General features: G+C 37.0%; 33 protein-coding genes (2 of these 33 running past the window's edge). 25 read left to right on the top strand and 8 right to left on the bottom strand.

What is annotated here, in order from left to right; all coding sequences use genetic code 11:
* The 4 genes from secA to J2W48_RS13090 form a co-directional block, all read right to left on the bottom strand.
* Positions 1–2,978, bottom strand: the 5' portion of a protein-coding gene (secA, locus tag J2W48_RS13105) for a preprotein translocase subunit SecA (protein ID WP_310282044.1). 364 nt of this gene lie to the left of the window's left edge; 2,978 of the gene's 3,342 nt are visible here — the first part of the coding sequence; its start codon is at positions 2,976–2,978; the stop codon falls past the left edge of the window.
* Between the two features lie 87 nt (positions 2,979–3,065).
* Positions 3,066–3,287: a DUF2795 domain-containing protein gene (locus J2W48_RS13100; protein ID WP_007138072.1), complete on the bottom strand. Its 222-nt coding sequence runs from the start codon at positions 3,285–3,287 to the stop codon at positions 3,066–3,068.
* 217 nt (positions 3,288–3,504) lie between these two features.
* Positions 3,505–4,074 carry a cob(I)yrinic acid a,c-diamide adenosyltransferase gene (locus tag J2W48_RS13095; protein ID WP_310282041.1) on the bottom strand — a complete coding sequence of 190 codons (570 nt, stop codon included), beginning with the start codon at positions 4,072–4,074 and terminating at the stop codon, positions 3,505–3,507.
* Between the two features lie 76 nt (positions 4,075–4,150).
* Complete coding sequence (locus J2W48_RS13090) at positions 4,151–4,837, bottom strand: ABC transporter ATP-binding protein (protein ID WP_310282039.1); 687 nt, start codon at positions 4,835–4,837, stop codon at positions 4,151–4,153.
* Between the two features lie 309 nt (positions 4,838–5,146).
* Here J2W48_RS13090 and J2W48_RS13085 point away from each other — a divergent pair, with 309 nt between their 5' ends.
* A complete protein-coding gene (locus tag J2W48_RS13085) occupies positions 5,147–5,803 on the top strand; it encodes a hypothetical protein (RefSeq protein ID WP_310282037.1) in 657 nt (218 codons plus the stop codon).
* Positions 5,804–5,866: 63 nt separating this feature from the next.
* Here J2W48_RS13085 and J2W48_RS13080 read toward each other — a convergent pair whose 3' ends face one another.
* The 4 genes from J2W48_RS13080 to J2W48_RS13065 form a co-directional block, all read right to left on the bottom strand.
* A complete protein-coding gene (locus tag J2W48_RS13080) occupies positions 5,867–6,658 on the bottom strand; it encodes an O-methyltransferase (protein ID WP_310282035.1) in 792 nt (263 codons plus the stop codon).
* A gap of 105 nt (positions 6,659–6,763) precedes the next feature.
* Positions 6,764–7,231 (bottom strand): FKBP-type peptidyl-prolyl cis-trans isomerase, encoded by a 468-nt coding sequence (locus J2W48_RS13075; RefSeq protein WP_310282034.1) that lies wholly within the window; start codon positions 7,229–7,231, stop codon positions 6,764–6,766.
* A gap of 32 nt (positions 7,232–7,263) precedes the next feature.
* Positions 7,264–7,653 (bottom strand): four helix bundle protein, encoded by a 390-nt coding sequence (locus tag J2W48_RS13070; RefSeq protein ID WP_409025179.1) that lies wholly within the window; start codon positions 7,651–7,653, stop codon positions 7,264–7,266.
* A 132-nt stretch (positions 7,654–7,785) separates the two neighbouring features.
* Positions 7,786–9,648: an ABC-F family ATP-binding cassette domain-containing protein gene (locus J2W48_RS13065; RefSeq protein WP_310282033.1), complete on the bottom strand. Its 1,863-nt coding sequence runs from the start codon at positions 9,646–9,648 to the stop codon at positions 7,786–7,788.
* Between the two features lie 1,740 nt (positions 9,649–11,388).
* On the opposite strand from J2W48_RS13065, the gene J2W48_RS13060 reads away from it, so the two are divergent.
* The 24 genes from J2W48_RS13060 to J2W48_RS12945 all read left to right on the top strand — a co-directional run.
* On the top strand, positions 11,389–15,408 hold the full coding sequence (locus tag J2W48_RS13060) for a hybrid sensor histidine kinase/response regulator (protein WP_310282031.1): 4,020 nt from the start codon (positions 11,389–11,391) through the stop codon (positions 15,406–15,408).
* Positions 15,409–15,803: 395 nt separating this feature from the next.
* The gene (locus J2W48_RS13055; RefSeq protein ID WP_310282029.1) at positions 15,804–17,168 is read left to right on the top strand and encodes a glycoside hydrolase family 43 protein; all 1,365 of its coding nucleotides are present in this window, start codon (positions 15,804–15,806) and stop codon (positions 17,166–17,168) included.
* Between the two features lie 145 nt (positions 17,169–17,313).
* Entirely contained in the window at positions 17,314–19,011 is a 1,698-nt protein-coding gene (locus J2W48_RS13050) for a glycoside hydrolase family 43 protein (RefSeq protein ID WP_310282027.1), read from the top strand.
* Between the two features lie 127 nt (positions 19,012–19,138).
* Complete coding sequence (locus J2W48_RS13045; RefSeq protein WP_310282025.1) at positions 19,139–20,515, top strand: glycoside hydrolase family 43 protein; 1,377 nt, start codon at positions 19,139–19,141, stop codon at positions 20,513–20,515.
* Positions 20,516–21,534: 1,019 nt separating this feature from the next.
* The gene (locus J2W48_RS13040) at positions 21,535–24,723 is read left to right on the top strand and encodes a SusC/RagA family TonB-linked outer membrane protein (protein ID WP_310282023.1); all 3,189 of its coding nucleotides are present in this window, start codon (positions 21,535–21,537) and stop codon (positions 24,721–24,723) included.
* 22 nt (positions 24,724–24,745) lie between these two features.
* Positions 24,746–26,323, top strand: a complete 1,578-nt coding sequence (locus J2W48_RS13035; RefSeq protein ID WP_310282021.1) for a RagB/SusD family nutrient uptake outer membrane protein — start codon at positions 24,746–24,748, stop codon at positions 26,321–26,323.
* A gap of 19 nt (positions 26,324–26,342) precedes the next feature.
* On the top strand, positions 26,343–27,857 hold the full coding sequence (locus J2W48_RS13030; protein WP_310282019.1) for a glycan-binding surface protein: 1,515 nt from the start codon (positions 26,343–26,345) through the stop codon (positions 27,855–27,857).
* A gap of 87 nt (positions 27,858–27,944) precedes the next feature.
* A complete protein-coding gene (locus J2W48_RS13025; protein WP_310282017.1) occupies positions 27,945–29,414 on the top strand; it encodes a cellulase family glycosylhydrolase in 1,470 nt (489 codons plus the stop codon).
* Positions 29,415–29,695: 281 nt separating this feature from the next.
* On the top strand, positions 29,696–31,162 hold the full coding sequence (locus J2W48_RS13020; RefSeq protein ID WP_310282016.1) for a cellulase family glycosylhydrolase: 1,467 nt from the start codon (positions 29,696–29,698) through the stop codon (positions 31,160–31,162).
* Between the two features lie 152 nt (positions 31,163–31,314).
* Positions 31,315–32,847, top strand: coding sequence for a glycoside hydrolase family 43 protein (locus J2W48_RS13015; protein WP_310282014.1), 1,533 nt, complete (start codon positions 31,315–31,317; stop codon positions 32,845–32,847).
* Between the two features lie 314 nt (positions 32,848–33,161).
* The gene (locus J2W48_RS13010; RefSeq protein WP_310282013.1) at positions 33,162–34,685 is read left to right on the top strand and encodes a glycoside hydrolase family 43 protein; all 1,524 of its coding nucleotides are present in this window, start codon (positions 33,162–33,164) and stop codon (positions 34,683–34,685) included.
* A gap of 231 nt (positions 34,686–34,916) precedes the next feature.
* A complete protein-coding gene (locus J2W48_RS13005) occupies positions 34,917–36,935 on the top strand; it encodes an NPCBM/NEW2 domain-containing protein (protein WP_310282011.1) in 2,019 nt (672 codons plus the stop codon).
* A 110-nt stretch (positions 36,936–37,045) separates the two neighbouring features.
* Positions 37,046–38,512: a cellulase family glycosylhydrolase gene (locus J2W48_RS13000; protein ID WP_310282009.1), complete on the top strand. Its 1,467-nt coding sequence runs from the start codon at positions 37,046–37,048 to the stop codon at positions 38,510–38,512.
* 807 nt (positions 38,513–39,319) lie between these two features.
* Positions 39,320–42,193 carry an RICIN domain-containing protein gene (locus J2W48_RS12995; RefSeq protein WP_310282008.1) on the top strand — a complete coding sequence of 958 codons (2,874 nt, stop codon included), beginning with the start codon at positions 39,320–39,322 and terminating at the stop codon, positions 42,191–42,193.
* Between the two features lie 140 nt (positions 42,194–42,333).
* Complete coding sequence (locus tag J2W48_RS12990; RefSeq protein ID WP_310282005.1) at positions 42,334–42,879, top strand: hypothetical protein; 546 nt, start codon at positions 42,334–42,336, stop codon at positions 42,877–42,879.
* A 214-nt stretch (positions 42,880–43,093) separates the two neighbouring features.
* Positions 43,094–45,526 carry a T9SS type A sorting domain-containing protein gene (locus J2W48_RS12985; RefSeq protein ID WP_310282003.1) on the top strand — a complete coding sequence of 811 codons (2,433 nt, stop codon included), beginning with the start codon at positions 43,094–43,096 and terminating at the stop codon, positions 45,524–45,526.
* Positions 45,527–45,747: 221 nt separating this feature from the next.
* Entirely contained in the window at positions 45,748–47,382 is a 1,635-nt protein-coding gene (locus tag J2W48_RS12980; protein WP_310282001.1) for an alpha-L-fucosidase, read from the top strand.
* Between the two features lie 188 nt (positions 47,383–47,570).
* The gene (locus tag J2W48_RS12975) at positions 47,571–48,410 is read left to right on the top strand and encodes a T9SS type A sorting domain-containing protein (RefSeq protein ID WP_310281999.1); all 840 of its coding nucleotides are present in this window, start codon (positions 47,571–47,573) and stop codon (positions 48,408–48,410) included.
* Positions 48,411–48,906: 496 nt separating this feature from the next.
* Entirely contained in the window at positions 48,907–49,269 is a 363-nt protein-coding gene (locus tag J2W48_RS12970) for an L-rhamnose mutarotase (RefSeq protein WP_310281997.1), read from the top strand.
* 161 nt (positions 49,270–49,430) lie between these two features.
* Positions 49,431–51,887: a carbohydrate-binding protein gene (locus J2W48_RS12965; protein WP_310281996.1), complete on the top strand. Its 2,457-nt coding sequence runs from the start codon at positions 49,431–49,433 to the stop codon at positions 51,885–51,887.
* A gap of 7 nt (positions 51,888–51,894) precedes the next feature.
* On the top strand, positions 51,895–53,802 hold the full coding sequence (locus J2W48_RS12960) for a T9SS type A sorting domain-containing protein (protein WP_310281994.1): 1,908 nt from the start codon (positions 51,895–51,897) through the stop codon (positions 53,800–53,802).
* Positions 53,803–53,961: 159 nt separating this feature from the next.
* A complete protein-coding gene (locus J2W48_RS12955; protein ID WP_310281992.1) occupies positions 53,962–56,391 on the top strand; it encodes an alpha-L-arabinofuranosidase C-terminal domain-containing protein in 2,430 nt (809 codons plus the stop codon).
* A gap of 135 nt (positions 56,392–56,526) precedes the next feature.
* Positions 56,527–57,384 (top strand): sialate O-acetylesterase, encoded by an 858-nt coding sequence (locus tag J2W48_RS12950; RefSeq protein WP_310281990.1) that lies wholly within the window; start codon positions 56,527–56,529, stop codon positions 57,382–57,384.
* Positions 57,385–57,494: 110 nt separating this feature from the next.
* Positions 57,495–57,671: the start of an NPCBM/NEW2 domain-containing protein gene (locus J2W48_RS12945; protein WP_310281988.1), read on the top strand. 1,605 nt of this gene lie beyond the right edge of the window; the window shows 177 of its 1,782 coding nt (coding positions 1–177); the start codon lies at positions 57,495–57,497; the stop codon falls past the right edge of the window.

The raw sequence follows: 57,671 nt of genomic DNA, 5'->3' as shown, positions 1-57,671 counted from the left end.
TTGTAGATAAGCAACGGGTCTTTTTGTTCATGGACAGCTAATTGCACTGATTGTTTCAGTTCGTCCATTTTACGTAAGTGTTTTTTCCATGCTTCATCAACAATCGATAAAGTGATGTTTTTTTCAAAATCAGCAATTAATTGCGATCCTTGACTATCGTAAGCTTTTTTCAAATCAGTAACGACATTCAAAGTTTTGATTCCATCTGTAAACGGAACTACAATACGCTCAAAATGATTATTTGGCTCTTCATAAACTCCTTTAATGATTGGGAAAGCTTCTCTGGCGCTACGTTCAGTTTTCTCCGTGTAGAAAGCTAAAGATTCTTTGTAAATTTTTCCAGTAATTTCGATATCAGTTAATTTTACAAATTCTGCTTCAGAAATTGGAGAAGTGATAGAGAAATAACGGATCAAATCAAATTCGAAATTTTTGTAGTCATTTATTGGCTTTGTCTGACTTACGATTAATTCGCAGGTATCATAAAGCATATTCGCAATATCCAGTTTCAAACGCTCACCAAATAAGGCATGACGACGACGTTTGTACACTACTTCACGTTGTGAGTTCATTACGTCATCATATTCTAATAAACGTTTACGAACACCAAAGTTATTTTCTTCTACTTTTTTCTGGGCACGCTCGATAGATTTGGTCATCATAGAATGCTGAATTACTTCGCCTTCCTGAAGTCCCATTCTGTCCATTACTTTAGCGACTCTTTCAGAACCGAATAAACGCATTAGGTTATCTTCAAGGGAAACATAAAACTGAGAACTTCCCGGATCTCCCTGACGTCCTGCACGACCACGTAATTGTCTGTCTACACGACGGGAATCATGACGCTCTGTACCCACGATTGCTAAACCTCCGGCAGCTTTTACTTCTGGAGATAATTTAATATCGGTACCACGTCCGGCCATGTTGGTTGCAATAGTTACAACTCCGGCTTTACCTGCTTCCTCAACAATTTGTGCCTCTTGTTTGTGCATTTTAGCATTCAAAACGTTATGTGTAACGCCTCTCATTTTTAACATTCGGCTTAATAATTCTGAAATCTCAACAGAAGTTGTTCCAATCAATACCGGTCTTCCTGCATTTGATAATTGCGTTACATCTTCAATTACTGCATTGAATTTCTCACGTGTAGTTTTGTAGATATAATCTTCTTTGTCTTGTCTTGACATTGGTCGGTTCGTTGGAATTTCAACAACATCTAATTTGTAGATCTGCCATAACTCTCCGGCTTCAGTAACAGCTGTTCCTGTCATACCACCCAATTTGCTGTACATTCTAAAGTAATTCTGTAATGTAACAGTTGCAAAAGTTTGTGTAGCAGCTTCGATTTTTACGTTTTCTTTAGCTTCGATCGCCTGGTGTAAACCGTCAGAATAACGACGGCCATCCATGATACGACCGGTTTGCTCATCAACAATCATAATTTTGTTGTCCATGATTACGTATTCTACATCTTTTTCAAAAAGAGCATACGCTTTTAAAAGTTGTGTAAGGGTGTGAATACGTTCGCTTTTTACTCCGAAATCCTGGAATAATCTTTCTCTTGCTTCCGCTTCTGCGTCTTTATCCAGTTTTTGTTTTTCAATAGCTGCAATTTCAGTTCCAATATCCGGAAGAACAAAAAAGTCAGCATCCGTATCTCCTGAAAGGTATTGAATGCCATTATCAGTCAATTCAACCTGATTGTTTTTTTCTTCAATTACAAAATACAGAGCTTCATCCACTTTATGCATTTCGCGATTGTTATCCTGCATATATTGATTTTCGGTTTTTTGAAGCAATTGTTTGATTCCTTCTTCACTCAAAAATTTAATTAATGCTTTATTTTTAGGTAAACTTCTGTAAGCTCTTAATAATAAGAAACCGCCTTCTTTAGTTTTTCCTTCTTTGATTAATTTTTTGGCTTCTGCTAAGAAACCATTTGCTAACTGACGTTGTTGCGCTACTAAGTTTTCGATTTTTGGTTTCAGTTCATTAAATTCATGACGATCTCCCTGAGGAACCGGTCCTGAAATAATAAGTGGTGTTCTGGCATCATCAATTAATACAGAATCGACCTCATCGACAATGGCATAGTTGTGTTTTCTCTGCACTAAATCACTTGGCGAATGTGCCATATTATCTCTTAAATAGTCAAAACCAAATTCGTTGTTGGTTCCGTAAGTGATATCAGCATCATAAGCTTTTTTTCTTTGTTCAGTACTTGGCTGGTGATTATCGATACAATCAACAGATAAGCCGTGGAATTCAAATAAAGGTGCTTTCCATGTACTGTCACGTTTTGCCAAATAATCATTCACGGTAACTAAATGTACACCGTTTCCAGTTAAAGCATTTAAGTAGAGAGGGAGTGTAGCAACTAATGTTTTTCCTTCACCTGTTTGCATTTCGGCAACTTTACCTTCATGCAAAACCATTCCGCCAATTAACTGAACATCGTAATGAATCATGTCCCAGGTGATTTCTTTACCGGCAGCATTCCATTTATTAGCCCAGACTGCTTTATCACCTTCTATAGTAATATAGGATTTTGCAGCTGAAAATTCACGGTCTTTTGCAGTTGCTGTAACTTCAATAAAAGAATTGTCTTTAAAACGACGAGCCGTTTCCTTAACAACAGAAAAAGCTTCCGGAAGAATTTCCAATAACGTTTTTTCTGAAATTTCATAAGCCTCTTTTTCAAGAGCATCAATGGCATCATAAAGATCTTCTCTTTTGTCGATGTCTTCAATGTTTTCCACTTCCGCTTTAAGCGAAGCAATTTTAGCATCTTTATCAGCTCTGGCTTCTTTTATTTTTTCTTTAAAATATACGGTCCTGGCTCTTAATTCGTCGTGCGACAAATCTATTAAGCTGGTTTCGTATGTTTTAATTTTGTTTAAATAAGGTTGTAAAGCTTTAACATCTTTCTGTGATTTGTCACCTACAAAGACTTTAATAATACTGTTTATGAAACTCATGATTTATTGTATTTCTATTATATGTAAATGTGTATTTGAACCAAAAAAAAAGCCTCTGTGATGAGACTTTTTCCTTTGGTTTATTTTTTAATATTCATCCTCATTCCAAAGATAATCTTCGTCTGTTGGATAATCAGGCCAAATTTCTTCCATTGATTCATATATCTCGCCTTCGTCTTCAATCGACTGTAGGTTTTCTACTACTTCCAAGGGAGCTCCTGCTCTAATGGCGTAGTCAATAAGTTCGTCTTTGTTAGCAGGCCACGGGGCATCACTTAAATAGGATGCTAATTCTAATGTCCAATACATCTTTTGTCGATTTAGTTTGTGCAAAAATAAATTTTTTACTGAAAAAGACAAGTAAATTTTGATTTATTTTAAGAAAATTTAAGAACGTCTTTGTTAGTATTCAGTTTTTAGTGCCAGTTTTCAGTCCGGAAACTGAAATTTGTGACTAATTACTTCTTCTTATAGTATTCAGTTTTCGGTGCCAGTTTGCAGTCTGAAAACTGAAAATTGCGACTGATTACTTCCTCGGAATCCATTTCACTTCATCCGCTTTTAAGTCAGAAGACAACTTCCGTGCCAAGACAAAAAGGTAGTCAGAAAGTCGGTTTAAGTACTGAATTGCGATTTCAGGAACATGTTCATTATGGCTTAAATGAACTGCCAATCGCTCTGCACGGCGGCAAATACAGCGGGCTATATGACAATGTGACACAGTTGGATGACCTCCAGGCAAAACAAAATGAGTCATTTGAGGAAGGTTTTCTTCCATTTTATCAATTTCGTTTTCCAACAATTCGATATCAGTATTAATTATCCCCAGATTTTTTAGCCGAAGCTCTCCGTTTTTTAAAACTTCTTTTTCTGCCGGAGTTGCCAAAATGGCACCAACAGTAAATAATCGATCCTGAATTTCGATTAAAATAGTTTTATAATGTGAATCAATTTCCTGATCGCGAATTAAACCGATATATGAGTTTAATTCATCAACGGTTCCGTAACTGTCAATGCGGATATGATCTTTAGGAACTCTTGTGCCGCCAAAAAGAGCAGTGGTTCCTTTGTCTCCTGTTTTGGTATATATTTTCATTTTTTTTAGGTGCTAGTTGCTGAGACGCTAAGGGACTAAAGTTTTCTTTCCTTCGATTAACGATTAACCAAATTAATTATTTAGTCGTGTCGCTTTCAATCAATCCATCACGTAAACGAATAACACGATGGGCATAAGCGGCAATATCTTCTTCGTGTGTTACTAAAATTACCGTATTACCTTGTTCGTGAATATCCCCAAAAAGCTTCATGATTTCTACAGATGTTTTACTGTCTAGGTTCCCGGTTGGTTCATCGGCTAAAATAATAGAAGGCTTGTTGACCAGAGCACGGGCGATAGCAACACGCTGACGTTGTCCTCCCGAAAGCTGATTGGGTTGGTGATCCATTCTGTCAGCAAGATTTACCTGTTTTAGAACTTCTGTTGCACGTGCTACACGTTCTGATTTAGAATGTCCGGCGTATATCATTGGTAATGCTACATTGTCTAGGGCAGTAGTTCTTGGCAGAAGATTAAAAGTCTGAAATACAAAACCAATTTCTTTATTTCTGATTCCGGCCAGTTCATCATCTTTCATTTGGCTGACATCTTTGCCGTTTAAAACATAATGTCCTGAGGTTGGTGTATCCAGACAACCTAATAAATTCATTAAAGTTGATTTTCCGGATCCTGAGGGGCCCATTAAAGCGACGTATTCTCCTTTGTTGATTTCTAAGTCGATTCCTTTTAATACATAAACAATTTCGTTGCCCAGTATAAAATCTCTTTTAATGTTGGTTATCTTAATTAATGGATTTGCCATTCGTTTTACAATTTTGGATTTAAAAGTACAAAACACTTTTCAATAATTTAATAAGTAGCGCTTAATAGATTTTTGTTACATAATTAAAGCAGTCAGAAGTATAGAAAATGAAGATAAAGCCATTTTCTTAAAATTATATTTATTTTGAATAAAAAGTTGTTATATTATTTTTATTTATTATTACATAATTATCATATTTTTTAGATTTTATTAAATTATATTTAATTTAAATATTAAAATTTAGATAAATATTTATAATTAGTCAAATATTTAACTATATTTGTACTCTAACTTTAAATAATCAAAATTATGAAGAACATACAAATTTTCTCAGGTATTGTATTAATTGCACTAGGTTTTACATCATGTAAAGATGAAAAACAAGAACAGGCTCAAAAAACAATTGACTCTTATGTGGCGTATGTGGATTCAGTAAAAAATGTTAAGGCGGATGATTTAAAAGCTGATTGGAAAGATGTTGAGGCTGAATATAACAGAAGAGTTGAAAATGCTGAACTTGCACTTGCAGATCTTAAAGATAATACTGCAGAGACAGAAAAGATCAATACAAGTAAAATAAAATACGAAGAGTTCAAAAATGAAATGACTGCCGTTTTTGCCCCTGAAGCCAGTTCGAAACAACAATTGCGTAATGCTTTATTTGGTGAAGGAAAAATTGGCGAGGATATGAGTTTTAACTGGGTAAATGCCAATAATATCCATAGTGTTTATCAGCAATTTGTACATACTGTAGAGAATAATAAGGACAGCTATTCCCGTGAAGACTGGGATGAAATCAAATTGATGTATGAAGCTCTTGATAGCCGCAAGAATACGGTTGAAAAAGAAGGACTTTCAGCAGCGGACAATAGAAAAATTGCAGGTTTAAAAGTGAAATTTGGTCCAATGTATACTCTTAACAGAATGGGAGCCAAATCAGATGAAGCTGCTGCAGCTAAAAAATAAAAAATAGGTTAGTTAGGTTTAATTAGTTTTTTTAAATGACAATCAGAAATGGTTGTCATTTTTTTATGCCCGAATTATAAAATGTTCTTTTTCCTGTTCGCGCCTAAAGAAAACAAATCCCCATTGAAAAGTATCAATGGTAACGGTGACTTTTGGATGATTTTGAATAATTCCCCAGGCTTCTTCCATTTCTAAAGACCAATGAATATCATCAAAAATCCAAACGGAATCATTGGTAATTGTTGGTAATAAAAGTTCAAAATAGGTTAAAGTTGCTTTTTTGGAATGATTGCCGTCGAAATATATTAAGTTGAAGTTTTTAGTCTCAGTTTTCAGTCTCAGTCTGATATCCTGAAAATATTTTTCAAATTCTGTTACAATTGAATTTACATTATTAAAATTGAATTTTTGCAATTGTAATTGGCATTGATTCCCGGTTTCCGGGCAGCCTTCTAATGTAATTACTTTTGCTTTTGGGTTTCCTAACGCCAGGGCAGAAGTGGCTAATCCTAATGAAGTACCAATTTCTAATATAGTTTCCGGCTGAAAATAATGGGTTACGCGAAACAATAATTCAGCCCTTTTTGGTGAAATTCCGGCCGTTTTTGCAATTTTGGAAATCTGTCTTTTATTAGATTTAAAAACTTTGGAACCTGCACCAAAATCGGTTACTTCAATAAAATTTTTATTCTCTAAAAGCGATTCTCTATATTTTTTTAGAATAGAATATTCAGATTTATACTTTTTATCATAAAAACATTTTGTAAGCAAATTAAAAACAAACGGCGAATGTACTGCATGTTCATTTTTGGAATACCATATGAATTTTAAGTATGATTTTATTTGATGTTTCATGTTACATTTCACAAAAGATTCACAAAATAAAAACACAAAGATTCGCAAAGAAATCAAGCGTTTAATGCAACTGGGTAATTTCTTTGTGAATCTCTGTGTAAGGTATTAATTAACAGAAATTAATTTCACATCAAAAATAAGGACCGAACCTCCGGGAATTCCTCTGTAATCATAAGATCCATACCCTAAATGAGAAGGGATCAAAAGTATTCCGCTGCCTCCGGTTTTAAAATAGGGTATACCTTCTGTCCAGCCTTTTATAACCTGATTTAAACCAAAAGAGATTCCCTCGGCTTTGCTTTGGTCAAAGATATTTCCATTAGTGTAATATCCTTTATAGACAACAGTTACATTAGAGGTTGCTGTTGGTTGTGTTCCTTCACCAGGTTCGTTAATTACATAATATAAGCCGGAATCGGTTCTTTGTGCTGTTAAATTATTTTCAGCTATGTAATCTGTGATTTCTTTTTCATTTTCAGCAGTATAGTCTTTTGCTATTTGTGGTTCTGCCTTGTCCGGGTTGCAGGAAATAAGGAGTGTTAAGGCGATTAGAGTACAGAAAATGTGTTTCATGGGAATAAATTTGAGGAATAAAAATAATAAAATTAGTTTTCAGTCGCAGTTTCAGTTTTCAGTTTTTTGGGTACAATATTGCAACCAAATTTGTTTGGGTTATTTATCATGTAGTTTATTAATTTTCCAATTTCAATGTTTTTTGAATTGAGTATATCAAACGTATCTTTTTTTATATAATTACATTGTAATGAAAATTCAAGCCATACGTTAGTTTCTGAATTTTCGGCATCACTATTGGTTAATTTACTAATAAAATGATTTACGTATCTTCTCTTTCGATATGATTCAGCAATATTTGCAGCAACACTTCTGGAAGAACGTCTTATTTGATCAGTTAATGAGTATTTCTCTTCTTTCGGAAATGATTTCGAAATCTCAAATATTTCCATGGCAAGTTCAAATGATTTTTTGTAAGCCAATATTCTTTAAAATCCATTGTTTAATTTTTTACAAGGATATTAAAAAAAAAGTAAGAAAAATAATATTTTTTTATTAAAATGATATTTCACAATCAAACTGAAAACTGAAACTGAGACTGAAAACTTAAATAATTACCCTTCTATTTTAGCCGAAAGCTCAAACCAGCGTTCTTCTTTCTGGTCTATTTTATTAATGATGTTTTGTAATTCGTTTGCTTTTTTCTCGATATCGGCATCAGCTACTTTTCCATCAGAGAATAATTGTTCTATTTTTGTTTTATCAATTTCCAGATCTTTGATTTCTCTTTCCAGTTTTTGATATTCTTTCTGTTCGTTGAAAGTTAGGTTACCAGTTGGATTATTTTGTTTCCAGTCTTTCTTTTCGGCTTTGTTTTCTTCTTTTTGGGCAACATCAGCGCTGTCTTCATACGCTCTGAAATCGGAATAGTTTCCGGGGAAGTTTTCTATTTCACCATTTCCTCTAAAAATGAATAAATGATCCACAATTTTATCCATAAAATAACGGTCGTGCGAAACTACAAGCAAACAACCGGGGTAATCTAAAAGAAAACTCTCCAAAACATTCAGTGTTACAATATCTAAATCGTTTGTTGGCTCATCGAGAATTAAAAAGTTAGGATTCTGAATTAAAACGGTACATAAATACAGGCGTTTTAATTCGCCACCGCTTAATTTTTCTACGAAATCATATTGTTTTTTGGCATCAAAAAGAAAACGTTCCAATAATTGCGAAGCCGAAATCATTCTGCCTTTTGCCAACGGAATAAATTCGCCATATTCTTTAATAATATCAATGACACGCTGATTTGGTTTCGGATTGATTCCTGATTGCGTGTAATAGCCAACTTTGATAGTTTCTCCTTTTACAACACGTCCGCTGTCTAACGGAAGTGTTCCGGTAAGAAGATTCAAAAAAGTAGACTTTCCGGTACCATTTTTACCAATAATTCCGATGCGTTCACCACGTTGAAAATCGAAACTAAAGTTGTCCAGAATAACATGATCCTTGAATTTCTTAGAAATTTTGTGAAGCTCGATAATTTTGCTTCCCATACGTTCCATATTAATTTCAAGTTCGACTTTATTTTCCTGACGACGGCTTTGTGCTTTTTCCTTAATTACATAAAAATCATCCTGACGCGATTTTGATTTTGTTGTTCTTGCTTTTGGCTGACGGCGCATCCATTCTAATTCTTTTACGAACAGGTTTTTTGCTTTGTCAACGCTAGCATTTTCAGAGGTAATTCTTTCCTCTTTCTTTTCTAAATAATACGAGTAATTTCCTTTATATTGGTATAATTTTCCGTTGTCTAGTTCGATAATTTCGTTACATACACGCTCTAAAAAGAAACGGTCGTGTGTAACCATAAACAACGTAATATTTTCTTTTGCAAAATAACTTTCAAGCCACTCGATCATCTCTAAATCCAAGTGATTCGTAGGCTCATCCAAAATCAATAAATCAGGACGATTGATCAGGATAATCGCCAATGAAAGACGTTTCTTCTGTCCACCTGAAAGATTTTTTACTTTAAGTTTAAAATCTTCCAGTTTTAATTTGAATAAAATCTGTTTGTATTGTGTTTCAAAATCCCAGGCATTATGCTGATCCATTCCGTCAAAAGCTTTTTGGTAAGCTTCTTCGTCATCCGGATTTTCAAGTGCTTTTTCGTATTTTTCAATAACTTTTAAAGTCTCATTATCAGAAGCAAAAATACTTTCCTCGATAGTCAGTTCCTCCTGCAAATTGTTGCTTTGTGAAAGAAAAGCCATTTTAATCCCTTTTCTTAAAACAACCTGTCCCGTATCTGGCTCGTCTAAACCATTAATAATACTCATAATAGTTGTTTTTCCCGAACCATTTTTGGCAATAAAAGCAATTTTTTGATCTTTATTGATTCCGAAAGAGATGTTGTTAAAAAGTGTTTTTTCACCAAACGACTTCGATATATTTTCTACTGACAAATAGTTCATAGTATGTTATAATGCTTAAAAAATAAAGCTTTTTGTATATTAATAAAAAGGTATCTAATCAGGTCTCTAAATTTTAAGTTGGAGTCAAAAGCAGATGGGTGTAAAGATAGCTTTTTGGTACAAACAAAAAAACAGTATTATATACTTGAATATAGCAATCAAATTTTTAATTGATTTAATAATCTAATTGTTTAAATATTCAGTTGAAATAGAGTTAGAATTTGATTAACTCTAAGTATTTTTTTGAGTACCTATGTAATGGACAATTACGGTTCGTGGCCACCATCACCCGAAAAAAAAAACAGCTTCCAAAGTTTATTTGATTTTTGATTTTTTTTATGGGCCATATTTTCGGTCTTTAGTCAACTAAAAAAACTACATAAATAAGAGCTACCGTCTGGACACAAATGTTATAATTCAATTTGAACACGAATTTCACGAATTTGCACAAATCTTAATGGGGTAACCTACGTTTGTGAAATTAATTTCACAAACGAATTAGTGGCAATTTGTGTAATTCGTGTTGTTTTTTATACTTGTGTCCAGACGGTAGATAATAAGAGCCTGTTTAAATTTTGTTTAATTACTTTTCACGGATTATTTTCCGCTATATTTCGTTGAATTTACTCAAAAATAAGTCTATTATTCTTTTAAAATTTGCCTCATCTATCGAAAAATAATCTCATGAAAATCTAAATATTTAAATTTTAAACAGGCTCTAAATACAAGTGATTTAGTTGACAGAACTATTTAAATATGATAATTGCAACAAATGAGACAGCTTTCTGATACAAAAGAATACCATGTCATGACAAAGTTTTCATGAGGTTTGCAGAGTTCAATTTTTTTATTGCATGACAAGCTAAATTAGGAAGGATGTTTTTGAATATTTGACTTAACTTAATTTGTTGAAAAAGCATTAAATTATCATTTTAATAGAAGTTTTATTTGGATTAATAAGTTCTTCACTGTAAGGATTTTGAAATAGAAACATCTACTTCTTTGCTTTGAAATTAATGTAAAAAGGAGCTGAAATTGAGCTCGCTCCAATTTACATTGAGCATGACAATTTTTAAATTGAATGGTTAAATTTTAAGTTAGTTTAAACCAGGGAGTTTTATAGTCTCCCTGGTTTTTTAATGTTATTTTTGGGTTTTGACAGATAATAGTTTGATTAGGAACACAATAATTGGAAAACCAACAAAACGCAATTTGAAATTGAAGAGGGCATATTGAAATACAAGCAGGAAGTAAAAAATAACAATTGGTTCAAATGGGAGTTACAGCAAAGATTTTGACATTAATGTAAAGGATGTTTTTTTATTAAATCTCGTTAAATAATACAGTATATCCAAATTATAACATAAATCCGCTTCCTGCTGATATAACTGGCATGAAGAGTACAGCTCCCGAAATTGCGGCAATAATGGGTTTGGGCTGGAATATTGAGAACGCTTTAGAAGCTACCGGAGGAGAAAGTGCATGGGGGAGCCCAAAAATCACATAGGCGGTGTCATAGATAGAAGTAATAATAAAGTGCTTGATCAGCGTACAATTGACGCCATTACTGCGGGAGCAAATATTAGGAATTAAAAAAGGGTCTGAAGTACCATTGGGCGTAATGGCAGGACAGACAGATCAAAAACATTTGTTATATTTGAATGTTAGTGGTGAACCCAAAGTGATATAAATGAAAGGGTATTTGCCAGGCTACTCTAATTCTCTATTGCCTATTTTAGTATGATAAAAATAAGACAAATCTGCATTCACATACTCATAATATTTTGGATTGTTTCTTTCCAAAATATTATAGGTCAGTCGTCCTATGTTTTTCATCATTTAGAAACTAATGAAGGTCTTTCAAATAATAATGTAAAAACTATTCTGAGAGATAGTTACGGATTTCTTTGGATAGGTACAGAGTCTGGACTAAACAGATACGACGGATATGGATTTAAGGTTTATAAAATGCATTCCGGTGTATCTAATGCTCTGTCTTCAAATAATATAGTTGAATTGCAGGAGGATGGTCTGGGTAATATCTGGATAGACTTAGGATACTCTTACATGGTATATAAAAGAGATAAAGATTCCTTTTCAGACCCAAAACTGTTGTTGCTCAATCTGGGAATAGAGCCGGATTTTAACGCTAAAATTTTTATCGATAAAAATCGTAATCTCTGGGTACTAAACAAAAACAAGGTATATTTTTACAATATTAAGAAAAAAAAGACTTCTGTATTCCAATTAAAGATTCCTTTAAAAGAGGAGATTTCTATTGCTGATAATGGTGAATTTCTGTACGCAATTCAATATAATTCAGGTGTTTTCTGGAAACTGAATAAAAAATCCGGGGTTTTAACCTTTATTGAGATACCTGATGTTATAAAACAGAATGCTATTAATGCCACTAATATAATTTATATTGACAGCAATAATGGACTGTGGATTTGCTCGGATAAAAGTGAACAGGTTTTTTACAAAAAGAATTCAATTGAAGAGTGGAAAAGACTAGAATTGCCTTCAAAATTAAAAACTGAAGCCAATCATATAACAAGTATTATCGAAAATCAGCCGGGACAAATCTGGATAGGAACAGACCACAAAGGATTGTTTATCTACGACAAAGGAAAAGATTTGTTTAAAAATGTAGCATCTGATCCATGGGTGGAGACAGGCCCATCATCGAATAGTGTGAAGTGTCTGTACAAAGACAACAATGAGACTGTCTGGATTGGATACAATAAAAAAGGACTTTCATTTTATCATGAAAGTTTCCGGAATTTTATCAATTTCCGACATCCTGAATGTTCCGATATCATGTCTATAATGGAAGACCATCATGGAAATATTTGGTTGGGAACAGATGGAAACGGACTATATATAAAAGAAAAGAATTCAGAGATCATCAGGAAACTCCCAGTACCAGACATCGCGGTAATATCTATACTGGAAGACAGGAAAAATCGTATTTGGATCGGGACCTATCAAAAAGGACTTTTTTGTTATGAAAATGGCAAAATGACCCAGTATACAACAAAGAACAGTAAACTGACCAGTAATAGTATTTGGAATTTAAAAGAAGACAGGTATGGAAATCTATGGATAGGATCATTAGGTGGAAAAATTCAGGTATTACCATCAGATTCGGATAATTTTAATGCTGTGATTACCCCATTTGATGATATTGTTTATGCGTTGGATATGTCTTATGATGGCGGTGATAAAATGTATGTTGGTACTGTATTTGGCCTTTTGGTAATTGATATTACGAATTATAAAAAGACTTTATATTTTGGCAATAAGAAAGGAAATCAAACTTTTCCCCAACCTCTGATTTCAAATGTCTATAAAGATAAACGTGGCATTGTATGGTTAGGTGGTAATGAAGGACTGATCATCTGGAATCAAAAAAAAGACACTATTTATTATTTTAATAAAGAAAATGGATTATGTGATAATTCAATTAAAGGTATAACAGAAGATAATCTCAATAATATATGGGTAACAACAAGTAATGGACTTTCAATACTTACTGTTAGGCCGGAATCAAACGGAGGATTTACTTTTTCAAGTAAAAATTACTCAGTCAAAGATGGCCTTATGAATGATTATTTTAATGATCGTGCTGTTTGCAAACTACAAAATAGTGATATTCTGCTTGGTAATGTAGAAGGATATACTATTTTGAATCCGAATAAAATGTCTGAAAAAGACCAATCTACACCTAAAGTTATATTTACTGAATTGACAGTGGGGAATAATACTATTCAGGTAGACTCCTATTATGATGGGCGCAAGTTTCTCGATCACCCAATGCAATTAACCTCAGAGTTAAATTTCAGGCATGATGATAAACTTATTTCCTTACAGTTTACGACAGGAGATTTATTGAATGCTGATAAAGTAAAATATATTTATCAAATTGAAGGCTTTGATACAGAATGGGCACTTACTCAAAAAAATAAAATAGTAATATCTTCACTTCCAACAGGTAATTACAGACTTTTAATAAAAGCACGTAATGCTGATGGTGTTTGGAACAATGTCCCTACAGAATTATTTATAAATGTAATGCCTCCTTTCTATTTTTCAATCTGGGCTTTTATCATATATGCCATTTTAATTATTAGTGCGCTGACATTTTTTGTTCGCAGAACAAAAGAAAAACATGTTATAAAACTGGAACAGCAGCGTTTGCAAATGGATCACGAGAAGGAAATACATATCAATGAGATAAAGTTAAGGTTTTTTACCAATATCAGCCATGATTTGCGTACACCACTTACGCTTATTATTACCCCTTTACAGATTTTATTGAAAGATGCAGCTAACGAAAACATGAGAAAAAAGTTGAGTGTTATGTATAAAAATGCACAACAGCTAATGGCATTAATAAACTCATTGCTTGATTTTCATAAACTGGATGTTGGTGTAGAAAGGCTGAATTTAAAATCCGGTGATTTTGTTCCTTTTATTAATGAAATTTATGCTTCATTTTGTGTTTATGCAGAAGAACGTAATATTAATTTATTGTTGTTCACAGATATAGAAAGTTTGACAATGTCATTTGATCGGGATAAAATCCAAAAAATACTTACAAACATACTTTCAAATGCATTCAAGTATACTTTAGATGGCGGTACTATCCGTATCCATATAAAACATGCAAATGATACTGTTTCTGTAAGCGTTTCTGACACAGGATCAGGTATTAGCAATAAAGAAAAAGAACATATTTTTGAACGGTTTTATCAGGCTCAGCAAGAAAAGGAAAAAACCGGAGCAGGTATAGGATTACATATTGTACATGAATATGTCAATCTTCACGGAGGAACAATAGATGTTACAGATAATGTACCGCATGGTAGTATTTTTACCTTTCAGATTCCAATCAAAATGGCTGATTTAGGTGTAGTAGTAGAAGAATATGCAACAGAAAATCTTTCAGGCGAATTTGCTATTGAGGAAGAGGAAGTAACAGATATCATTACAAATAAAAAAATATTATTATTTGTAGATGACAACAATGATTTTTGTGAATTTATTAAAGATAATCTTGAGGATGAATATTATGTAATAACTGCCAATAATGGAGAACAGGCCCTGCAATTGCTGCATAAGTTTAATGTAACCATTATTGTAAGTGATGTAATGATGCCTGTTATGAACGGAATAGAACTTTGCAGACAAATAAAAACTAATATTTATTGGTCTCATATTCCGGTTATCCTATTGACGGCACGTACTGCTGAAGAACATGTAATGGAAGGTTTGGAACTTGGTGCAGATGATTATATTACTAAACCTTTTAATTTTATTTTGCTAAAACTACGCATTCAAAAATTTGTAGAATGGACCGAGAAAAGTCATGTCGCATTTAGCCAAAAATTAGAGGTGTCCCCTGCAGAAATCACCATTACCACTTTGGATGAAGTCCTGATCGCGAAAGCTATTAAAATTGTAGAAGAAAATATGAGTGATATTGAGTTTTCTGTTGAAGCCCTTAGCATAGCTTTAGGTTTAAGTCGCGGCCATTTATACAAAAAGTTAGTTGCTATTACTGGTAAAGGCCCTATAGAATTTATTCGAACAATACGATTGAAACGCGGACGCCAGCTTCTTGAAAAAAGCCAAATGCAAATTGCCGAAATAGCATATGAAGTAGGGTTTAATTCCCCAAAAAGATTTGCCAGGCACTTTAAAGAAGAATTTGGTTCCTTACCTTCTGAATATCTGCGCACATATAAAAAACAATAATATCTTGTTGAGATTATTTAATACCTAAATCCTAAAATTTGATGAGGATTAAATAAACAATTACAAGACAATTTTAGAGAGTAGTAAGCTTAGGTTTGCTACTTTTTTTTTGATACTACTTATATTTTTAATCTGATCAATGAATACTACTTTCAAGTCTTTGGCATAATCCCGTAGATTCCAGACTGATGCATAAATGTATTCGATATTATAGATTTTTCATTTAATACAATTGGTACACTCTTTCGATACAAAAGGAAACGTTGTATGGTATTGTTTTCTTGTTATTTTGTTTATTAAAGAAGTAAAAAAGACAAATTAATAAAATTGAATTTGAATGAGATATAATTAATCACAGTATTACCTATTAACTATACAAACCAAAAAAAAATATAATGAAAAACCAAGCCAAAATTTTATTTGCACTACTATGTTGTATGTCAGCAATTAAAACAACTGCGCAGAACCCTATTATACAAACTTTGTATACTGCTGATCCGGCTCCAATCGTATTTGGAGATACCCTTTTCCTGTATGTTGGTCACGATGAAGACAATGCTCCGGAAAGAAATTATTTGATGCGTGACTACCGCCTTTTTACCACTACTGACATGGTCAATTGGACTGATCATGGAGCTCCTTTAAAAATAGGTCAGATTTCCTGGTCCACTAACGATGCCAGCGCAGCACAACTTATTGAAAGAAATGGAAAATACTATTGGTATTTTTCTACTGGTGATAAAAATGATCGAGGTGTTTCAGTCGGTGTAGCAGTCTCAGACTCTCCTTATGGTCCTTTTAAAGACGCTATAGGCAAGGCGCTTATAACGAATAGCATGACTACATACGCTCCGCATTTTTGGGATAATCTTGATCCAAGTGTTTTTATCGACGATGATGGACAGGCCTATCTTTTCTGGGGAAATGCAGCTTGTTATTGGGTAAAATTAAATAAAGACATGATTTCCATTGATGGAGAAATTCATGCTTTAGATATTAAGGATAAAACAGCTTTTGCAGGAACATATACGGAGGCTCCATGGGTATACAAGAGAAATAAGAAATATTATCTCGCTTATGCTGCGGAATTTCCGGAAAACATTGGTTATTCCACTTCCAAAAAAATTACAGGACCCTGGAAACAGCAGGGGACACTAATGCCTACACAAAAAGGCAGTAATACCAATCACGCAGGCATTATTGATTACAAGAAAAAATCTTATTTCTTCTATCATAATGATGCATTGCCAGGTGGCCATAGTTACGACAGATCGGTTGCAGTGGAAGAGTTCAGTTACAATGCTAATGGCACAATTCCAAAATTGAATATGACTGATGCCGGCATTGTCAAAGGAGTGGGGACTTTAAATCCATACAAAAGAACAGAAGCTGAAACTATTGCTTTTTCAAAAGGCGTTAAAGCTATAGAAAATAAAGAGAAAGGCGTAATCATCACATCCATTCATAATGGTGATTATATAAAAGTACGTGATGTGAATTTTGGAAAAACAGGTCCATCTTCGTTTAAAGCATCGGCATCCAGTCGTTATAGCGGCGGGACTATTGAAATTCACACTGATGGTCTGGATGGAAAATTGATAGGGACTTTAAATATTTACTATACTGGTGAATGGGAAAACTGGAAAGAATTTTCAACGAATGTAGAAAACACCAAAGGCGTTCACGATGTATATTTTGTTTTTAAAGGCGTAGAGCCACATATGTTATTTAATTTTGATTACTGGGAATTTATTAAATAAAGCCCACAAGAGACCTTTCCTGGATCGTTCCAGTTAAATCAGAAGAATATTATTTTTTAAAAAGAACCAATTTAGCTAATGATGGTTTTTACATCAGTCAGCTAAATTAATTATTTATTATATGATTAACCCAAAAACTATAAAAATGAAATTTAAAAACAAGATCTTATTAACTATTCGTTGTTTGTCAATGATTAAAATAAAAGCACAAAACCTTATTATTAAAAATATTTTCACTACAAATCCGGCACCTATTGCATACAAAAAAATCAGGCCAATTTTAACCTTCCTTGTTTTGCTTGTTCAGGCCGTTGCCTTGGCGCAAGCCACTAATCCCATTATTTTTGCTGATGTGCCTGATATATCGATAATCAGGGTTGGTAAAAATTATTATATGGCCAGTACAACGATGCACATGAACCCGGGTGTGCCCATTATGAAATCCACAGATCTTGTCAATTGGAAACTGATCAACTATGCCTATGATACTTTGGCAGACCTGCCGGCGCTAAATTTGGAACAAGGAAAAAACATCTATAGCAGAGGTTCATGGGCAAGCAGTTTGCGCTACCACAAGGGGATGTATTATCTAACCACTTTTGCACATGACATACCAGGTGAAACCTATATTTTTAAAACAAAAGATATAGAAAAAGGAAATTGGCAAAGGGTTTCTTTTAAGCCATCGTATCATGACAATACTTTATTTTTTGATGATGATGGCAAGGTATATTTAATTCATGGCGGGGATCTGCTAAAAATTGTTGAATTAAATGACGATCTAACAGGAGTTAAACAAGACGTTCCGGAGAGAGTTCTCATCGAAAACGCCAGTACACCAACAGGGAAAGAAGTAGGCCTTGCAGCTGAAGGATCTCAATTATTTAAAGTAAAAGGAAAATATTATCTATTTAATATTTGCGCGCCGCGAGGTGAAATGCGAACTGTACTTATACACAGGGCAGATAATATCAACGGTCCCTGGGAAGGAAAAGTTGCTTTTCAGGATAGAGGAATTGCTCAGGGAGGATTGATAGACACTCCTGATGGGCGTTGGTTCTCTTATCTTTTCCGCGATTATGCTGCCGTTGGCCGCGTTCCTTATCTCGTTCCTGTCAAGTGGGAAGACGGTTGGCCTGTATTAGGAGAAAACGGCAGAGTTCCGGAAACATTAGACTTGCCAGCCAGTAAAGGCTTGATTCCGAATTTGGTTGCTTCTGATGAATTCAATCGCAAGAAAGGACAAGCAGCACTTCCTTTAGTATGGCAATGGAATCATAATCCGGATAACAAACTTTGGACAATAAAAGAAAGAAAGGGATATCTCCGACTAAAAACAGCTAGAATTGATACCGTATTTACGCAGGTAAGAAATATACTTACGCAACGTACAATTGGCCCAACATGCACCGGCTCAACTTTATTGGATGTTTCCAAAATGAAGGAAGGTGATTTCGCAGGATTATGTGCCTTTCAAAAAAAATACGGACAGGTTGGAGTAAAGGTCGAAAATGGTCAAAAATCGATAGTAATGGTAAGTGCCGGTTCAGGTAAACCTGTGGAGGTGCAGCAAATTCCTTTGACACAAAATCATGTTTATTTAAAGATCGATTGCGATTTTACCGGCATGAACGATGAAGCTAATAGCCTTTACGCTCTTAATGGGAAAGATGAAGCTAAATTCTCGTACAGCTTAGATGGAAAAGTCTGGAATCCTATTGGGAATATATTGAAAATGAAATATGACATCCCACATTTTATGGGGTATCGTTTTGGATTGTTTAATTATGCAACAAAAGAAACAGGCGGTTATGCTGATTTTGATTGGTTCAGAATTAAATAGTAAGATAAGCTTGATAACAGATAAGAATTCACAAGTGAATTTCTGATTTTTTAAAAAGGCTCTAAAACGTAGAATCATCAATAACTATCCAACCGAACAAAAAACTTATATTAACTAAATAACTAAAATGAAACATACCTATAAACTTATAGCGACACTTATAACGATTTTAAATTGTTCCATTGGAGAAGCACAAAATCCTATTGTGCAAACCAATTATACAGCAGATCCGGCACCAATGGTACATAATGGCAAAGTGTACCTGTATACAAGCCATGATGAAGATGATGCCAATGCCGACGGTAAGGGTTTTAAAATGCTCAATTGGTCGCTTTATACATCAACCGACATGGTCAATTGGACAGATAATGGAGTAGTTGCTTCCCTTAAAGATTTTAGTTGGGCAAAGCAGGATAATGGTGCCTGGGCAGTTCAGTGTATTGAACGAAATGGTAAATTTTATTTATATTGTCCCACGCATGGGGGAGGTATAGGAGTTTTAGTTTCAGATAGTCCTTATGGTCCATTTAAAGATCCTATTGGCAAGAGACTTATCGATTCTGATCATATTTGGAGCGATATCGATCCTACCCCGTTTATTGATAAGGATGGTCAGGCGTATTTATTTTGGGGAAATCCCGGCTTGTATTACGTAAAACTGAATAAGGATATGACATCCTATTCGGGTGAAGTTAAACAAATACCCAATACTATAGAATCTTTTGGTAAACGCGAAGGAGAAAAAAATGACACAAGGCCTACCACTTATGAGGAAGGACCATGGTTGTATAAACGCAATAGTCTGTATTATTTATTTTTTGCCGCAGGGCCAATATCGGAACATATTGGTTATTCAACCAGTAAAAGCATAACAGGACCATGGAAATATCAAGGTGTCGTCATGCCTGTACAAGGAAATTCTTTTACCAATCATCCCGGCATAATTGATTTTAAGGGGCAGTCCTATTTTTTCTATCACAATGGTGCATTGCCCGGAGGAGGTGGTTTTACCCGTTCGGTATGTGTAGAAGAACTTAAATTTAATAAAGATGGTTCAATCGTGCAAATGAATATGACAGAAGGTATTAAACAGAGTCTAAGGCCATTAAATCCTTATGTCAAAACTGAAGCTGAAACTATTGCCTGGTCTGAAGGAGTGAAGTCAATGAACGATAATGTGGCTGGCAATTTTATTATGGCAAAATACAATGACGCTTTTATCAAAATAAGAGAGGTGGATTTCCGTAAAAAAGGCGCTTCGAAATTCACAACAAGAATTGGCACAACGCACAACGGAAATGTTTCAATGGAGATACGATTGGACACTAAAGACGGAGAGCTACTTGGAACCGTAAATGTACCAATGACGGGAGGCAATGACAAATGGGCATTGCAAACAATTGATGTTAAAAAAGTTTCAGGAATTCACGATTTGTATTTTGTTTTTAAAGGAGAAGCCAAGACTGATATACTGTATTTTGATTATTGGCAATTCTTAAAATAATTTTTTATAAAAAAAGCAATCTGTTGTCTAAATGACCACTGCTGCACGAATCCTTTCGTGTGACTTGCTTTGCTTACAATAGTTGTTGTTTTATAATTTAATACCTTGTTGATAAATTAAATGTTAGCAAGGTATTTAAAGAACATGAAAATATTAGTTTTCTTGGTACATGGACAACGATGGCAATGAACGGCATAGCGCCTGATACCTATTTTTGAATTACGTCGAACACGTTACAGCATAATTATCCTTGCTATAATCCAATAGCCAAACCTATCTCCATTTATTCGAAATGCACCAAACTTATTGGTAAACTCAGATATATTTATATATGTAAATCGGTTTTGCTTCTATAGCACTTCGGTGTATAATAAATTATATAATACTCCAGTTAAAGCTGAAGTCAACTCAAAACCTTCCTTTAATCGAACTCAGATTAAAAATAAAGTATTTGTCTAAAATGCTGAAAGTCTTTTCTAAAATTATTTGAAGTTCACTTAATAGTTTCTATTTCCATTTTGCCCTTTAGCATGACTTTAATTTGTGATGTTGGCAGCTTTTCATACGATCCTGTTTTTCGGCAAAAAAGAATAGCAAATAAAGCCACCTTCCGGCAGACAAAATACTCCTCCAGAATCTATAGAATTCTGTTAAAGAAACTCTTTTAAAATGTGAAATTAATGTTAAAAAAATAGCTTTTAGATGTTGAATTTATTTACAATCAGAGTTGATTTTGAATTATTGAAATGATAATTTTTTATGATATTAAATATGATAATTAAATATTTATAGGTTTTTTTTTATGGCAATTCTACAAATGCAACAATTGATACCGTTTTTAGATACAAAAGGAGCCGTAGTTTGGTGTTACTTTATTGTTAATTTGTTCCCAATGTTACATGGAAATGCATAAGACATTGAAATATAAATATTGAAAATATTTCATGACAGAAAACATCTTTTCATGTAAAATTAAACCACTTAATTAACTAATTAACTAACTCAAAACTAAATTAATTATGAATGAAAAACATGTAATTCAACGCTTTGTAAAAGCAAAAAAACTCTTTGGCAAGTATGCTTTGCTGGTTATGCTTTGTTCGTTTAGCCTGGTATCAGCTCAAGATTCTGAAGTAAAAATTACCGGTACAGTATTAGAAGATTCGAACGGCCAGCCACTTTTTGGGGTTAGCGTTCTCCTTAAAGGAACTAATACAGGTGTGGTTACAGATCTAGACGGTTCATTTTCCATTAAAGCTAAAATAGGAGAGACACTTGTTGTAAACTATCTGGGCTATATAAGCAAGGAAGTAAAGATTGCCGGTAATAAATTAACCATTCGACTGAAAGAAGACGTAAGGGCATTAAACGAAGTGGTGGTAATTGGCTATGGTAAGGCAAAAAGAGCGGATCTTACCGGAGCAATTTCTTCTATTAGCGGAGATGAACTTCGTAAAACACAACCCACTACATTTGATCAGGCACTACAAGGAAAAGTAGCCGGTGTAGTGGTGCAACAAACATCTGGGCAACCAGGAGGTGGGGTTAGCGTTCAGATACGTGGTATGTCTTCCTTTGGTAATAGTTCCCCTTTATATGTAATTGATGGCGTTATAATTGGTAATCGTTCTGAGGGATCTAGTGGTACTAACCCGTTAGCAACTATTAGTCCATCAGATATACAATCTATTGATGTGTTAAAAGATGCGTCAGCAACAGCAATTTATGGTTCGCAGGCAACTAATGGTGTAATTGTTATTACTACTAAGAGAGGTAAAGAAGGAGCGCCAAAAATCTCTTATGAATTTTCAACCGGATATCAGGAACTGACTAAGCAATATCCAACTATGAATTTAAGAGAATATGCTAAGTTTATTAACGACAGGGCTGCTGTTTGGGGGTTTGATGAAAGACCTGAATTTGCTAACCCAAGGTATTTAGGTAAGGGTACAAACTGGCAGGATGAATTATTCAGAAAAGCCCCAACGAGCAATCATGTACTTACATTGAGTGGCGGTAATGACAGAACACAGTATTTAATGTCTGGTTCTTATTTTAGTCAGGAAGGTATAGCGGTAGGGTCTAAATTTACAAGAGCTTCTATAAGACTAAATTTGGATAGTAAAGTGACTAATTGGTTTAAAATTGGAACCAGTTTACAGTTAAGCCATGTTGATGAGGATGTAAATACGACAAGTTCAAATGTTATTGCAGCGGCATTATGGCAAACACCAGATATCCCTGTAAGAAATCCTGATGGTAGCTATGCTGGAGAAAATAGTAGTGAAGGATGGATTAATAAACGTGTAAATCCTTATGCTATAGCACTTATTAATAAAAATAATCCTAAAAGAAATGAAGTATTTGCTAATCTTTACACAGAAATGGCATTTACAAAGGATCTAACTTTTAGAAATGAAGTGTCTGGTAATTTTGCATTTAGAACGCAGGATGAATATTACCCTAAGTATAAGTTTGGGCTAGCTGAGAAATTAGACAATGAATCAAAATATAGCTATAATCAAGACTATTATACTGTTTTTAGAAGTTTCCTTACTTATGCTAAGGTATTTAAGAGCAAATACAATTTTAATGTAATGGTAGGACATGAGGCACAGCTGTCTCAGTCTGAAGGTGTCAACGCGGCAAGAAAAGGTTATGTTTCAGACAATGTTACTAATATAGGTAGTGGTGATGCGCAAACAGCAACCAATGGTGGAACTAAAGGAGACAATGCACTGGAATCTTATTTTGGTCGTCTTATTTTCATTTATAATGATAAATATATATTGACAGGTAATGCGCGTTCGGATGGTTCTTCAAAATTTGGTCCGGAAAATCGTTGGGTTAATACATATTCAGGAGCATTTGCCTGGAAAATCAATAATGAACCTTTCTTGAAAGGTGTAAAAGGGATTAATGAACTTAAATTAAGAGCGGGTTATGGTGAAACTAATAATCAAAATATTAGAAACAATGCTCATTTATCACTATTAACTACTGTACCTACTGCTTTGTCCGGTAGTGCACAACTTACATCTAGTTTAGGAAACTCTAGAGTTCAATGGGAAAAAACAGAATATAGCAATGTTGGACTTGATCTAAGACTTTTTAACTGGAAACTTGGTCTTACAATAGATGCTTATAATCGTTTGACAAATGATTTGTTGATGCAAATTTCATTACCAGCTTATTCCGGAACAACTACTGACTGGACTCCGGGAATTGGATCACCGTTTGTAAATATAGGATCTGTTAGAAATAGAGGGTTTGATCTTCATTTGAATTCAACAAATATAACCAAAGATAATTTTTCCTGGAGTACAGATTTCACATTGTCCCATAACAAAAATAAAGTAATGAAATTAAATACAGATGGGGCTTCTTTGAATTCATTGATTTACGGTCCGGACCAGGTAGTTTCTGAAACAAAAGTTGGTGGATCTATGGGGGATTTTTATGGGTATGTAGTTGATGGGGGCGTATTTGCAACCCCGAGCGATTTTGAGAATCATGCTTTACCTGCTACTAATGATGGTGTTCCCTTACCAATTACGCCAAACTCTGGAGGGGTGTGGTATGGAGACCTTAAATTTAAAGATTTAAATGGGGATGGCATTATCAATGAAAAAGACAGAACCTATTTAGGCTCTCCTATTCCTGATTTTCAATTAGGTCTTGGTAATTCCTTTAAGTATAAAAATTTCGATTTAAATATATTCTTTAGCGCCAGTGTGGGTAATAAAGTAGTAAATGAAATGAGGATAAATGGAGAATATCCTTCGACACAATTTGGTTTCCTAAAAGTATTAGAAGATCATGCGGTACTTGCTTTAGTAGATGAAAATGGGTCTGCTTCAGATGTTAACAACGTATATGTTACAAACCCAAACACTACCATTGTAGGGCTTAGGAATAGTAATACTGCTAATCAAAACCAGCGTTTCTCTGATAAATATGTTGAAGATGGATCTTTTATCAGATGTAAGAATATGACACTGGGTTATACATTCCGCCAGGAACTACTTAAAAAGATACATATAAATACGTTACGTGTATATGCGAGTGTTACCAATGCCTGGCTTATTACAAAATATTCAGGAATGGATCCAGAAGTAGGTTCATGGAATCCTTTACGTGCAGGAATTGATAATGGTTTTTATCCACAAGCACGAACATTTACTTTTGGGCTTAATTTAGGACTTTAACTAAACAAAATAATAACGTATTATGAAATATATAAATTTAAAAAATATTTGTTTGATATTTACCGTGCTTTTTGCGGTAAGCTGCTCGAATGATTTTCTTGATCGTCCTTCTCAATCAGAAATAAGCAGTGAAAATTTTTATCAGACGAAAGAAGAACTTAGGTTAGCTACAGCAGCACTTTATGGTAAACCATGGGCACAATGGAATAATAAAACATATATCCCATTTGGAGATATAATGAGCGGAAACATTGTTATACCATACCAAGGTGGAGACTTAGTAGAACTTAACACCTTTACGCTTAATGGATCTAACCCACGTTTGGGTATTGGTTGGAAAGCGCTTTATATTGTAATTGGACATTGTAATATTACCATTAAGGCTATTGAAAATACTAAAGCAACAATTGCTGAGGCAGATAAGAATGCTGCCATGTCTGAAGCAAAATTTATTCGTGCCATGGCATACTATCATCTTGTTTTATTATGGGGAGATGTGCCTATTGTTGAAGATTATCAGAAGTTAATAGCATCACCTTTAGTAAATAGAAATATAAAAGAAGATGTTTACCGATTTATTACTGAGGATTTAATTTTTGCAGCCGAAAATCTTCCTGCAACTGATGCGCCTGGTAGAGTAACTACCTGGTCTGCAAAAGGTTTGTTAAGTAAAGTATATTTAACGATGGCAGGATTGGGACAATCTGGAGGTACACGTAATCAGGAATATTTGGATTTGGCAAAAAATACTGCAAAAGATGTGATTGAAAACAGTGGTTTAGTTTTGTTTCCTAGTTATTATGATCTTTTTAGAACACAGTTTAATGATAGTTCAGAATCATTATTTGCATTACAATGGACTACAGGTGCAGGTTGGGATGAAGGTAATATGTTATTGACCTATTCACCAACTCAAGATATTAATCCTCAAAAAGCTGGTGGTTGGGGTGGTCCATTAGTTAGTTATGATTTATATTCAGCTTATGCGAAGCAGGATTCCATAAGACGTAAAGCGACTATTATGATAACAGGAGATCATTACCCTGAGTTAAATGCTGCTGAAGGTGGTTATACTGCTACTTATCCAACTATGAAGAAACACATTATTGGTAATGAAATAGATAACAATGCACCTGCAATGACATTTACTAGTTCCATATTACATACGCCATTACTAAGATTAGCAGATGTTTATTTAGTTTATGCTGAGGCTATCTTGGGCAATAATACTTCTACATCTAATGCGGATGCCTTATTGTATTTTAATAAGATAAGAACGCGTGCAGGTGTTGATCCGGTAACAGTACTTGATATGGATGTTATCTTAAAAGAAAGAAGGCTTGAATTTGCTTGTGAAGGACATTACTGGTATGATTTGGCAAGACTTTCTTATTTTAATCCGGCAAAAGCAATCAGCCTGCTTAGTAATCAACAGCGAGTAACATTTGAGTATAACAGCGATACTGAAATAGCTGAGCCTAATGATCCTATTGGAGTCATTTCTCCGGCAACCATTGCTACTTTTACTTTACAATTACCTTCAACAGAATTAATTGCTAATCCAAAATTGAATGAACCTTCTGTTCCTTATTATGAATAGTAATAAAAAATATATAAATATGAAAAAATTATTAAATAACCGTATTAGTCATTTGCTGTTTTTAAGCATGATGTTGATTATTGCAATGTTAACATCATGTAATAATGATGATGATTCAAATGGTGCCCCTGTTATTACTGCAGTAAGAAATTATGCACCCGCTCCTAATGATACATTAGTGACAAGTATTATCCCCGGGCAATGGATTGTAATCCATGGAAAGAATTTAAAAAATGCTACCAAGATAAGTTTTAATGGTAGTATTGCTCCGTTTGATGCTGGACTGTTTTCAGATGACAAAGCTGTTGTACAAATTCCTTGGGATGTGCCTTTTTCTAATGTTGACCCCGCTCTTCTTAATACTATAAGTTATACCACTACAAGCGGAACAACTTCTTTTGAATTTGATGTAATTCCACCGCCAGCTACCATCACAGGCAATTCGATGACTGCTGCTACTATGGTAGGTGATTCGATTTATATTTATGGTACCAATTTATATTTGGTAGAAAAATTGACTATAGCGGGTGTAGAGATTTCATCACTTGCAACAGCAGACAATGGTAGTTCCATCGGATTTGTACGTCCAGAAATTAATGCACCAATGCCTTGGGCAGGAGAGCTTGTTCTTGCATCTGGTATCTATGAGTTTGATATTGAAATTGTTCCGGAAATTTTTGCTGTTTCTAATGCAAATCCTTCGCAAGGCGATTTGGTACGTGTGTATGGTAAAAATTTGAGTGGTGTTTCAAGTTTTAGTTTTGGAAGTAAGGTTATTACAGATTTTACAGTAGAACCAGAAGGTTCTTATGTTGAGTTTTTGGCTCCTGACATGAACTTCGCTAGTGGACCAGTGACCATTGTTAATTCTTATGGAACGGTTAGTACTCCTTATGCTGTAAATACTCAAAAAGAACTTTGGCTAGGTCTTTTAGCAAATTTTGAATGGGGTGGTTATTTTGGTTTTGCATGGTGGGGAGATATTAGTTTAAATAGTAACATGGCCGATTTTAATGGTTCGATGGGAACAAATACAAGTCAGTATGTGTTTTTTAATACGCCTATTTTAGCAGCTGGGGAGAGTAAGTACGCCCCATTGGGTAATTCTGATACTGGTAATAAATGGATGCCTGTGGAAAATCTTTCAGATCCTGTTGAAAACTGGGGTCTTCAATTTGAAATAAGTGTGGCTCAGCCATGGAATGGGGGTACTCTTTATATTAAAACTGAATTTGCAGATGAAACTTTTGTAGCGCGTTATGAGCCATGGAAAATTCCTGGTTCTAATAAGACTCTTGCTTATAAAACGGATGGTTGGCAAACCGTAACTATTCCTTTATCTCAATTTAAATCAAAAGTTGATGAATTAGGGGATGGTATAGCAGCTACTAGTTTAAATAAATTACTAGGAGCTACTGGTGCGACTAGTTATAATATGACCCTTAAAAATTTCGCTTCTTCAAAAACAGCAACAGGTTTTTATGCAGCTATTGACAACATCAGAGTTGTGAAAATCAAACAAACAATTGACTAAGTAATAGTTAAGATCTGCGGGCATCCAATAGAAAGGAAATATTCCCGCAGGTCTTAAATAGAAATTTATTAATTCAAAAAATAAAAAATGAGACTTAAACATTTTTATAGAATTGTACTACTTCTGATCGTTACCGGATTTTCGGTCTCTTGTTCAAAAAACGATGACGAGGACCCACAATTAGTGGTTTCAGCAACAACTGTTTCTTTTGAACCAGAAGGAGGTACATCAGAAGAAATCACCATTGATGCAAACAGTGAATGGAGTGTCAGTAATCCGGCAACATCCTGGTTACAATTAACCAAAACGAGTGGCGCTAGTGGGACTACAGTAATAAAACTTATAGCTCTAAAGAATGAAACGCTTAAATTAAGCCGCTCGGTTGTACTAACTGTTGATGCAAATAATGGTCAGACCCGAAGAATCACTATTAAACAGAGAGCTAACTTTTATCCATCATATAATTTAGAGCCTAAAGCTCCCGATGCAACCGATATGAGCAGCACAGCCGTGGAATTGGCAGCAAAAATGCATTTGGGAATAAATTTTGGTAATACAATGGTAACCCCAGAAGAAGGTGTGTGGAATGCTAAAGTTACCGAATCGTATGTGAAATTTGTAAAAGGATTAGGTTTCAATACTGTACGGCTTTCTGTTGGCTGGGTTTGGGGTCATTTAAGCGATCCAGATAAAATGAAAGTTGACCCTGAGTGGCTTGAGCGTGTGCACGAAGTGGTTGGATGGTGTGTGAAAAATGATATGTATGTGGTATTAAATGCTCATGCAGATCTTGGCTGGCTGGAAGACAATGTCACTCTGGAAATGGAAGAGTCCGTTAATGCGAAGCAAAAGGCGCTTTGGGAGCAGATCGCTACAACCATGCGTGATTTTGACGAACGTCTTATTTTTGCAGGTACGAATGAACCTAAGGTAGATACTCCTGAGCAGATGGCCATACTTAATGGTTATCACGAAACATTCATCAAGGCAGTTCGCGCAACAGGAGGAAAGAACAGTTATCGGGTACTGGTTGTGCAGGGGCCTATCACTGACAGTCATAAAACTTATAATCTGATGAATACGCTTCCTCACGACCCGGTACCTAATCGTATGATGGTTGAGATACATAGCTACACACCTTCTACATTTACGCTACTAACGGATGAAGATGTAAGCTGGGGCAAAATGGCTTACTACTGGGGAACTGATAATCATTCTACTATTGAGCCATTACGCAACGCAATCTTTGGAGAAGAGGATTCAATCATTTCTGAATTCCAGAAGATGAAAGAGAAGTTTGTTGATAAAGGTATCCCTGTGATTTTGGGTGAATATGCATCATGGAGGCGGACTGCCGACCTTGACAAGCCTGTTCCTTTGGATACGGACAAGCACAACAAATCTGTGGATTACTGGGCAAAATATGTAACTAAACAGGCTAAACTACATGGCATTGTGCCATACTGGTGGGAGATAGGTTTTATGTTAGACAGAGCTAATGATAAGGTAAAAGATCAGGCTATGTTAGATGCCATTATTGAAGGATATAATCAGTAATATAGTTTCCATTATAGCATAAGGTTATTTTGATTTATTTGCCAAGGGACTCGAAAAAAATAAAGTGTTTAATCAGGGTATTATAGATACTATGACTAAATGAAAATACAGTATTGAAGAGGTATCATGCATTAGAACTATTAAGCAGGATTGAATTTAAAAAATCTGCGACTTTTAGGAGTCGCAGATATACTACAAATAGGTAATCACACTGAAACCATGACTTCTAAACTTAAAATTCATTAATTGCAATAAAAAAATATTAATTCAAAAAACAAAAAATGAAACTTAAACATTTTTATAAAATTGTAGTAATGCTGATTGTTACCGGATTTTCGGTCTCCTGTTCAAAAGACGGAGACGAAGCCCCACAATTAGAGGTTTCAACAACAACTGTTTCTTTTGAGCCAGATGGAGGAACATTTGATGTATCACTTACAACAAACGGCACATGGACTGTTTCTAATCCAGCAACAACTTGGTTGCAAATAAACAATACGAACGGTGGGAGTGGAACAGCAACAATAACATTAACGTCTGGAATGAATGGTTCTGGATTGACCCGTACAGCTGTAATTACAGTTGTGTCAAGTAATGGACAGGAAAGACGGATAAAAGTTACACAAACAGGTAATTTATATCCATCATATAATTTAACCCCTAAGGCTCCCGATGCAACCGATATGAGCAGTACAGCGGTACAATTGGCGGCAAAAATGGGAATGGCAATAAATTTTGGTAATACCATGGAATCTCCAGTCGAAGGGGAGTGGAATAGTAAATTGACCTTAGAGTATGTGAAATTTGTAAAAGGATTAGGTTTCAATACTGTACGGCTTCCTACTGGATGGGTTTGGAGTCATTTAAGTGATCCAGATAAAATGAAAATTGACCCTGAATGGCTTAAACGTGTGCATGAAGTGGTTAAATGGTGTGTGGAAAATGATATGTATGTGATGCTGAATGCTCACGGAGATGATGGTTGGCTGGAAAAAAGTGTCAATGCGGCAAACCAAGAGGTGATTAATGCGAAGCTAAAGGCGATTTGGGAGCAGATTGCTACAGAAATGCGTGATTTTGATGAGCATCTTATATTTGCCGGCACAAATGAACCTTCGGTTGAGAATGCAGAGCAGATGGCTATACTTAATGGTTATCACGAAACTTTCATCAAGGCAGTTCGCGCAACCGGAGGCAAGAATAGTTACCGGGTGCTGGTTGTACAGGGGCCTTCAACTGACATTATTAAAACTTCTCAGCTGATGACTCCAACTACGCTTCCTCATGACCCGGTACCTAATCGTATGATGCTTGAGGTACATTTTTATGGACCTTGGCATTTTAATCTAACAGAAGATGGATTATATAATCCGGACACCAAAGCGAGTTACTACTGGGGGGCTGGGAACCATTCTACTATTGAGCCATTGCGCAACGCACCTAATGGGGAAGAGGATGAGCTCCGTGCAGAAATGGGAAAGATTAAAAAGTTTGTTGATGCAGGTATCCCTGTGATGCTGGGTGAATACGGAACCTGGAGGCGTACTGCCGAGTATAACGGACAGATTCCTCTGGATACGGATATGCATAACAAGTCTGTGAATGCCTGGGCAACTTTTGTTACCAAAACGGCTAGAGAAAATGGTATGGTACCATTCTGGTGGGAGATAGGTTTTATGTTAGACAGAGCTAATAATAAGGTAAAGGATCAGGCTATGTTAGATGCCATTAAAGCAGGATATAATTAATAATATAACGGTAATTATAATGTAAGGGTTTTTTCTTCCCTGAGACTGGCAAAATATTCGCCAGTTCCGGGGAAGGATCAAACTCTTTATTATATAATTAATTGAAACAAACCCTTAACGAGTATCCGTTTTTTGGGTAAAATAAAAAAAGCATGTTTAGAAAAAAAGTATTGTTAAGTACAGCCGTTGTTATGGCTTTTTTGGGAGGTAAAAAATCCGCTGAAGCTCAGGTTAATACAGCTAAGTCGAAAGCGGTTAATGAAAATCTGGAAGAAAAATTTGCAAATGTTTCGCCAAAACTTACCTCGGATAAAGCAAATCCTTTATTAGATTTTATATTTACGGCCGACCCGACAGCTGTAGAATATAATGGAAGAATTTATGTGTATGCTACGAATGATCATCAACAGTATGAGAAGGTAGGAAAAGATGGGAAAAATTCATACGAGCATATCCGTACATTGGTCATGATGTCTTCCGATGATATGGTCAACTGGACGTATCATGGTCTTATAAATACAGCTGAACTGGCACCATGGAGTTCGAATTCCTGGGCACCTTCTATTACATCCAGACTGGAAGGAGATGGTAAGACGCATTTTTATTTGTATTACTCTAACGGTGGTATTGGCTCAGCTGTGCTTACTTCCACCTCTCCAGTAGGTCCATGGACTGACCCATTAGGGAAGAATATAGTCGACCGTTCTATCCCTGGTGTGGATGTTGATGCTCCATTTGATCCCGGAGTTCTTATTGACGACAAAGGTACAGGCTGGCTGACATTTGGAGGCGGATCTGCTAAAACGAAATATATGCCTGATAATGCCAGGATTGTCAAATTAGGAGCAGATATGATCAGTTTGGTCAGCGATGTTGCCAAGATACCCGCTCCTTATTATAATGAGGCCAGCGATCTTAACTTTATGAATGGAACCTGGGTTTACAGCTACTGTACGAATTGGGATCCACGTACTGAATGGCCTTATAGCAACATTGATAAACCAACCATATGCAATATATCTTATATGACGAGTAAAACACCGTTAGATGCGGATAGCTGGAAGTATCGTGATAATTACTTTAAAAATACTGGTGAGGATAAGGTGGGGCCTATGACAAACAATCACACGCACCTGTTCAAGTTTAAAGAGAAATATTACATTACTTACCATGCCATGTATTTACAGGATTATTTTGGTACTAAGGGTGGTTTTCGCAATGTAGGTATCGAAGAAATTGAGGTGGATGAAGCCAATGTGAATATACCTATGGCCAAAGCAACTTTCGAAGGTACGTCACAACTTACCCCATTAAATCCATTTGTTCTTCAGCAAGCAGAAACTACTGCTGGCACTTCGGGGCAAGTCCAGTTCGAAGCTGTTGGGAATGTAGGCAATATGGTTGCCAAAGGAAAAGCAGATAAACAATGTCTGATGGTCCGTGGAGCCGATTTCAGCAAACAGGTTCCTGTAAAATTTGAAGCTAGGGTAAAAGGAAAAGGTACAATTGATGTTTATGTAAATAATCTTAAAAGTCCAGCTCTTGTTTCCCTTGCATGTAATGGGAAAGAATGGACTACGATCTCAAAGAATATAAAACAGGAAATAGGTAAAGGAGTAGAGAATATCTATTTTGTTTTTAATGGAGAGGATTTTTTGTTTGATGAATGGAAATTCATTTATTAATTCCGTTGAATAGTAATTAGATTAAAATTAATTATATCCGGCAGATTATTTTAAAAACGTAGAATAAGTTTAATAGAACCTTTAACAATAAGTTCTAATCAATTTAGCACAGTCCCGCAATAGCAATAAAGTGCTTAATCAGGCTATTTGCATAGTGTCAATTATAGTATAAGGTTTTTTCCTTCCCTGAGATTGGCAAAGTATTCATCAGTTCCGGGGAAGAATCAAACTCTTTATTATAGTAGCTTAAAGAATAATTAATCAATTGAAATAAACCCTTAACGAGTATCCGTTTTTGGGTAAAATAAAAAAGCATGTTTAGAAAAAAAGTATTGTTAAGTACAGTCTTTGCTATCTCTTTTTTGGGATATCAAAAAGATATTGTAGCTCAGACTAAATCGAAAGAGGTTAAAGAAAACCTGGAAGAAAAATTCGCAAATGTCTCGCCGAAGCTCTTTACCAATAATGCAAACCCATTACTGGATTTTATGTTTACGGCCGACCCAACAGCTATAGAATACAATGGAAGAATTTATGTGTATGGCACAAATGATCATCAACAATATGAGCATGTAGGAAAGGATGGTAAAAATTCATACGAGCATATCCATACACTGGTCATGATGTCTACCGATGATATGGTCAACTGGACGTATCATGGTCTCATAGATACTGCAAAGCTGGCACCATGGACTCAGAATTCCTGGGCGCCTTCCATTACATCCAGACTAGAAGCAGATGGTAAGACACACTTTTATTTGTATTACTCGAATAGTGGTGTTGGATCAGCCGTGCTTACTTCTACCTCTCCTGTTGGCCCATGGAGTGATCCATTAGGAAAGAATGTAGTCGACCGTTCTATCCCTGGTGTGGATGTTGATGCTCCATTCGATCCCGGAGTTCTTATTGACGATCAGGGTACAGGCTGGTTGACTTTTGGAGGTGGAACGCCGAAAACGAAATATATGCCGGATAATGCCAGAATCGTAAAATTAGGACCTGATATGATCAGTTTAGCCAGCGATGTTGCCAAGATACCCGCTCCTTATTTTTTTGAGGCCAGCGACCTTAACTTTATCAATGGAACCTGGGTTTATACTTATAATACAAATTGGGAAGAACGCACTGAATGGCCTTATAGCAACATTGCCAAACCAACCAAATGTAATATATCTTATATGACAAGCAAAACACCGTTAGATGCGGATAGTTGGGAATATCGCGATAATTATTTTAATAATACTGGCGAAGAAAACGTAGGCCCTTGGACAAACAATCACACGCACCTGTTCAAGTTTAAAGAGAAGTATTATATTACTTACCATGCCATGTACTTACAGGATTATTTTAGTACTAAGGGTGGTTTTCGTAACGCGGGTATCGAAGAAATGCAGGTGGATGAAGCCAAGGTGAAAATCCACATGGGCAAAGCAACTTTTGAAGGACCATCTCAACTTACCCCATTAAATCCATTCGTTCTTCAGCAAGCAGAAACTACTGCTGGAACTTCTGGGCAAGTCCAGTTTGAAGCTGTTGGTAATGTGGGTAATATGGTTGCCAAAGGAAAAGCAGACAAACAATGTCTGATGGTCCGTGGAGCCGATTTCAGCAAACAGATTCCTGCGAAATTTGAAGCGAGGGTGAAAGGAAAAGGTACAATTGATGTTTATGTAAATAATCTTAAAGGTCCAGCTCTTGTTTCCCTTGCATGTAATGGGAAAGAATGGACTACGATCTCAAAGAAAATAAAACAGAAAATCGGTAAAGGAGTAGAGAATATCTATTTTGTTTTTAATGGAGAGGACTTTTTGTTTGATGAATGGAAATTCATTTATTAATTCCGTTGAATATGTAATTAGATTAAAATTAGTTATATCAGCGGGTTATTTTAAAAACGATAGTATAAGATTGAGACTCCGATTAAATGATAATACAGTTTTGCAGAGTATCTGACATTGGAACTATTAAACATTAAAAAAATCTGTGACTTTTTAGGAGTCACAGATTTACTTAAAGAGTTCTCAACGAAACAATGGATTTAAAATTTATTGATTCTAAAAAAACAAAAAATGAGACTTAAACATTTTTATAAAATTATTTTACTGCTAATCGTTAGCGGTACTCTTTCCGCACAAACTGTTTGGTTAGATCAACTAGATCTCAGCGTAGTTTCACAGGGTTGGGGCATACCTAAAAAAAACAGGTCGGTTGATGACAATATTATGACCATTGCAGGCAAAACCTTTGAGCGTGGCTTCGGCACACACGCAGAAAGTTCTCTTTTTATTCAGCTTGATGGTAAGGCAAATTCGTTTACTGCGCAGGTTGGCCTTGATGATGAGGTGAAAGGGCGTCAGCCCGCCGTAGAGTTTATTGTGTACGGCGATGGAGCGAAGCTTTGGTCGAGCGGTGTAATGCATCAAGATGATGCTGCCCGACTATGTAATGTGAAACTTTCGGGTGTGAAAAAACTTGAGCTGCGGGTAACAGACGGTGGAAACGGTGACAGCAGCGATCATGCTAACTGGGCAGATGCAAAATTTGAGACGGCTGGTGTGGCAAGTTTTGCTACTTACTATCCTGTCCCAAGTGAGCCCTATATTCTTACCCCTAAGCCATCGGCAAAACCGAAGATTAATAGCGCAAGCGTTTTCGGTGTCCGCCCGGGCTCGCCGTTTCAGTTCAGGATACCTGCTACTGGAGACCGCCCAATGACTTTTCAGGTTACCGGCTTGCCTCAGGGAATAAAGCTGGATCAAAAAACAGGACTTATTACTGGTAAGCTTGTAAAAGCCGGCACTTACGTTATTCAATTGAAGGCAAAGAATACGAAAGGTGTAGCCGAAAAAAGTTTGAGCATTATTTGTGGTGATAAAATTGCACTTACTCCGCCAATGGGTTGGAATAGCTGGAATTGTTTCGCTCATGAAGTTTCTGGTGATAAAATTAAGCGTGCTGCGGAAGCATTGGTGAAAACCGGACTTATCAATCACGGATGGACTTATGTAAATATTGACGACTACTGGCAAAATAACCGTGATTCGACAGATCCTTCCCTGCAAGGTAAGCTGCGGGACGAGGCCGGTACTATAGTTCCTAATAAAAAGTTTGGAGATATGAAAGCCCTGACAGACTATGTGCATGGTCTCGGTTTAAAGATTGGCATCTATACCAGTCCTGGTCCCTGGACCTGTGGTGGCTGTGCCGGCAGTTATGGTCATGAAAAGCAAGATGCCGAAACGTATGCCAAATGGGGTTTCGATTATCTGAAATACGATTGGTGCAGCTATGGAGGAGCGGTAAATGGAATACCTGATAACGACCCAAACAAAGTAATTTCTATCTCTTACAATGGGGGTTATCAATTGTCTACGGCCGTCAAACCATACAAAATAATGGGAGAGTATATCCGTCAGCAACCCCGCGACATTGTTTTCAGCTTGTGTCAGTACGGAATGTCGGATGTTTGGAAATGGGGCGATTCAGTAGGCGGAAACAGCTGGCGTACAACGAATGATATATTGGACACCTGGTCCAACGTTAAAGCCATTGCATTAGCGCAGGATCAGACTGCAGCCTTCGCTAAACCCGGTAACTGGAACGATGCGGACATGCTGGTTGTAGGAACAGTAGGCTGGGGTAGCCTGCATCCGAGCAGGCTTAAACCAGATGAGCAGTATCTTCACGTCAGCCTTTGGAGTTTTTTCTCTACTCCTCTGCTACTGGGTTGCGATTTAGAAAAGCTGGATGACTTTACCCTGAATTTATTGACAAATGATGAAGTGATTGCTGTTAATCAGGATGCTCTTGGTATACAGGCTACCTGTGTTCAGACTATCGGAGATTTGCGTATTTATGTAAAAGAATTGGAGGATGGCAGCCGTGCAGTAGGCTTTTGCAATTTCGGTCTGGAGAACGTGGACATCTCTTATAAGGATCTGAATAAGCTTGGCATTTCAGGAAAGCAAAAAGTGCGTGATCTTTGGCGTCAAAAAGACATTACAACAATCCATGCGGATGAAGAGGCTCTTTCGGTAAAGGTTCCGATGCATGGGGTGGTTATGTACAAATTTACGCTGGTTAAATAGCAGGATAAGATATCTTAACCTATAAGCAAAGATGCTTACTGATAATCATTTGGGATAAACTTAAAATGCATGAATCAAAATAAAAATTATTAATTCTAAACAAACAAAAAATGAAAATTAAACATTTCTACAAAATTTTACTACTGCTGATCGTTACCGGATTTTCGGTCTCTTGTTCAAAAGACGGAGACGAAGCCCCACAATTAGAGGTTTCAGCAACAACTGTTTCTTTTACACCAGAAGGAGGTACATCAGAAGAAATCACCATTGAGGCAAACAGCGCATGGAGTGTCAGTAATCCAGCAACATCCTGGTTACAATTAACCAAAACGAGTGGCGCTAGTGGAACTACTGTAATAAAACTTATAGCTCTAAAGAATGAAACGCTTAAATTAAGCCGCTCGGTTGTACTAACTGTGGATGCAAATAATGGTCAGACCCGAAGAATCACTATTAAACAGAGAGCAAACTTTTATCCATCATATAATTTAGAGCCTAAAGCTCCAGACGCAACAAAAATGAGCAGCACTGCCGTGGAACTGGCGGCAAAAATGCATCTGGGAATAAATTTTGGTAATACCATGGAATCCCAAGCCGAAGGGGACTGGGTAAGTAGTGAAATTACCGAATCGTATGTGAAATTTGTAAAACAAATAGGTTTTAATGCTGTACGAATTCCTTGTAACTGGCATTGGACTCATTTAAGCGATACAGATAAAATGAAAATTGACCAAGAGTGGCTTGATCGTGTGCACCAAGTGGTTAAATGGTGCGTGGAAAATGATATGTATGTGATGCTTAATATTCACTGGGATGGCGGCTGGCTGGATGGTAATATAAATGCGGCTGAGAAAGACTTGGTTAACGCTAAACAAAAGGCGCTTTGGGAGCAAATTGCTACAAAAATGCGTGATTTTGATGAGCACCTTATATTTGCCGGCGCAAATGAACCTCCGGCTGAAAATGCAGCGCAAATGGCCATACTCAATAGTTACCACCAGACATTTATTGATGCAGTTCGCTCTACCGGAGGCAAGAACAGTTATCGGGTGCTTGTTGTACAGGGACCTAAAACTGACAGTAATTTAACTTTTGATCTGATGAATACGCTTCCTGTAGATCCAGTACCTAACAAATTGATGGTTGAGGTACATAACTACACGCCTTCTACATTTACGATAGTATTGGATGGAGATGTAAGTTGGGGCGATATGGTTTATTACTGGGGGACTGGGAATCATTCCACTATTGAGCCAGAGCGCAACGCCACCTATGGAGAGGAAGATGTTATCATTGATGAATTCCAAAAGATGAAACAGAAGTTTGTTGATAAAGGTATCCCTGTAATACTGGGTGAATATGCATCCTGGAGGCGCAATGAGGCCGGCAAGCCTATTCCTTTAGATACGGAGAAGCACAACCAGTCTGTGGAGTATTGGGCAACTTATGTAACCAAACAGGCTAAACTACATGGTTTTGTGCCTTTCTGGTGGGAGGTAGGTGCTACTTTAGACCGAGCTAATGATGTGGTAAAGGATCAAGATTTGTTAGATGCCATTATTGCAGGAGGTAAGTAATGATATAGTCTTAATTATAGTATAAGGTTATTTCTCTTCCCTGAGATTGGTGAATTGTTCACCAATTCAGGGAAGATTAGCCTCTCTGTTACAGTAGGATTATACTTAATGTTATCTGTAATGATGAGTTGTTTAGAAGTGTTAAGGTTTTCTCAGGGAGCGGATTTATATCTTTCATACAATTTAACACCTAAAACTCCTGACGAAAAAGGAATGAGCTGTTCAGCGGTATAATTGGCAGCAAAAATGAATTTGGGAATAAATATTGGCAATACCATGGAATCCGAATCTGAAGGTGACCGGGTAAATGTAATAAGTTACTGAATCGTAATCCTGCTCAGCTTGCAATATTGATGGATGGTGATGCTGGCTGGGGTAAGATGTTCTATTATTGGGGAATAGGACATCACTCCAGTATTGAACCTGATCGTAATGCAAGCTGGGGCGAGGAAAGCGAAATAGTGTAAGACTATAGGGTCTGATGAAATCTAAATTTATAGTATCACATGCATAATGTCCAATTATAGCATAAGGTTATTTAATTCCCGGGAAGGAAATAGGGGAATATCTGTTTTGTATTTAATGGAGGTTTTTTGTTTGATAAATGTAAAATCATTTATTGATTCCAGTTGCTGGTCTTGTAACCAACAGCACATATGTATCTCCATGCTTCTTTGTTGGTCATAACAACAAGGACGAAAAGGTAATAAAGCGTTTTTGAGTTCAGATGATTCAGAATTTGAAACAAAAAAGTAGAATAATATTTAAAGGGCTTCTATACTATCTAACCAATTAAACCATTAAATTATGAAAAACCACCTATGTAATTTAAAAACTTTCTTTTTAAACCTTATTTTGATATTTTGCTCTGTTTTAACAAACGCGCAGACTTATACATGGAAGAATGCTCCCATCGGAGGAGGCGGATTTGTGACAGGGATTGTTACCCATAAAACATCTGGCGATAGGTATTGCCGCACGGACATAGGCGGAGCTTTTCGCTGGGATGCTGCAAACAATAAATGGATTCCGCTATTAGACTGGCTAAATGAGTCGGAACTTGGATTTAATCGCGTGGACGCTTTAGCAATTGATCCGCAGAATGCCAATAATATTTATATGTTTTGCGGGAATAAAAATACAAACTACGGAAGAACGGCGATATTAAAATCCACTGACAAAGGAAATACGTTCACGTATACTGATGTCACTGCCAAATTTCCAACGCAGGGAGTTGGGAACGGGCGAGGGAACGGAGAACGTCTGGCGGTAGATCCCAAGAACAGTAACATCTTGTTCTGCGGAACCATGGCCGACGGATTATGGAAGAGTACCGATGCTGGTGTTACCTGGAATCTTGCCTGGAATGGTGTAACGACAACTCCAACCTTGAATGGAATATGTGTTGTTTTGTTTGATCCTTCAAGCAGTGTTGTAAACGGCGTTAGTCAAACCATTTACATCGGAGTTTCGCGCACAGGTGGTGGGAACATCTACAAGAGTACAAATGGCGGGGTCAGCTTTACTGACATTTCACCAACCACCAGTTTTATGCCGCATCGGATGGCATTGCAGGGAACTACCATGTATGTTACCTACGCGGATGGTGCAGGCGGGGATGATACCAATGGAAATGGAAAGTTATATAAACTAAACACCTCTACAGGAGCCTGGACGAACGTGACACCCGTTCATTCGAAGGATTATTCATACGGAGGAGTAAGTATAGACCCCACTAATGTGAACAGAGTAATCGTTTCTACCTTTAACATCTACTCGAACCACCAATTTGGTACTGGCTGGGGAGACTATATTTTCTTGTCTACGGATGGAGGGTCGACCTGGACCCTTAAGAACGGCAACAACGCTACCTTCGATAATAATGGCATGGGATGGCATGAAGGTGGATTAAACTGGATGGACTGTATCGAGTTTGACCAGGATAATCTTTCGAAAGTGCGGGTAATCGGCGGAAGAGGAATATATACCTGTTCCGATATTACAGCCACTAATCCTTTATGGAAATATGATGTGGTAGGACTTGAAGAGACAGTATTCATTGACGGGATAAGTATTCCTGGAGGTCCGTTTATTTCTGCTTTGGGAGACGAAGGAGGCTTTGTGCATGAATCACTGACTTCTCCTCCGTCTTCTCCGTCAGCTAGACTTGTGGGTGGTCATAATAATACGAGCATTGCCTATGCTGCCGGCAACCCAAACAAAGTAGTAAGAATTAGTAATGGGGGAAACGTTGTTTACTATTCCACTGACATGGGCGCTACATGGACGGGCACCGCCACAAACGTGGGCTTACAAGGAAGGGTAGACATCAGTGCCGATGGAGGCACTATACTACATTGCCCCTGGGGATCCACAACTACATGGTACACGACCAATAACGGAGGAAGTTGGTCTGGCTGTTCGGGGGTGTCCGTCGGAAATGCTACTCCTGTGGCTGACAAGGTAAATTCAAATTATTTCTATATATACGATCCATGGACCGGGGAGATGTTCAGAAGCTCCAATAAGGGAGTTAATTTCTCACTTGTAGGTATGCCGGGCGGATCAAATGCGAACCATCCGTGGGAATCAGTCTTGATCCGGACAGTACCTGGTTTTGAAGGACATGTTTGGGTGCCTCTTGCCGGAAATGGATTAAAATACTCGACCAACGCCGGGTCAGCTTATACAACTGTTGCCAATGTAACGTATTGCAAATCTATCGGGATAGGAAAAGCAATGTCCGGAGCGAGCTATCCTACTATTTTCATCTGGGGAACTGTGTCAGGCGTCACTGGTCTTTTCAGATCAACAGATCAGGGTGCTACATGGCTCAGGATGAACGATGATGCCCATGAGTTTGGGGGTGCGCCATTGCTTATCGGGGACATGAATGTTGAAGGAAGAGTATATATGGGGCCTGGAATGGGAAGAGGCGTGATTTACTGGGAGCCTGTAGCACCTTTTGTTCCTTCAGGGTCCTACGTTACTTTAGCCAATAGGAGTACTGGTTTGCTGATGGATGGTATGTACAGGTTCGACAATGCTTCCAATGCAGGGCAATATGCTAACAGTGGCTCCACTGCACAACAATGGTCAATAGAAACGGTTGGAAACTATGTGATGCTGAAAAATCGAGCTTCAAACTTATACCTTGATGGCATGTACAGTACCGCCAATGGTTCCACAGCAGGGCAATATAGTTATAGTGGCAGCGATGCACAATATTGGACACTCGAAACTGCAGGAAGTTATGTTAAGTTTAAGAATAAAGTTACAGGATTGTATCTCGATGGAATGGGTAGTACAACCAATGGTGTTGATTTATATCAATGGAGTCAGAGTGGTAGTTTTAATCAGCAATGGTCTATGAATATAGTAGGGCAAAGTGCAAAAATGAATTCGGTGTTTAAAGAGGACATTTCGGAGGAGTCTATCTTTTCGATAGATTTTTATCCAAATCCATTTGTTAATGATTTTAAGATTGAAGCTACAAAATTGAATGAACCAATTCGTGTTAGCATTTTTGATGTTACGGGAAAAAAAGTAGAAGCAGCAGAATCCTCTCCTGACTCAGGACAATTGTTAATGGGATCTTCATTAAAACCAGGATTATATATAGTGCTAGTTGAAGGAGTAAACTTGAATTTCTCAAAATCATTTAAGATTCTTAAAAAATAAAAACTTGCTTTTAAAACCTATTGGCCCATTGGAATAATTAGAGTTTAACGTTAACAACCTCCAATGGGTCATTTAAACAATTTAAACAAATTATTACTTAATTTCTAATCAATATTTTATAAACTTAAAAAACAAATTATATGAAAAAAATCACACTATTATTTTTTGCTCTAACAGGGATGTTAGCCAATGCACAGCAAACTATATATGCCGAAAATTTTGAATCAAATGTTACCATCCTTGGTGATGAACAAATGCATTCATTTAAACCATCTACAAAGGCTGGAACATGGAGTGGTGGAATAGATCTAAAAACTGCTGGCGATGCCAATATAAATTTGCGTCAAGGCTGGGGTGAGCAATATAATTTGAAAATAGAATCTAAAGGCGCTGCTGTTACCATACCTAATATCAATGTGGCTGGTTTTACAAATTTAAACCTGTCTTATGAATTTGTTGTTGAAGCAGCAGGAGATGCTGTAGCACCAAAAATTGAAGCAAGTGTTGATGGCGGTGCTTCTTGGGTAACTCTACCTACAGTTGCTAGTGGTGGAGGGTGGTCTAAAGAAACAAAATTGGTTGCTTTGCCTTCAGGAAATTATAAAACAATAAGCCTCAGAATGAATCCCAATACTGCGAATGCTATAATGTTTGATAATTTTAAAATTACTGGAAAGAAGCAGTAAGGCCAGTGACTGAATCGAACCAATTATACGACAATTCAATTAAGGTTTATCCAAATCCTATTTGTTAACGTTGTAAAGTTGATGCAACAAATTCTGATTAACTATTTCGCGTTTCCATTTTTTATATACTTGGAAGAAAAGTAGAGACAATAAAATTTTAAGCCAATGCTTTGAATTAGTACTATAAAATCATACACCTATTAACCATTAATTTATGAGAAACAATACATGTAATGTAAAAACTTTCTTTTTATACCTTATTTTGGTATTTAGCTCTGTTTTAACAAAGGCGCAGACTTATACCTGGAAGAATGCTCCCATCGGCGGAGGCGGATTTGTGACAGGGATTGTTACCCATAAAACATCTGGCGATAGGTATTGCCGCACGGATGTGGGCGGAGCTTATCGCTGGGATGCCGCAAACAATAAATGGATTCAGCTATTGGACTGGCTAAAGGAGTCGGATCATGGATTGTATGCCGTGGACGCTTTGGAAATTGATCCTCAGAATGCCAATAATATTTATATGTTTTGCGGGAATAGAGATACAAACTTCGGAAGAACAGCGATATTGAAATCTACGGATAAAGGAAATACTTTTACTTATACAGATGTCACTTCCAAATTTAAAACGCATGGAAATGGGAACGGGCGAGGTAACGGAGAACGTCTTGCAGTTGATCCCAAAAATAGTAACATCTTGTTCTGCGGAACCAGAGCTGACGGATTATGGAAGAGTACCGATGCTGGTGTTACCTGGAATCTTGCCTGGAATGGCGTAACGACAACTCCAAACTTGAACGGAATATGTTTTGTTTTGTTTGATCCTTCAGGCAGTGTTGTAAACGGCGTTAGTCAAACCATCTACATTGGAGTTTCCCGCACAGGTGGAGGGAACATCTACAAGAGTACAAATGGCGGGGCAAGCTTTACTGACATTTCACCAACCACCAGTTTTATGCCGCATCGGATTGCATTACAGGGAACTACCATGTATGTTACCTACGCGGATGGAGCTGGTGGGGATGATACCAATGGAAATGGAAAGTTATATAAACTAAACACATCTACAGGGACCTGGACTAACGTCACACCCGTTCAATCACAGGATTATTCATACGGAGGAGTAAGTATAGACCCCACTAATGTGAACAGAGTAATCGTTTCTACCTTTAACATATATTCGAACCACCAGTTTGGTATTGGCTGGGGAGACTATATTTTCTTGTCTACGGATGGAGGGTCGACCTGGACACTTAAGAACGGAAACAACGCTACCTTCGATAATAATGGCATGGGATGGCATGCCGGTGGATTAAACTGGATGGACTGTATCGAGTTTGACCAGGATAATCTTTCGAAAGTGCGAGTAATCGGCGGAAGAGGAATATATACCTGTTCTGATATTACAGCCACTAATCCTTTATGGAAATATGATGTCGTAGGACTTGAAGAGACAGCATTCCTTGACGGGATAAGCATTCCGGGAGGTCCGTTTATTTCTGCTTTGGGAGACGAATCAGGCTTTGTGCATGAATCACTGACTTCTCCTCCGTCTTCACATTCAGCTAAACTTGTGGGTGGCACTAATAATACGAGCATTGCCTATGCTGCCGGCAACCCAAACAAAGTAGTAAGAATTAGTAATGGGGGAAACGTTGTTTACTATTCCACCGACAAGGGGGCTACATGGACGGGGGCCGCCACTAATGTAGGTGTACAAGGAAGGGTAGACATCAGCGCCGATGGAGGCACTATACTGCATTGCCCCTGGGGATCCACAACTACCTCGTACACGACCAATAACGGGGGAAGCTGGTCTGGCTGTTCGGGTGTATCCGTCGGAGATGCTGCTCCTGTGGCTGACAAAGTAAATTCAAATTATTTCTACATATACCATCCATGGACTGGGGAGATGTTCAGAAGTTCCAATAAGGGAGTTAATTTTTCATTAGTAGGTACGCCGGGATCGTCAACTGCGAATCATCCGTGGCAACCAGTCTTGATCCGGACAGTGCCCGGTTTTGAAGGGCATATTTGGGTGCCTCTTGCCGGTAATGGATTAAAATACTCGACCAACGCCGGGGCGGCTTATATAACTGTTGCCAATGTAACGTATTGCAAGTCTATCGGGATAGGAAAAACAATGTCCGGAGCGAGCTATCCTACTATTTTCATCTGGGGAACGGTGTCAGGTGTCACTGGTCTTTTCAGATCAACAGATCAGGGTGCTACATGGCTCAGGATGAATGATGATGCCCATCAGTTTGGGGGTGCACCATTGCTTATCGGGGACATGAATGTTGATGGAAGAGTATATATGGGTGCTGGCGGAGCAAGAGGCATAATTTACTGGGATCCTCCTGTTATCTTGTCTAAAAATGATTTTTCAGAGGAGTCAAGCTTTTCGATAGATTTTTATCCAAATCCATTTACTAATGATTTTAAGGTTGAAGCTAAAAAATCGGATGAACCAATCCGTGTTAGCATTTTTGACATGACGGGAAAAATAGTAGAAGCAGCAGAATCCTCTCCTGACTCAGGGCATTTGTTAATGGGGGCTTCATTGAAACCGGGATTATATATAGTGCAGGTTGAAGTAGTAAACTTGAATTTTTCAAAATCATTTAAGATTATTAAAAAATAAATCATTGTTTAATTAATCCTAAAAGGAGAAATCGCAGAAGTTAGTTTTATCTCAACAATTGCTGGAACCATATTAGAATATAAAATAATCCGATTTTTTTAGCTCCTCTCCTTTGAAGAGGGTCGGGTCGGGGTGAGAACAAAAAACTGTTTTATTTTCTAAAAGTATTAGTGGATCTTTTTGTTGAGATTTTAAAAAAGTATAAATATAATTAAAGACATATGAAAATTGACCGGTTTATAGTGGTTTGTATCCTGTTTTCACATTTTTTAGCAGCTCAGGAAAATTATGTATCTCCGATAAGGGAGGGAAATGAACCGGTTGCTGCCGGAAAGTTTAAACCAACCTGGCAATCGCTGCAGCAATATAAAACCCCTGAATGGTTCCGCAATGCCAAGTTCGGGATATGGGCGCATTGGGGGCCTCAGTGCCAGCCGGAACAAGGGGACTGGTTTGGAAGGCACATGTATAACGAAGGTAGTGAACAATATAAATGGTTTGTTGAACATTACGGGCATCCATCCAAAGTTGGATTTAAGGAAGTCATTAATGATTGGAAAGCCCAAAATTGGGATCCTGAAAAATTGGTAGCGCTGTACAAACGTGCCGGAGCCCAATATTTCTTTGCCATGGCAAACCATCATGACAATCTGGATTTATGGGATAGTAAATACCAGGAATGGAATTCAGTACGCGTTGGACCTAAGAAAGATATTGTAACTGGCTGGTCAAAAGCAGCCAAAAAATATAATCTTCCATTTGGACTTAGTGTACACGCTTCACATACATGGACGTGGTTTGAAACATCTCAGCGATCAGATATAAATGGAGCATTTGCAGGAATCCCCTACGACGGAAAACTTACCAAAGCCGATGGTAAAGGAACATGGTGGGAAGGTCTTGATCCAGCTGAACTTTATGCTCAAAATCATCCTTTAAGCAAAGAAAGCGATAAAGATATATTTGCTCTTTGGGGTCAGTGGGATTGGAACAATGGCGCATCGATACCTTCGCAGGCTTACTGTGAAAAATTCTATAATCGTACTATAGACCTTATCAATAAATACAATCCAGATTTGATTTATTTTGATGATAGCGTATTGCCGCTTTACCCAATAAGCGATGCAGGATTAAAAATTGCGGCTGATTTCTATAACCATAATATGGCAACCCACAATAACAAGCTGGAGGCTGTCCTGTTCGGGAAAATGCTGAACGATGAACAAAAAAAATGCATGGTATGGGATGTAGAAAGAGGAGCACCGGATAAAATTGAAAACCTCCCATGGCAAACCTGTACCTGTATTGGCGACTGGCATTACAGTAAATCAGTTTATGAAAATAATGGATACAAATCCGCGGCCACAGTAATTCACATGTTGGTTGATATTGTCAGTAAAAATGGAAACCTGCTGCTTAATATTCCTGTTAAGGGAGACGGTACGATCGATGATAAGGAGGTTGCCATTCTTGAAAAAATAGCGGCCTGGATGGAGGTGAACAAAGAAAGCATTTTTGATACACGGCCATGGAAGCTCTATGGTGAAGGACCAGCTTCAGATGCTGTAAAACCTGGTGAATACAAAAGTTTCAATGAAGGAAAAGTAAAGTTGTCTGCAAATGACATCCGCTATAATCAAAAAGGGAAAATTCTTTACGCCACTCTTTTAGGAGTGCCTTCCAGGAATATCTGCTTAAAATCGCTTGGCAAAAATAAAAACAAAGCCAAAATCAAGAATATCCAGATTCTTGGCAGTAAAGAAAAACTTTCGTGGAAACAATATGCCGATTCATTGGTAATTATAAAACCGAAGATTATCCCGAACGATATTGCAATAGTGCTTAAAATAAAATAAAAAATAAAGAAAACATACAGACTTATTTTTAGTTTAAAAGACGAAAAATATTTCAAAGAAATTGTTTTTAATAACTGGACTAGATAGAGATAACCACCTATACCTAAAACTATTTGCCTCCAGTTGTTTTAAACAAATTATTACCTATTTCTAATTAATATTTATTAATCAAAAAAAAAACAATTACCATGAAAAAAATTACACTATTATTTTTGGCTTTAACAGGGATGTTAAATGTAGCCAATGCACAAATGCTTTTTGATTTTGATACTGTAAATGCAAATCAAGTTTTTAAAGGGGGCTGGAATGACACCTGGCCAGATACAGCATTTGAAAAAGTAGCTAATCCAGATATTTCTGGGATTAACACATCTGCCAATGTAGGTAAATTCACAGCTAACGGTGGTGCGAATGCACAACTTAGCTCTGAAGATGTGGGAAGTGCAGTTCTTCCTAACTTTGATTTTGTAACCAATCCATATTTTACTATGAAAGTATGGGTAAATAAGCCCGTAGTTGTAAGTATTGAATTTAAAAATAACGGCTATTATCCACAGTTTACAACGAAAACCCAAAGCGTGACTACTATTAATCAATGGGTAACAGTCGAATTTAATTGTAGTGACATTCAATACGGGGCTCCTGGTAATTTTTGGGGATATTATAATATAGTTGGAGTATCTTTTGACAAGGATTTAACTGGCGGAACTGTGGCAAATGATGTTTATTATTTTGATGATATGAAACTATCTGCTGCTGCTACATTATCCACAAAAGATTTTACGGCTAATTCTGTTCAGGTTTATCCAAATCCATTTGCCAGCGAATTTAAAGTTGATGCAGCAAATTCAGAAGGGCCGCTTCAAGTTAGCGTTTTTGATGTTTTGGGAAGAAAAGTAGAATCAACAAAATCAGCATCTTCCAGCCAATTGTCAATGGGATCTTCATTGAAATCAGGAGTCTATATCGTGAAAGTTGAAGGTGCAAATGCAAAGGATTCAAAATCATTCAAGATTATTAAAAAATAACAATTGAATTATTGATTAGAAATAAAAAAAGTTGCGTGTAAATTACACGCAGCTTTTTAAAATAATTGCTTGAAGAAGTCTAATTGAAATACCCAAATAAGACTGTTTTTACGAATTGTGGAGCAGCCTTAATTATATTACAATCCATAAAAAATTAAAAAATGGATACTCTTCTGATCAAGAAGAAAAGAGTATCGAATGATTGCGTTAGAGAGCTCCTTCGAGCATAATGATGAAATGTGGAGTTAAGCAGCTGTTAGTGGTTATTACCAATAAGTGTTGGTTTTTATAGATAAGGAATTTTAAATTTCTGTAATTAAGATAAATGAGAAAATTATCCATCAAATTGATTGATGGTCTAGTATATAAAATTGAAGATTGTTGCTGATTAAGTTTATTTGCTTAACGATGATTGGCATTAAACCAGAATAATTTGGATTAAAATATAATATCGTTTGGTATTATTTTAAAGCAAAATATTGCATAAAAGGATCAAATGAAGGAAAATAATATAATAAATAAGCGTTACTGCAAAACCATGGAATTGCGTAACAACCTGGAATTAATAGAAGCCTATAAAAAAGCGCACGCCAAAGGAGCTGCGTGGCCCGAAATAACCCAGGGTATGAAAGAGGTTGGGATTATCGACATGGAAATCTATCTTTTGGGAACAAAACTTTTCATGATTATGGATACCATAGCTGATTTTGATCACGACAAGGCGATGTCCGAATTGACCCTAAAGCCTCGCCAAAGCGAATGGGAAGCACATATGTCGCAATTTCAGGACAGCTCTGCCGAGGCAACCGCTGACCAAAAATGGCAATTGATGGAGCAGATTTATAAAATGGAGAAATAAAAGGTGATCTTAAATATGATGAACCTGTAAATATATATTGACAGATTTTATTTTAGCATAGGGCTGTTATTATCGAAGCCAAACATTATGATACACATTTTGTCAAGAAGCATTCGATTAAAAAATAATAATAGAAAATATAAATTAAACCAAACCAGACAATGATGCATAACCAATTATTACAAGGCAGTCAAGCACAGGATAAAACCAGAATAACCATTGCTGCGGAAAAAATTATTAGCAGGCAATTTCTATTTGTATTGTTGAGCTTTTTTCTGATTTCGTTCTGTTCGACAGCACAGGAATCCATTCAGGTCGGAACAGCAACAAGGCAAATGATTGTTTATGCACCCACGGGGATTGAACAAAACAGACCTCTTGTTATTTCCATGCACGGAAGGGGGCAAACGATGTCCGATCAAAAAAACCAAACCCAATTTCAGTCGGTTGCCCAGTCTAATAATTTTGTCCTTGTATTCCCGCAATCGGATGGAGAAAATTGGCAGTTATGGGGCGACAATGACATCAATTTCATTTTGGCTATTATTGAAGAGATGAGTGTTCGTTACGGAATTGACCGTAATCGCGTGTATCTTTCGGGATTTTCAATGGGCGGAATGATGACTTATTATGCCGCTACAAAAATAGCCGATAAAATAGCTGCTTACGCCCCGGTTGGTGGTTTCCTGATGGGAGGACCAGATACCAACAGTTCAAGACCAATTCCTATCATCCATATACATGGAGAGGATGATGATTTTGTACCAAATAGCAGGGTGCAGGAATGTATGGATGCCTGGATAGCACGAAATGGTTGCCCAACAACACCAGTGGTTACCGATCCATACCCAGCCAACGTATCCACAGCCAAATCCGTAAAAAAATATTGGGGGCTTGGAAAAGAAAAGGTTGAAATGGTATCTATAACTGTTGCAGGAGTGGGACATTGGTATTCTGATAACAATTGGAGTGCCGATGGGATATTCTCCAGCCAGGAAATTTGGAACTTTTGCAGCAAATATTCATTAAAGGATGGTGTTTCCGAATTTGAATCTGCCTCGGTAACCGATAGTAATCCAAATCAAATTCAGCTGGTGCTGACAAAACCTGTTGTGGCAGCAGCTAATTTTAGTGGCTTCACTGTAAAAATCGATGGTGTGACTGCCAATATTAACAGCATCGTTCTATCTGATACCAATAAATTGACATTCGATTTAAGTCAAAATATCCTTAAAGACAATACTATTACAATTTCTTATGCTAATGGAAATGTTGTTTCTGCCGATTATGAAAAGAAACTGATAGACTTTTCAGATAAAAATGTTGACAATCTGCTTACAGGTGCCTCGCCCCTAATAATCGAAGCTTCTGTCAATGCAAACGGTGATGCACTTCTTGTGAAGTTTAACAAGGAAATGCAGCTTCCTGTGGATGTATCTGCTTTAAAACTGAATGTCGAATACAACGGACAAAAGATTGTTTCTGCCCTTCAAGGTTCATTTTTCAATAACGATACCAGTATTTTGTCCTTTTCTCTTGGAGAAACGATTTACAGGGATTATAATCTATCGCTCACTTATTCGGGCAATAATATTGCTTCTGCAGAAAATGGTTTGCTGAAAACTATTTCCAATTTTCCCGTAACCAACAATTCAAATGGTTTGCCAGTACATATAACTTCAGGGAAAATCGAGGACGATGGTACTACATTGTCATTAAATTTTTCCAAACAAATGACAATGACCAATACGCAATCCGGAGATATTACCCTTAATCTAAACGGAACTAACATCGCGTTTTCGGGTTATACTGTAGCCAATAAAACCATTCGGTTTACCTTGTCAAAAAGTGTGCACTATGGCGATGTGGCAACAATAAGTTATGCCAAGCAAAGTATAATGGCTGCCGACAAAGGATTATTGGAAGTTTTTAATAATTTCTCCATTACGAATCAGTTGAGTGCACCTTCATATAAGGCAGTACCCGGTAAAATCGAAGCCGAAAACTTTCTTTTTAAATCAGGAATGCAGGCGGAAACTACCGGTGATGTAGGAGGTGGACAGAATTTAGGACATATCGGTGACGGAAATTGGGCGGAATATGCGATTGAAAACAACTCACCTGATACGGAATATCAAATTTCCTTCCGACTTGCATCGCCAAATACTGGTGGAATGATTAACTTTTATATTGACGATATAAGTGTGGGCAGCGTTTCTGCACCAAATACAGGCCATTGGCAGGTTTACGAATCAGTTGTCAGCAATATTACTATAAGTCAGGGCAAACACTATTTGAAAGTAGTTGCAACGAAGGCAGGATTCAACTTTAACTACATGGATATACAAGCAGTAAAATTGGATGTCAATAAAGTAACTGCTGCTGCTGTATCTGTTTATCCAAACCCGGTTTCTAACGAGCTGATCGTTAATTCAGCTGATTTTCATTTTGATAAAATTGAGATTTTCGATGCATTGGGCAGATTGGTAATGAGCAAGACGGTAACCAAAGAACCTGTTTTACACATCCCCATTCATTTATCCAATGGATTGTATTTTGTAAAAATAAGTAATAATTCACAACACCAACTTAAAAAAATTATAGTAGTAAATAAATAAATTAGATATGAACATGAAATTTTTGTACTTAAAAAAATGTTTTTTTATAGTAAGCTTTTGTTCTCTTACTAGTACTGCAACGTTTGCTCAGGCTGTTCAGATTACAGTAGATGCTGTAGCAAACAAAAAAAAGGTGTCACCATACATTTATGGAAAAAATGACTTCTTTGACCGTCCGGACCAATTTTATAAAGATATAGGCTTACGTTTTACACGTCTAAATGGCGGTAATAATGCATCAGCATATAACTGGCAGGCAAAACTTACTGTTCATCCCGACTGGTATAATAATGTTTATACTACAGATTGGGGTGTTGCGGCGCAGAAAATTAATACCGCCTTTCCTGATATGCAGGGTATGTTTGCCTTTCAGTTACTGGGTAGGGCTGCGTCCAACTCCAATAACAATTTCGACGACTGGGGATACAACCAGGCGCAGTATTGGTCGGGTCATAGCCAGAATTTAGCCGGTGGTGGGGTTGTTAATCCAGCTGGCGGCAGCAAGGCCCTGGTTGACGGAAACCCTGAATTATTCAGTATACCATGGCCGGCAGACTCTTCTGTTGGAATCCTAAATGATTGGTTTGGAGCCGGAGGTAAAGGGCTTAACAAAGAGCAGTTTGTATATTGGAATATGGACAACGAGGCAGATATATGGCATGGTACGCATGATTGGGCTATGCCAACGCTGCTGTCGGCGGCTGACTTTATGGATCGCTACATCGAGTTAGCGAAGAAAGCAAAAGCTATATATCCTGGTATCAAGCTTTGTGGCCCCGTTAACACCTCTGAATGGCATTGGTACAAATGGTCAGATGAAGATATATACATCAATGGTCGTTATTATCCCTGGATGGAATATTTTATAAAACGCCTTGGCGATGAGTATAAAGCAACCGGTATGAAACTGGTTGATGTATTGGATATTCACAACTACCCTTGGTATGATGGTAATGATGCTGCGGCACTGCAGGGACACCGAATTTATTATGATACAAATTATGATTACCCGGGTTCAAACGGTATTAAAACAATTGCCGGTGGTTGGGAGAACACACCTAAAAAACAATATATTTTCAAGCGTATCGACGACTGGTTAACCGAACATTTTGGTGCAAACCACGGCATAACTCCCGGTGTAAGCGAATGGGGCACCATGTCAGGCAGCAATCCAAACCTTGAATCTGTTATATATGCTTCACATTTGGGTACGTTTGCCAACAATGGTGTTGAATTATTTTGCCCATGGAACTGGTCTGTTGGTATGTGGGAAACTTTACATCTTTTCAGCCGTTATGCAAAAGAGTATAGTGTTTCCAGCACTTCTTCACTTGAAAACACAGTTTCAGCTTATACCACTGTTAGCCAAACTGCAGATGCAATGACTGTAATGATAGTGAACAAGGATATGAACGCATCACGTACTGTAACGGTAAACCTTGCCGGCTTCTCTGCCGAAAATGGAAACTCTGAAACATTACAGCTTGCTTCACTGCCAGCAACGGAAACATTTGTATCTCATACTGATAATGCCTTAAAAAAGAGTTCTGTAAGTGTTAATTCAAATGCATTTACTATTACTGTACCAGCCTTGTCAACTACGGCAGTTTTGCTTAAGAGCGCAACTGCATTATCGGTTGGTGATGTAAACAAAATACCGGCTAATGAAACAGTGATGATTTATCCTAATCCGGTAAATGATAAGCTTCAGGTAAAATTCGATTTGGCAATTACAGAACCAACCGAAATGGCAGTGTATAATCTTGCAGGTCAAAGACTAAAAGTTTTAACTGTAAATAGTGCCTCACAATTGATACAAACTCTGGATGTGAGTACATTTTCTGCCGGTTCCTATTTCTTATCAGTAAAAAATAGCAGGTATAAAAAAAGTATACCTTTTATAATTGCCCGATAAAAACAGCTTTAAAAATATTATTTCAAAAGGCAGTTCCACAAACGATAGCTTAAAGAGTCAGATAAAGCCATACAAACAGGAACTGTCAATAATCTGGTGGCGGTTAATAACTGCCACCTTCATTACAGTTAGCTGTAAATGAAAAAAATTAAGAAACGGATGAAAAAAGACATAAATAAAAAGCTTATTGCGGGTTTATTACTTTGCGGATTGAGCACTGTGCTAAACGCTCAGACAAACAAAGCGGATAAGGCTAAAATCACGGTTGATGTAAACAATCCGGGGCATGCAATTTCACCTACCTTGTTCGGTATTTTCTTCGAAGATATTAACCTTTCTGCCGATGGAGGATTGTATCCCGAAATGGTAACAAACCGTTCGTTTGAAGATGCTGATATCCCTCAGGATTGGAAGTTTACAAGTGCCGATGGCAAAAGTACGGCTTCGATCAGCAATGCCGACCTTTTTGCGAAACAAGTGATACCGCCATTAAACTCATTCAATCGCAAAGCATTGTTAATTGATGCTTCAGGTTCTTTTAAACTGGAAAATTCAGGCTACTGGGGCATGAATATGGTGCAGGGGGAAAGTTATACGCTGAAGTTTGCCGCACGTGCTATTAAAGGTTTTTCCTCTCCTCTAAAAATAAAAATTCTTAATTCGAAAGGTAATGAAATATCAGCTGCTGAAATAAAAGGAATTACTGAAGACTGGGCATATTATACTGTAAATCTGAAAATAAGTACAGGCGATCCTAAAGCAAGCCTGCAAATTTCAGGCGAAGGCAATGGGAAACTATTTCTGGATATGGTTTCGCTGCTCCCAGATAAAACATGGAAAAATCATGGTTTGCGCACCGATCTTTCCGAAGCACTTGATGCTCTTCATCCCAAATTTCTGCGCTTCCCGGGAGGTTGCTGGGTGGAAGGTGACGATCTCAAGCACATGAACCACTGGAAAAATACAATCGGAAGCATTGATACACGCACAGCACTCTGGAATATATGGGGTTACAATGCCACTAACGGACTTGGGTTTCACGAATATCTTCAACTTTCCGAAGATTTGGGAGCCGAACCACTTTATTGCATAAACATTGGAATGTCACACAAAGAAGTAGTTCCGCTCGACCAAATGGGACAATGGGTGCAAGATGCGCTTGATGCAATCGAATATGCCAATGGACCGGAATCTTCGGTTTGGGGAAGTCTTCGGGCAAAAAACGGACATCCGGAACCATTTAATATGAAATACATTGAAATTGGAAACGAAAATGGCGGAACTCCTTACAACGAACGCTGGCCATTGTTTGTAAAGGCAATTCAGGCAAAATACCCGTACATGAAACTCATTGCCAACGAGTGGGCTGGTGGGCACCCTAAAGAGCCAAAGCCAGAATTAGTTGATGAGCATTATTACAACAATCCCGATTGGTTTATCTGGAATTCAAATAAATATGACAGCTACGACCGCAATGGTTTCAAAGTTTTTGTTGGTGAATATGCGGTAACTTCAGGCACAGGAAACGGTAACCTGCGCGGTGCAATAGGCGAAGCTGCCTGGATGACAGGCATGGAACGAAACTCGGATGTAGTTGTCCTGGGAGCTTATGCACCCTTGTTGTGCAATGCAAACCACAAAGCATGGCCGGTAAACCTAATTAATTTCGACAGTCACCAGTGGTTTGGCTTGCCAAGCTATTATGTTCAGGAAATGTTTTCAAACAACCAGGGAACGAATGTATTGCCTTTCTCTGTAGATAATAATCCGGTCATTGAAATGCCTGTAGGAATGGGTTGTATTGGTTTTGGCACCTGGATGAATTCGGCCGAATTTAAAGATGTTGTGGTTACAGCTCCTGATGGGAAAATTCTGTTTAAACCCGATTTTGCAAAACTCAATAAGGATTTGAGACAAACCGGAAAAGGTGAATGGAGTGTAAAAGATGGAGTTCTCAAACAATCGGCAATAGAACCAGGAGTGAGCATTTTTATGGGAGATTCTACGTGGAAAGACTACACGATCACTTTGAAAGCTCGCAGGATTTCGGGCGAAAACGGATTCCAGATATTATTCCATAATAGGAATAATGAGGAACGTAACCGTTTCGAAGTAGGAGGTTGGAACAATTCTGTTACGCATCTGGAAATGGGCATGGCTGTTGCAGAAATGAAAGGAGAAGCCAAAACGGAACAATGGTATGATGTGAAAATTGAAATCAAAGGAGGCAACGTAAGAGCCTATCTTGACGGAAAGTTAATACAGGAAATTTCAGAAAAAAACCTTACTGTTAAGGGGTTGATTATGAGTGCTGTGAAAGACGATAAATCAGGCGATGTGATTCTTAAAGTTGTAAATGCTTCAGCGAAATCAATAAAAACGGAAATTGATTTGAAAGATGCAAAAGTTTTTACTGGGAAAGGAAAAGCCATTGTGCTTACATCTGCCAGTCCGCTCGATGAGAATACAATGGAACAGCCTACCAAAGTTTCCCCAAAAACAGAAAATGTGAAATTTTCAGGAACGACTATTACACGTTCATTCCCGGGGAATTCATTAACGATATTACGTTTGGAAACTTTACATTAGAAAATGGGAGGTTATTGACGTTAAATAGGCTTCTAAATGACCAATGAGACTTCTAATAAACTGTTTAAATTTATTGAATAAAGGTCATACTAACTATTTGTTGATGATATGTTATTTAATAATGAACTTAATACTATGAAGAAACTAAATATTTTCATTTTTACTGTTATAGGCTTATTCGTTTTGAATACGGGAGCTTTTGCACAGAACCGCAATTTTTACATCTTTATCTGTTTTGGACAATCGAATATGCAAGGTGCAGCTCCAATTGAGAGTCAGGATCTGGCAGTAAATAACCAGCTCAAAGTGTTTCAGGCACAAGATTGCCCAAACCTGAACAGAAAAAAAGCTGAATGGAGTCCTGCTGTTCCGCCTACATGTCAATGTAATTCGGGGTTATCACCAGCAGATTACTTTGGAAGAACTTTAGTTGCCAATCTTCCGGATGACATTACAGTTGGAATTATTAACGTTTCTGTTGCTGGCTGTGACATTAGGCTGTTCGATAAAGATATTTACAAGGATTTCGATTCGACCTACAAAGATAGCTGGTTTACTTCGCTGGTAGAATCTTACGATGGGAATCCTTATCAGTATCTTGTCAATTTGGCCACATTGGCTCAAAAAGACGTAGTTATTAAAGGAATTCTTTTACACCAGGGCGAGACGAACGCAGGACAAGAACAATGGCCATCATATATAAAGAAGATTTATGGCGATATGTTGATCGACCTTTCGTTAAATGCCAATTCGGTTCCACTTTTGGCAGGCGAATTATTATCTGCCGATGGCAATTGTTGTTCAAAAATGAATCCAATTATACGGAAGTTACCCGATACTATTCCATCGGCACATATTATTTCTTCGGAAGGTTGTACCGGAATTGACAATGCCCATTTTGATTCCAATGGTTACAGGGAATTAGGCAGACGATATGGTCTTGAAATGCTTACTCTGTTGGGATACGAAGCCAAATACATAAAAAGTGAATAGGAATATTTGAAGACAAATATAGATGGATTTATTGTGTCACTAACACCGCAAAATAAAAAATAAAAGTTAGAAAACTATACTATTTGTTTTTTAACCTAATTTAAATAAAAATGAAATATAAACTTACCTTGGTTTTGGCACTTTTTTTTAGTGTTATAAATGCACAAACAGCCCAAAAAAAGTATCATCAATGGGCATCCACACCACCACTTGGTTGGAACAGTTGGGATTGTTTTGGAACAACCGTTACAGAACAGCAAATAAAAGAACAGGCAGATGCGATGGCA

This window comes from Flavobacterium piscis, assembly GCF_031457575.1.
Classification (GTDB): Bacteria; Bacteroidota; Bacteroidia; order Flavobacteriales; family Flavobacteriaceae; genus Flavobacterium; species Flavobacterium piscis_A.
This window is presented reverse-complemented; position numbering and strand designations above follow the sequence as displayed.

What these genes read in the sequence shown, in the direction of transcription:
- J2W48_RS13075 (WP_310282034.1), bottom strand. Translation starts at nt 7,231, where the DNA reads ATGAAACACATTTTCTGTACTCTAATCGCCTTAACACTCCTTATTTCC.
- J2W48_RS13030 (WP_310282019.1), top strand. Translation starts at nt 26,343, where the DNA reads ATGAAAAAATTATTAAATAACCGTATTAGTCATTTGCTGTTTTTAAGC.
- J2W48_RS13085 (WP_310282037.1), top strand. Translation starts at nt 5,147, where the DNA reads ATGAAGAACATACAAATTTTCTCAGGTATTGTATTAATTGCACTAGGT.
- J2W48_RS13040 (WP_310282023.1), top strand. Translation starts at nt 21,535, where the DNA reads ATGAATGAAAAACATGTAATTCAACGCTTTGTAAAAGCAAAAAAACTC.
- J2W48_RS13000 (WP_310282009.1), top strand. Translation starts at nt 37,046, where the DNA reads ATGAAAATTAAACATTTCTACAAAATTTTACTACTGCTGATCGTTACC.
- J2W48_RS13035 (WP_310282021.1), top strand. Translation starts at nt 24,746, where the DNA reads ATGAAATATATAAATTTAAAAAATATTTGTTTGATATTTACCGTGCTT.
- J2W48_RS12965 (WP_310281996.1), top strand. Translation starts at nt 49,431, where the DNA reads ATGATGCATAACCAATTATTACAAGGCAGTCAAGCACAGGATAAAACC.
- J2W48_RS13065 (WP_310282033.1), bottom strand. Translation starts at nt 9,648, where the DNA reads ATGAACTATTTGTCAGTAGAAAATATATCGAAGTCGTTTGGTGAAAAA.
- J2W48_RS13015 (WP_310282014.1), top strand. Translation starts at nt 31,315, where the DNA reads ATGTTTAGAAAAAAAGTATTGTTAAGTACAGCCGTTGTTATGGCTTTT.
- J2W48_RS12975 (WP_310281999.1), top strand. Translation starts at nt 47,571, where the DNA reads ATGAAAAAAATTACACTATTATTTTTGGCTTTAACAGGGATGTTAAAT.
- J2W48_RS13045 (WP_310282025.1), top strand. Translation starts at nt 19,139, where the DNA reads ATGAAACATACCTATAAACTTATAGCGACACTTATAACGATTTTAAAT.
- J2W48_RS12950 (WP_310281990.1), top strand. Translation starts at nt 56,527, where the DNA reads ATGAAGAAACTAAATATTTTCATTTTTACTGTTATAGGCTTATTCGTT.
- J2W48_RS12985 (WP_310282003.1), top strand. Translation starts at nt 43,094, where the DNA reads ATGAGAAACAATACATGTAATGTAAAAACTTTCTTTTTATACCTTATT.
- J2W48_RS12990 (WP_310282005.1), top strand. Translation starts at nt 42,334, where the DNA reads ATGAAAAAAATCACACTATTATTTTTTGCTCTAACAGGGATGTTAGCC.
- J2W48_RS12995 (WP_310282008.1), top strand. Translation starts at nt 39,320, where the DNA reads ATGAAAAACCACCTATGTAATTTAAAAACTTTCTTTTTAAACCTTATT.
- J2W48_RS13080 (WP_310282035.1), bottom strand. Translation starts at nt 6,658, where the DNA reads ATGAAACATCAAATAAAATCATACTTAAAATTCATATGGTATTCCAAA.
- J2W48_RS13095 (WP_310282041.1), bottom strand. Translation starts at nt 4,074, where the DNA reads ATGAAAATATATACCAAAACAGGAGACAAAGGAACCACTGCTCTTTTT.
- J2W48_RS13005 (WP_310282011.1), top strand. Translation starts at nt 34,917, where the DNA reads ATGAGACTTAAACATTTTTATAAAATTATTTTACTGCTAATCGTTAGC.
- J2W48_RS12970 (WP_310281997.1), top strand. Translation starts at nt 48,907, where the DNA reads ATGAAGGAAAATAATATAATAAATAAGCGTTACTGCAAAACCATGGAA.
- J2W48_RS13060 (WP_310282031.1), top strand. Translation starts at nt 11,389, where the DNA reads ATGATAAAAATAAGACAAATCTGCATTCACATACTCATAATATTTTGG.
- J2W48_RS12960 (WP_310281994.1), top strand. Translation starts at nt 51,895, where the DNA reads ATGAACATGAAATTTTTGTACTTAAAAAAATGTTTTTTTATAGTAAGC.
- J2W48_RS13010 (WP_310282013.1), top strand. Translation starts at nt 33,162, where the DNA reads ATGTTTAGAAAAAAAGTATTGTTAAGTACAGTCTTTGCTATCTCTTTT.
- J2W48_RS13090 (WP_310282039.1), bottom strand. Translation starts at nt 4,837, where the DNA reads ATGGCAAATCCATTAATTAAGATAACCAACATTAAAAGAGATTTTATA.
- J2W48_RS13100 (WP_007138072.1), bottom strand. Translation starts at nt 3,287, where the DNA reads ATGTATTGGACATTAGAATTAGCATCCTATTTAAGTGATGCCCCGTGG.
- J2W48_RS12980 (WP_310282001.1), top strand. Translation starts at nt 45,748, where the DNA reads ATGAAAATTGACCGGTTTATAGTGGTTTGTATCCTGTTTTCACATTTT.
- J2W48_RS12955 (WP_310281992.1), top strand. Translation starts at nt 53,962, where the DNA reads ATGAAAAAAGACATAAATAAAAAGCTTATTGCGGGTTTATTACTTTGC.
- J2W48_RS13020 (WP_310282016.1), top strand. Translation starts at nt 29,696, where the DNA reads ATGAAACTTAAACATTTTTATAAAATTGTAGTAATGCTGATTGTTACC.
- J2W48_RS13050 (WP_310282027.1), top strand. Translation starts at nt 17,314, where the DNA reads ATGAAATTTAAAAACAAGATCTTATTAACTATTCGTTGTTTGTCAATG.
- J2W48_RS13025 (WP_310282017.1), top strand. Translation starts at nt 27,945, where the DNA reads ATGAGACTTAAACATTTTTATAGAATTGTACTACTTCTGATCGTTACC.
- J2W48_RS13055 (WP_310282029.1), top strand. Translation starts at nt 15,804, where the DNA reads ATGAAAAACCAAGCCAAAATTTTATTTGCACTACTATGTTGTATGTCA.